The sequence below is a fragment of the Arenibacter sp. 6A1 genome (assembly GCF_012272855.1).
Lineage (GTDB): Bacteria > Bacteroidota > Bacteroidia > Flavobacteriales > Flavobacteriaceae > Arenibacter.
Genome location: NZ_JAAXCQ010000002.1, coordinates 57672 through 115342, shown reverse-complemented (window position 1 = coordinate 115342; position 57671 = coordinate 57672). Strand labels below are relative to the sequence as shown.

Genomic DNA, 57671 nt, shown 5'->3' with positions numbered 1-57671 from the left:
TCGATGGTGGTACCAACGTACAAAGGAATGCCGTGCCACTTTGGTGGGCAGGGTTTAATACCCCAGAGGGCAATAGAGGGACTTTTGATTCTCCCACGGACGACCCTTTTAAGTTGATTCAAAAATATGGAAGAGGAATAGGGCGCTGTAGAGGAACCTCCTATAGTACCAAACATATTTGGAAAGATGAGAACGATTTGCGACATGCTCCTGGAAACTGGGTGAACATGGAAGATATAGTGTATAACAACCCGGCATTGGTGGGGCAAGGCGATTCTTACTATGGTAAAAACTTACAGTTATATTCCAATGATGGGGTAAATATATTATGCAACGATACCATTAGAAACTATTATGGATGGCCCCATTACAAATTTGCCATCGATGATCCGGATCGCCTAAAGCCGCAAGGGGGACATTCTGATTGGTATGTGTTTCGATTGGCCGAAACTTATTTGTTAAGGGCAGAGGCTTATTTTTGGAAAGGCCAGACGGCCTTGGCGGCAGACGATTTAAATATTGTTAGAAATAGAGCAGGAGCAGCCGATGTGGCCGAGGTTACTATAGCGACTATTTTGGATGAAAGGGCAAGAGAGCTTTATTATGAGGAGCCTAGAAAAGCAGAATTGAACCGTATATCCTATCTTTTTGCTAAAACAGGGAAAGCTGCATACAACGGTAAGGTATACAGTATGGATAATTTTAGCCAGGATAACTTCTTTTACGATAGGATAATGGAAACTACCGATTTCTATAACAAGAATGTTTTTACCCGCCATGGTGATGAATATACGATGAGTCCATATCATGTTTTATGGCCTATCCCTCAAGGAGCAATAGATTCCAATACAGGCGGGGTCATCAATCAAAACGAAGGATATCCAGGCGCCGAGAACAACGTTCCGCCTTTAACGACCATTCCTGAAGAATTTTAGTTGATTAGAGATTATTAGTTTTTTGTAAATTCCATCATTCAAGCGGTTTAAATGAAGTATATATTATTGAGTTTTATAATAGTTGTGTTTTTGTCGTGCAACGAGAAGGCAGCATATAAGTTTAAAATTGCAACGGATGATGGTGTTGCTGTTTCTCGGCCAATTTCTTTGAATATTGAAGCTTTAGGGCTAGGAGAAATGGAAAATCTTGATAATTTGGTCCTAATAAATGATGGTAAACAGCTTCCCTTGCAAATTGATCATGACCAAAAAAACTTTTGGTTTATCCATGCAGCCGATAACAAGAGCACGTATGAAATGGTAATAAAGGAGGACCATATCCAAAGTTTAGAAAAAATTGGAATGCTTAAGAACAATGGCAACCTTCAATTGGTTAAAGATTCCATACCCCTACTAACGTACAGATATGAAATGACCTTTCCTCCGAAAGGGGTGGATTCCATTTATAAAAAATCAGGTTATATCCATCCACTACTTTCCCCTTATGGCGATACGATTAGCCGCATACACCCACCAGATCATTACCATCACTATGGTATTTGGGGGCCGTGGACACATGTACAGATCGATGGGGAGCGAGTCGATTTTTGGAATCTTGTTAAAGGACAAGGCACCGTTCTTTTTGACGATTTTAATTGGGTGAGTTCAGGAAAGACGTATGGCGGGTTTAGTGTCCGGCAAAAACATATTAACTTAAAAGCTGCTCAGGATAAGCGAATAGCCCTGAACGAAGATTTGGAAGTTAAGGTCTGGGATTTGGGGCGCGCCGATAGATATATGGTAGATTATACCACTAGCTTTAGTTCTCCCTTGGATAATGGTGTTCTCTTTGAGGCCTATCGTTATGGAGGAGGACTTGGTATGCGCTTCACCGAACGTTGGGATAAGGATAATTCTTCGGTGCTTACCTCCGAGGGCAAGGATCGTCTCACGGCAGATGGTAGCAATGCTCGATGGTGCATGGTACGTGGAGAATCAGCCGATGGTAAGGGAACGAATGGTGTTTTGTTTCTAAGCAAGCCCGAAAATAAGTCCCATCCCGAGCCAATGCGTGTTTGGCCTATTGATGGTAATGAGGGAAGGGGAGATATGTTTTTTGAATTTTGTCCGATCCGTCACCAGGAGTGGAAAATAGAACCCTCTAAAGCGTATCGGTTAAGTTATAGAATGGTAGTTTTTGAGGATAAGCTCAGCGTTGAAGAAGCCGAATCTTATTGGCAACACTTTGCCGAGACTCCAGAAATAATAATAGAATGAATGATAGCGCGTGTCCCTTGGATAGGCATCCTAACAAATTAACAACATAAAAAATAGAAAGATGCAAAGAAGAAAATTTATTAATAACTCCCTGTTAACCACGGCCGCTGTGGTTGGTTTCCCTACCATTGTTCCCGCAAGTGTATTTGGAAAAAATGCGCCGAGCAATAAAATTAATATAGGACAAATTGGTTGTGGACGAATTGCCCGCGATCACGATATTCGGGATACCATTCGCTTTGATCAGGCCCGCGTTGTTGGAGTTTGCGATTTGGATTCTAACCGAGCGGCCGATGCAAAAATATTAGTAGATAAATATTACAAAGAAAAGACGGGGAAAGATAAATACATGAACACCAAGGTGTACGATGATTACCGCGAAATGTTATTGAACAAAGACATAGATGCCGTAATGATCAGCACCCCAGACCACTGGCATTCCCAGCCAGCTATGGAGGCGGCTTTGGCAGGAAAGGACATCTATCTACAAAAACCTACATCGCTCACCGTAAGAGAGGGACAACAGTTGCGCGCAGCGATCCAAAAAACGGGAGCCATTTTGCAGGTAGGGACGCAGCAAAGGGCCATGCCTCAATTTAGAATCGCGGCGGAATTGGTAAGAAACGGTCGTATAGGGAAATTGCACACAGTAAAAATCGGGCTGCCGGGAGATCCTGCAGGTCCGGAAGCAACACCCATGCCGGTACCTAGTAATTTGAATTTTGATATGTGGTTGGGGTCAACACCAGAAGTACCGTATACCGAGATTGGCGTACACCCACAAAAAGGATATGGCAGACCGGGATGGCTACGTTCTAGAAGCTATGGCGCTGGTATGATTACTGGATGGGGACAACACCATTACGATTCAGCTGCTTGGGGAATGGATACGGAACATACAGGACCGATCTCCGTTGAAGCGTTGGCAGAGTTTCCTAAGTCCGGATTGTGGAACGTGCATGGAGATTTCTTTGTGAAACACGAATATGAAAAAGGCATAACTGTTTATACCAGTGGAGGATATACTAATGGGATTAAATATATTGGGGAAGATGGTTGGATTTTCGTTTCCCGAGGTGCTTATACGGCTTCAGCCTCAGATCCGGTAGATAAAGAGAAAAGTAGTCAAGCTTTAAATGCCTCCGATCCTAAGATATTGGAATCGGTAATAGGAGCGAATGAGACACATTTATACAAGATAGACGATCAGCACGGAAATTGGTTAGATTGTATCAAGACTCGAAAAGAACCTATTTCACCCATAGAAAAAGGACATAAGGCTTGTGTAACTTGTTTGATTAGTGACATTGCCATGCAATTCGATAGGAAATTGGAATGGGATAATGAAAAGGAAATGTTTGTGAACGACGAGGAGGCAAACGCCTTGTTGAGTAGAGAGCAACGCGCTCCTTACGGAACCAATTATGTAAATGTCTAATCGATTATAAACCGTTAATTGGTGATGAGAAAAATAACAGCAGTACTATTGGTTTCCTTATGTTTTGCCTGTGCCGAAGGGCCTGAAAAAAACAAGAAGGCGCCTAAAGAAGACTCCTCCAAGGTCAAATTAATGACCTTGGACCCTGGGCATTTTCATGCAGCCTTAGTTCAAAAGACCATGTACGATCAGGTAGATTCTACCATCTATGTATTTGCTCCAGATGGACCAGAAGTAGCCGATTTTTTGGAAAAAATAGAATCATACAATACGAGGGAAGAAAAACCGACGGCTTGGAAGGTTGAAAAATATTTGGGTGCAGATTATTTGGAGAAGATGGTAGCCCAGAAACCAGGGAACGTCATGGTTGTGGCCGGAAAGAACTCTAAGAAAATAGATTATATTTTGGAAGCTGTAAAAGCCGGACTCAATGTTTATGCCGATAAGCCATTGGTAATAAATCCGGAAGGCTACCAAAAATTGGTGGAGGCTTTTAAAATTGCGGAGGAAAAGGGGGTTGTTATCTATGATATTATGACCGAGCGTTTTGAAGCGACTACTGCCATGCAGAAAAAGTTTTCTTCCTTGCCACAAGTATTTGGGGAACTATTGGAAGGTACTCCAGAAGAGCCCGCAATCAGCAAGGAAAGTGTGCATCACTTCTTTAAGCAGGTCTCTGGAAAACCTTTGGTGAGACCAGATTGGTTTTTCGATGTCAATGAGGAAGGGGAAGGAATTGTAGACGTAACCACCCACTTAGTAGATTTGGTGCAATGGGAACTTTTTCCCGAACAAGTCGTGCATCCTTCCGATATAGAAATGCTTAGTGCCAAACGTTGGCCTACCGTTCTGAACCTGGAGCAATTTACTGATGTTACCAAAAAATCGGAATTCCCGGATTTTCTTCAAAAAGACGTGAAGGAGAATGGACTTAATGTCTATTGTAATGGAGAGATGCTGTATAAGATTAAAGGAAAGTATGCTAAGGTTTCCGTGATATGGAATTATCAGGCGCTCGAAGGTACTGGCGATACTCACTATAGTATTATGAGGGGATCTAAAAGCGACTTAATCATAAAGCAGGGAGAAGCAGAGAATTATAAACCTGTACTCTATATAAGATCTAAGAACCATACGGATTTGAAACAAGCCTTGTCAAAAGCCTTGAAGAAAGAAGTGGCTGAGGTTTTTCCAGGGACAACAGCCGAACAAATTGGTGAGAATACTTGGAAAATAAATATTCCTGAAGCTTATAAAATAGGACACGAGGCTCATTTTGCCCAAGTCACTGAAAACTATTTACGGTATTTAGAAGCAGGGGAATTGCCAAGTTGGGAGGTGCCTAATATGCTCACTAAATATTATACCACTATAGAAGGGTATAAAATGGCTAAAGCAGAAGGAAGTAAGTAAACGGGCAGCCTTATACGATAGAATATCACAATTAGTAAAATATTTGAGAAACTCACGGTTTACTTAATCATATGTTTTACCTTAATATTTTAAAAACAATTAGTTATAATTTATATAAATGAATTCACTTTTTTCTATAGTTAATAAAATTTACGTTTTGTCTGGCGGTACGGGATCCTTGGGAGGTTCTATCGCAACCTATTTGGTCGATAATGGCGCCACGGTACTATTATTGGGTAGGTCCCAAGATAAATTGAAGGCCAAATGCCAAGAGTTAAATGATCTTCGTTCCGATAGCGCCCACTTCTTTGTGGTCGATGTACTGAACGAGTCGGAATTAAAATCGCTGAAAGAAACCATAATGACCAAGTTTGGAAAATTAGATGGACTGGTGAATTTGGCCGGGGGCAATATCCCTGGGGCTACCCTAACTCCGGAGCAGACGATTTATGATATTAAACTCGAAGATACCCAAAAAGTATTGGACATAAATTTGATGGGGACCGTTATCCCTACTATTGTATTGAGCGAGATAATGGCAGATCAAGGGTACGGAAGCATTGTAAATATATCTTCCATGGCTGCTAAGCAAACTATTTCTAGGGTCCTGGGGTATTCCATGGCAAAAGCCGGGGTTGATATTTTTACCAAATGGATGGCCAATGAATTGGCCTCCAAATTCAGCGATAAATTAAGAGTCAATGCAATTGCGCCTGGATTTTTTATAGGGAATCAAAATAGAAAATTGTTGACCAACGAGGATGGGTCTTATACCAATAGAGGTGAAAAAATTATTGCAAATACCCCAATGGATCGCTTCGGGGATACCTCTGAACTGAATGGGATGGTTCATTATTTGCTTAGCGATGCCGCTTCTTTTGTAACCGGAAGTGTGTATGAGGTAGATGGTGGTTTTAGTTCTTTTTCAGGAGTTTAGAGAATGGAGTTTTTAAAGAAAACATTCCGTTGGTTTGGTCCATCTTTTGGAGTGTCCTTACAAAATATCAAAGAGTTAGGAATTAATGGGATTGTAACCGCTTGCCACCAAGTACCTACTGGGGAAGTGTGGCCCTCAGAAACCATTGCCGCTTTAAAAGCTGAAATTGAATCCCATGATATTCAGTGGGAGGTAGTAGAAAGCGTTAACATTCATAAGGCTATAAAATATGGGCTTCCAGAAAGGGACGCCTATATTCAAAATTACATTGAAACCCTTAAAAATTTAGCTGAGAACAAAATCTACACCGTCTGTTATAATTTTATGCAACTCATAGATTGGACCAGAACAGACCTTAATTATCAATTGCCCACCGGAGCTATAAGCTTATTGTACGATCCTTTGGCCATTGCGGCCTTTGACCTTTTTATATTAAAAAGGGACAATGCAAAGGAGGTTTATGATGCGCGAATTATTAAAAATGCCGAAGTGTATTTTAATGGTTTGGATGCAAAGGGGCGTCTTGCCTTGGAAAATACTATTTTGGCCGGGATGCCAGGGTCTAAAGAACCTATATCCATGGAGGTTTTTAAAAGTACCTTGGAGGAGGTAAGCCAAATCGGGCGGGAACAACTCAAGGAAAATCTTGCTTACTTTTTAAGGGCCGTTATCCCGGAAGCGGAAAAATTAGGGGTCAAAATGGCGATACATCCAGATGACCCACCTTTTTCTGTTTTCGGTATTCCTCGCATTGCTTCAACCTATGAGGATCTTCTGTTTATTTTAAATTCTTATCCATCACCTTGTAACGGGTTAACCTTTTGTTCGGGTTCCTTAGGAGCCATAGCGAGCAATGATCTGCCTAAAATTGTACAAGATTTTGGAAAGCATATCCATTTTATTCATCTCAGAAATATTACTCGGGAAAAAGAGGGCCGCTTTTATGAAGCCGCACATTTGGAGGGCTCTATTCCTATGGGAAGGGTAATGCTCCAAATTATTAAGGAGCAAGTTCGAAGACATGAAAATGGATTAGGGGGGGTAGCTATTCCCATACGACCAGATCATGGACATCTTTTGCTGGATGATAAAAAGAGAAACGATCAATTTTACCCTGGCTATTCTCTCCTTGGAAGGGCAAAAGGGATGGCGGAACTCCATGGGTTAGAAATAGGGCTAAGAGAAGTGTTGCTGACCCAACCAAATGTTTCCCTATAGAAGAAGCTACTTGGAGGGGTAGCGGGCTTCTTAGACAATATAAAAAGGAAAGGGGAGCAATGGGATGTTTAAAGAGGGGCTAGCTGGTCTAATAGGGGGGAGTTTCCTGAAGTTTAATAATTAATTTGCTAAGGTTGTTATCTTTAGCAAAGCAGAAAATGAACTATATGCAAAATTGTAAGGCTATAAAGAGAAAAATAATAGGAGCGCTTTTGGGCGTTTCTATGCTGTTATTATCCGCTTGTTCGGAAATTAAAGATCAAAAAACGCTCTTTTTTGCCCATTCCCTACCTGTTACCCATCCGGTACATAAGGGGATTTTGGAAATGCAAAAGTTGTTGGCCGAAAAGTCGGGAGGGAAATTACAGATAAAAATATTTCCCGATGGCCAATTGGGATCCGAAAGAGAGATGCTAGAACTTTTACAAATAGGCAGCGTGGCCATGACAAAAGTGAGTGCGGCTTCCATGTCTAATTTTGCCCCGGAATACCGCGTTTTTGGCGTCCCCTATTTGTTTCGTGATAGCGAACATTTATTCAGTGTCCTAGAAGGGGATTTAGGGAAAAAAATATTGGAGGGAGGAAGCGACTACTTATTGAGAGGACTATGTTTTTACGACGCCGGCAGTAGAAGCTTTTATACCCTGGATGGATTTATAAAAACACCAGAGGATTTAAAGGGAAAAAAAATACGGGTCATGAACGATCAGATGTCCGTACAAATGGTAAATACATTGGGAGGGTCGGCAACCCCAATGGCTTATGGCGAATTGTATACGGCCCTACAGCAAAGGGTTGTCGATGGAGCCGAAAATAATGTGCCCTCCTTTGTAACTTCCAACCATTACGAAATATGCAAGTATTACACCATAGACGAACACAGTATGATCCCTGATGTAGTGGTGGTAGGGACCAAATTTTGGGAAACCCTAAGCGAAACCGAAAAAGGATGGCTGCAAGCTGCGGCAGACGAAAGCGTGGCCAAAGAAAAGGCCTATTGGAAAGAAACAGTGAAGGAAAACATGGAGGTGCTTAAAAAAGCCAATGTTCAAATTCATTACCCCGATAAATCTCTCTTTTCCGAGAAGACCAAACCTATTATGGAGGAGCTGATGAAGGATCCGAAAATGAATACATTAATCCAAAAGATAAATACCTACTGATGCACATATTGTTTCGAATTATAAATAAGGCCATTGAGGCCTTGTTGGTGTTGATATTTAGTTTATTGGTTATAGATGTTGTTTGGCAAGTGGTTTCCAGATATCTTATCGGCCAGTCTAGTTCTTTTACCGAAGAATTTGCCCGTTTTGCACTGATATGGTTGACCGTTTTGGGAGCTGCCTATATAAACGGTAGTAAGGAGGGACACCTGTCCATGGATTTTTTATTGGCGAAGCTCAGCCCAGAAAAACAACGGAAAAGATTAAAAGTCATACAAGTGCTCATGGCCCTTTTTGCCTTGGTCGTAATGGTTATTGGTGGTGGTAATTTGATGTATACCGTTTTAAAATTGGGTCAGATCTCACCAGCGCTCTTGGTACCACTTGGGTATGTGTACGCGATTGTTCCCATAAGCGGTATCCTGATCATATTTTTTTCTATTTATCACCTGACAATAACCCTAAATCCAAACCGAAATGAGCATTGAAACCCTAAGTATAATAGTGTTGTTTGTTAGTTTTATGGGCCTATTGGCCTATGGGGTGCCAGTTGCCTATGCCATTGGTATTTCTACGACCATCACCTTACTGATGAATATTTCTTATATGCCTGCTACCACGACCGTCAGTCAACGTATGACCACAGGGATCGATAATTTTGCGCTTTTGGCTATTCCCTTTTTTATTTTGGCGGGTGAGATCATGAATCGGGGTGGGATAGCTAACCGATTGATCGCCTTTGCCAAATCGCTTATTGGTAGTTTCCCAGGAGGTATGGCCTATGTTAACATTATTTCTGCCATGTTGTTCGGGGCTATTTCTGGTTCGGCCATTGCCGCGGCTTCGGCCATAGGGAGTACACTTACCGATAAAATGGAAAAAGATGGATATCCCAGAGAGTTCAGTGCGGCAGTAAATATTAGTTCCTCTACCACCGGTCTGTTAATTCCACCAAGTAATGTCCTTATTATTTTTGCCCTTGCCAGTGGAGGTACGGCTTCTGTAGCGGCCTTGTTTATTGCCGGGTATATTCCAGGGATATTGGTAGGAATCGCTATAATGACCATGGTGTATTTTTATGCGAAAAGAAAAGGCCTGCCAAGAGAAGAAAGAGTAGGGTTTAAACAACTGTTGCTCGACTTTAAAAATGCTATTTTAAGCCTTACCTTATTAGTTATAGTGGTAGGTGGTATTGTAGCTGGTGTATTTACGGCTACCGAAGCTGCGGCTATAGCGGTAGTGTACGCTATATTGCTTGGTTTTATAAACAAAGAACTGTCCCTAAAAGATTTTCGACCTATAATATTAAGAAGTGCTAAAACGACGGCCATTGTTATGTTTCTGATTGCCACTTCTATGGCCATGTCTTGGTTGTTTTCCTTTGAATCTATTCCACAATCCTTAACTGGATTTCTTATAGAGGTTGTTCATAATCCTTTTTTAGTGCTGTTGTTTATTAATATTACCCTGCTGGTAGTAGGAACTTTTATGGATATGACCCCGGCGGTGCTTATTTTTACCCCTATATTTTTACCGGTAGTGATGACAATGGGTGTACACCCGGTACAGTTTGGAATGATAATGGTTCTAAATTTATGTATTGGGGTCTGTACGCCTCCCGTGGGTACCCTTCTTTTTGTGGGTAGTGGAGTGGCCAAGGTACCCGTAACCAAAGTAATTAAACCTTTGTTGCCATTATTGGGGGTTATGGTACTCGTACTGTTGCTGCTTACCTATATCCCTGAACTTTCTTTATGGCTTCCAAGAGTATTTGGATTGATAGACTAAGAGATAATAATAACTGGAAAGATAGTTAAGAGTTTTCTAGATCCCCATTCATTCCAACAAAGGCTAATGAGGTCTTGTTTTAGCATTTTTTGCCGAAATAATACCTCATTAGCCTATTTTATTTTCGGATAGTTTTCCTCTGGACTTTTGTTTATCGATAGCTTTATCTCTGTTAGATATTTCTATGATCGCAATAGAAAGTTCAAATACTAGCTGCAATTCTTGATAAAAAGTTAGTTTGTATTTATGGCAGTATTACTGTCATTAATATGGTTGAGTAGGAGAGATTGTTTGTGTATTGTTAATTTTTTAACATTTTTAACAAATTAGTCAAAAAATATTAGAATCTCTCAGGGCAAGTATAATGGTGCCTAACACTGTAGTATTGGTTTTATCTATAGTAATAGCGTCTATACAGTTAAACTCTATGGGTATAATTTGGGATTCGCATCATTTTTGTGCATTATGGAGTGTAAATTAAGTATAAACTAAAAATTTTACATGAAAGTATTAGTAATAGGTGCAGGAAACATGGGCTTAACATATGCACAAGCAATGTCCAAATCAAAACTTTTAAAAAAAAGAAATTTAATGATATTGGACAGTTCCCATGAAAAAACCTTATCCTTAAAAAAGATTTCACATTTTGATGTTTATGAAAACCTGGAAGATTGTCTTCCTTTAGCAGATTTAATTTTCATCGCAGTAAAGCCTTATCACAGCGATGAATTGTTCAAAAAGATAAATGATTTGGGAAAACCAGGTCAGATTATCATCTCTATTATGGCCGGGGTTACTATTAAAACCATGCAGGAGGCCACTGGAATCTCAAAAGTTGTTCGTGCCATGCCTAATTTGCCGGCACAGATAGGAAAAGGGGTTACTTCTTATACCGCTGCCGATGAGGTAAGTCGAATAGAGTTATTGACGATAGAAAACTTATTGGACACCACGGGAAAATCCCTATTGGTAAGTAATGAGAATTTTATCGATGCCTCTACGGGAATCTCTGGTAGTGGACCGGCATACGTCTTTTATTTTATGCAAAGTATGATGGAAGCAGCTTTAAAAATGGGCTTCTCTCCAAACGATAGTAAAGTGTTGGTGAGCCATACCTTTGAAGGAGCTGTTGAATTGTTTAACCAATCCGATCTTTCGCCAAACTCATGGATGGAAAAAGTAGCCTCTAAAGGAGGTACTACCCGTGCGGCCTTAGATTCTATGGAAGACAATAATGTAAAGGAATTAATTAAAGAAGCTGCTTATTCAGCATTTAACAGGGCAGTTGAACTAGGAAAAGACAAATAAAACATGTACAAACAAAGAGTAGTTATAAAAGTTGGTACCAATGTAATGACCAACAAAGACAACAGAATTGTAAAACCAGTTTTAGATCACCTCGTACAACAAATTGCAGAACTCTATGAAAGAGATATCATGTCTATTTTGGTGTCTTCGGGTTCAGTGATCGCAGGAATGGAGGTCATGGGAGAAAGTACCCTTACCGATCAGGCAACACGGAGACAGGTATATTCTGCCATAGGACAACCACGAATGATGCGTCATTATTACAATATATTCCAGGATTACGGAATGAAATGTGCTCAGGTACTGGCGACCAAGAGGGACTTTAATCCCGGAATTCACCGTGAAAATATGATCAATTGTTATGAAGGGCTACTGTCTCAAGGGGTAGTGCCTATTGTTAATGAGGACGATGCCGTTACCTTGACAAAATCTATGTTTTCCGATAACGATGAGTTGGCAAGTTTGGTAGCCGAATTAACCAATGCCGATAAACTGATAATTTTAACGGATACAGACGGACTTTTTACTGGGCATCCAGATGATGAGCATACCGAAGTTATTAGCAACGTAACCGTGGATCAAAATGTAGAGAAGTATATTAAAACCATTGAAAAAGGAGAAGCCGAAGGAAGAGGGGGAATGGAATCTAAATTAAAGATCGCCAAGAAGACTGCTTCTAAAAATATTCCTACTTATATTGCTAATGGAAAATGGAAGAGAGTTATTCTCGATATTGTAGAAGGAAAAGACGTAGGAACTAAGGTTACGGTTTAATTATTAAAATTAAAGAATGAAATGAACACGTCTCAAAATTTGTCACAAAGACAAATGAAGATAGTGCATAACATTTCACCGTAAAAAAAATAATAAATATCCATAAATGAAATTAATAAGTACAGCAATAAAAAATAAAGTGTTGCAGTCTATGATCGATATCTTGGATCGCAGACGTGACGATATTATAAAAGCGAACAAAAAAGATTTGGAGCTTTTTGATAAAAGCGATCGTGCTATGTACGATAGGCTTATCGTCGATGACAAAAAAGTAGACGGAATGATCAAATCTGTTCAGGAAGTCATGCAACAAGAAGATCCGGTAGGGAAGGTCAAGTCCGAGAAAAATTTGGACAATGGCCTGAATATCCAGAACAAGACAGCTCCTTTTGGAACTATCATGATCATTTATGAGTCCAGACCCGATGTGACCATAGAAGCTGCCGTATTGGCTTTTAAAGCCAATAATAAAATTCTTTTAAAAGGAGGAAAAGAAGCCATTCACAGCAATATAATATTGGAAGCTTGCTGGCACCAGGCCTTGGAAGAAAATAATCTGGATAGCGATTGGATAAAGTTGCTTCATTTAAACAGGGAAGAAACCCAAGCATTCTTAAAAAAACCTACAGAGAAATTAGACCTGATCGTTCCCCGAGGAGGAGAACGCCTTATCGCATTTGTAAAGGAACACGCCCAATGTGCGGTCCTGATCAGCGGTAGGGGGAATAATTTTTTATATGTAGCCAAAGATGCCAACTGGGAACAGAGCATCAAGGTAATCCTCAATGCTAAAACCGATAAAATATCGGCTTGTAATGCGCTCGATAAAATATTGGTCGATACTAGGATTCCAGAATATGAAAATAAAATAAAGGAACTAGCAAGTATATTGAAAGACCAGGGGGTTTCCCTTGTCGTGGACGATACCGTAGGGCAAGTATTGAGCACTGAAGCTAAAATAGTAGAAGAATCCCTGTGGTACCAAGAGTTCTTGGAAATGAAATGTCTTATCGGGGCGGTAGAGAGTATAGAGGAGGCCGTTGCGAAGATCAATCAATATTCTGGTGGTCACTCTGCAACCATCATGACCAAGGATCAAGGTTTGGCCATGGAATTTATGGACCAAGTAGATAGTGCCGCAGTATATCACAACGCCTCTACCAGGTTTACCGACGGTGGACAAATGGGCGTGGGCGCAGAATTGGCCATAAGTACCGACAAATTACACCATAGAGGTCCCCTTGGCTTAGAGCAATTGGTGACCAATAAATACTATGTTTTTGGAGATGGACAAATAAGGGTGTAACTCAAATTTAGCGTCTTTATAATTAACATACAGCATGGTACTAGTACCATATAAGAGCGGGGCAGTTGCCCCGCTTTTATTTTTTAGAAACTAAAAACATCATTGATTTTACCATTAAAATCGTAGCTGTTGGTAAAATTTGCAGATAACATAACAATATCGAGGCTTATTTTTTACTTCGGTAAGCTAGATTTTAGCGCTATTTTGTACCTTGCCCTTGTATGGTTTGTTTAGGAGCTACCATCAGCTATTTAACCAATGATTATGGAAAACGACAAATTAAAAAAGGCAATTCAACTTTTTGACGAGGCGAATGCATTAGATCCCAATAGCGAGAAGTATCAGGGCAAGGAGTATCCCAAAGAACTCTTATATGCCATGCGTATGACCGATAGGTTAAATGCCTTTGCTCCTAATGCTAGCGAGGCCCTACAGCTAACTGCCCGTTGCCAGCATATTTGTCGTTGGGAAATTGCTAGGGATTCCTATGAAATGAACCGGGAAGGATATTTGCGATGGAGACAGGACCTTAAAAAATTTCACGCAAAAAAAGCCAGTGACATCTTAACAATAGTAGGGTATGATCGGGCAACCATAGATAAGGTTGTATTCTTGCTAGAAAAGAAACAATTAAAGAAAAACGAAGACACCCAGACCCTAGAGGATGTGATTTGTCTGGTGTTTTTAGAGTTTTATTTTGATGATTTCACCAAAAAACATCCAGAAGAAAAGTTGGTCGATATCCTTCAAAAAACATGGCGCAAAATGTCGGATCAAGGCCATGATGCGGCATTGAAATTACCGCTGCCCGAAACAAGTATAAAGTTGATAAAGAAAGCATTGGCATAATCCCTAAGACAAAAAGATGGAGCGGAACGAACTATACCCTATTTTTTTAAAAGTATCCCAATTGAATGTTTTAATTGTGGGAGGGGGCAATGTTGGATTAGAGAAACTAACCTTTATGCTAAAATCTAGTCCCCATGCCAAGGTAGAGATGGTGGCCCCGGATTTTTTGGAAGAAACCTTGGAATTGGCAAAGAAACACAATGTCGTAATTACCAAGGACAGCTATGCTCCTGCCTATTTGGAAGGAAGGCATATGGTCATTGCTACGACCGATAAGGTAGAAATTAACGAACAGGTATACCACGATTGTAGGGCTAGGCATATATTGGTCAATGTAGCCGACAATCCTCCCTTATGCGATTTTTACATGGGCGGTATTGTAACCAAAGGTAACGTAAAAGTGGCCATTTCCACCAATGGAAAATCGCCTACTACCGCGAAACGATTACGACAATTTTTTGAGGACGTTATTCCAGAGAATATTGACGACTTGGTTAAAAACCTGAATGAATTCCGCAAAACAATAAAAGGCGATTTTGAAGAAAAAGTAGAGACTTTGAACGAATTTACCAAAGGCTTGGTCAACAAGAAAAAAGAGTAAAGTTAGTGGCCTCTTTTAATGGCCATATTCTAGGTGCTCAAAGCCATTCTTCCCAGGACATTCTATTGTATCAAACTATAGGCTAAAGTAAACGATGCTTGTATAGCCAAATAAATAGTGGCCTTTTCTTTCCTATAAAAAATGCTTTTACGAAAGCGTTTTCGTTACCCTATTCTTAATAGATGAAACTAATGTATCTACTTTAAATACAGCGTTGTAGTCTTGTTTTTGTAATGTTCGGATAACAATATAGAATTCCGTCGATAGCCTTCTATTCTTCCTAAAGGCGGTATATGAGTCTTATTGTGATATATTTGAGAGAGGGGTAAAATTCTTTTTATTCCTACCAAATAAGGAGTTTTATAAAATAAGGGTATGTATTATTTAGGATTAGATATTGGGAGTTCTTCCATTAAAGTGGCTTTGGTAGCCATGGCGACAGGGAAGCCCGTAGGGGTAGTTCAACAACCTGAAGAAGAAATGGGAATGCTGGCCCTTAAAAGAGGATGGGCAGAACAGGACCCCAAGGAATGGTGGCAACACTGTTGTAAGGGCATACAAAGAATAAAAAAGCAATTTGGAATTTCCGAGACTCAAATAAAAGGGATCGGTATTGCCTATCAAATGCACGGGTTGGTAATGCTCGATAGCGAAGGAGAACCATTGAGAAAATCCATTATTTGGTGCGATAGTAGGGCCGTAGATATTGGTCATGAGGCCTATGCGGCAATAGGGGAAGAACGTTGCAAGACCCACTTGCTAAATTCACCCGCAAATTTTACTGCTTCAAAATTAAAGTGGGTTAAAGAAAATGAACCCGATATTTATAAAAAGACCCATAAAATAATGTTGCCGGGCGATTATATAGCCTATCGCTTTAGTCATATCATGAATACTACCATTTCTGGGCTTTCGGAAGGTGTTTTATGGGATTTTAAGGAGAATGATATTGCAGCGATGTTGATGAAGTACTTCAATATTGCTCCCGATCTTATCCCCGATATCGTTCCGACCTTTGGCTTACAGGCAAAGGTAGATGCCCAAGGCGCGCAAGAAAGTGGCTTGGAAATAGGGACCCCAATTTTTTATAGGGCCGGGGACCAACCCAATAATGCCCTGTCCTTAAATGTCTTCAATCCTGGAGAAGTAGCCGCGAACGGAGGTACCTCCGGGGTTGTGTATGCCGTTAGTCAGGCGATATCCGGAAAGGAAAGTACACGGGTAAATAATTTTGCCCATGTAAACTACAGTAAGGAAACCCCTAGAATTGGAAAATTATTAAATATTAATGGCGCCGGAATTCAGTACCGATGGTTGCTGAACAATTTGGATGTTGATTCTTATGATGAGATGAATGCCCTGGCGGCCAAAATCCCGGTTGGGGCCCAAGGCGTTTGTATGATCCCTTTTGGGAACGGCGCAGAACGGATGTTGAACAATAGGGAAGTGGGCACCCGATTACTGAACGTAAACCTAAATATTCATAACAAGGCACATATCTGTAGGGCGGCATTGGAAGGGATTGCCTTTTCTTTTGCCTATGGGATGGAAATTTTAACATCCGATGGTATAACAATAGATGTGATGCGTGCGGGAAATGATAATCTTTTCCGCTCAGAAATATTTGCCACTACCTTGGCAACCTTGGTGTCTCAAGACATTGAAATTTATAACACCACCGGAGCAATAGGAGCCGCCAGGGCAGCCGGAATTTACGAAGGCGGCTTTGAGGAGTTTAGTGCCTATACCCTCAAAAACGACCATGTAAAGACTTATGGGCCGCTAAAGGATAAAGAAACTTACCTAAAGGCCTATGATGTTTGGAAAAGAGAATTGGAATTAATTATTAATAGTTAAAAAAATAGAGATGGCTTTACTAGGCGATAAAGAATACTTTAAAGGTATTGGTGAAATTAAGTACGAAGGCAAGGATTCGGATAACCCTTTGGCTTTTAAATACTACAATCCAGAGCAATTAGTAGCAGGGAAGACCATGCGGGAGCATTTTAAATTTGCCATCGCGTATTGGCATAGCTTCTGTGGGCAAGGTTCGGATCCTTTTGGACCTGGGACGCAAAATTTTGAATGGGACCAATCTTCAGATCCGGTTCAAGCGGCCAAGGATAAGGCAGATGCGGCCTTTGAATTTATTGGTAAAATGGGCTTCGATTATTTTTGTTTTCACGATTTCGACCTTATTCAGGAAGCAGCAAGTTTTGCTGAATCGGAAAAGCGTTTGTTAACGATTACCGATTATATCAAAGAAAAAAAAGCAGCCTCGGGCATTAAGTTGCTTTGGGGAACCGCCAACTGTTTTTCCAACCCACGATATATGAACGGAGCAGCCACGAATCCAGATTTTAATGTAGTGGCCAGGGCAGGCGCACAGATTAAATTGGCCTTGGATGCCACCATAGCCCTGGGAGGAGAGAATTATGTGTTCTGGGGTGGCCGTGAAGGCTATATGTCCTTATTGAATACCGATATGGGGCGCGAACTAGATCATATGGGGCAGTTTTTGGCAATGGCCAGGGATTATGCACGGAGCCAAGGGTTTAAAGGAACCTTCTTTATAGAACCAAAACCTATGGAGCCTTCTAAACACCAATACGATTTTGATACCGCAACGGCCATAGGATTCCTAAGGGAATATGGATTGGAGAAGGATTTTAAGATCAATGTAGAAGTCAACCACGCTACCCTGGCCCAACATACCTTTCAACACGAACTGGCCGTGGCGGCAAAAGCCGGAATGTTGGGAAGTATCGACGCCAATAGGGGCGATTATCAGAACGGATGGGATACCGACCAGTTTCCTAACAATATTCAGGAGACCACAGAAGCCATGCTGGTATTTTTAAAGGCAGGCGGCCTACAGGGTGGAGGCGTTAATTTTGATGCCAAAATCAGAAGGAACTCTACCGATATGGACGATCTTTTTCATGCGCATATCGGAGGGGCAGATACCTTTGCCCGTGCTTTGATAACAGCAGATAAAATAATAAGCTCCTCGGCCTACGACAGTTTACGTAAAAATAGGTATAGCTCCTTTGATACCGGGAAAGGTAAAGATTTTGAGAATGGAGCCTTACAATTACAAGACCTTTATAAGATAGCACAGGAGAATGGGGAGTTAAACCTACAAAGCGGAAAACAAGAATTATTCGAGAATATCATCAATCAATATATTTAAGTAGTGATCCTGTATTTTTCTTGGCACGCAGCCCTAGTGCTTTTCAGGAAAATGGTAAATTAGTAGCGCTTTGATTCCATAAAAAGCTGTTTAAAAATCTTTTTGAACAGCTTTTTGTTGTAAAGGGATATTGATATGAGAAAAATTGCCTTAAAAGATATTGCCGAACACTTTAATGTTTCTGTTTCTACAGTTTCTAAGGCCATTAACGATAGCCATGAGGTGAGTAGGGACCTAAAAACCAAAATCCGTGCCTATGCCAAGGAAAATAATTACAGGCCCAATAAGATAGCCTTAAGCTTGTTGAACAAAAAGACCAAAACCATTGGGGTCGTCGTCCCCAATATTTTAAATTATTTCTTCACCCAAGTGTTTTCGGGCATAGAAAAAATAGCCACGGAGAAAGGTTTTAATTTGTTGAGTTGTATCAGTGATGAATCTTATGACAAAGAGGTAAGAACCCTAGAGTTTTTGGGCGCAGGCACCGTAGATGGATTAATAATTTCTATGGCCGAAGAAACCCAGTTTAAAAACGATCTAAGCCATTTTAAGGACCTGTTGGGAATGCAAATTCCTTTGGTAATGTTCGATAGGGTTTCAGAAGATATCTGCTGTGATAAGGTGGTGGTCGATGATTTTGAGGCGGGATATAAAACAACCAACTATTTTTTAAACACGGCTTGTAAAACCATAGCGGTGGTTTCTGCCATAGATCATTCTAGTGTTGGTCGCCTTAGGGTTGAAGGATATCGTAAAGCCTTGGAAGAGGCCCATATTGATTATGACGATAAATTGGTGGTAAGGGTAGGGAAGAAAGACGATTTGGACCTCCTAATGTCCTTTTTGCTTAATTATAAATCTATAGACGGGATTATGGCTATGGATGAAATTACAGCCGTTGAAGTAATGAAAATAGTGAAATCTAGGGGCTATAGGGTTCCAGAGGATATTGCTGTTATCGGATTTACCAATGGCAAATTATCAAAGTATGTCAGCCCGGCATTAACTTCGGTCAGTCAGCATGGAACCTATATCGGAGAAACAGCAGCGAAAATCCTGATCGAAAGGATAGAAGCTTCTTCCCCCTCGGAAGCTTATACGACCAAAGTGATAAAGACAAGTCTAATCGTACGCGATTCCACAAAAAAATTGACATAAAAAAAGAGGCCGTTTTAAAATTTTAAAACGACCTCTTTTTCAATAAACTTCGTACAGTTACTGTATAGGAACTAGTTTGTTCTCAACAACTTTCTGCATATAATCGATATGTGACAAGGCTTTTTTAGTGAAATCGAACAAGCTTAAAGACCTGTCCAAGTTCTGGTTTTCGTAAGAAACCTTGTAATAGATATTATTGTTAAGGTAATCTGTAAGTGCTCTTAGACCGTGGATAAACGGCATAAAAACGGCTCCCCAAGGTAAAAGGGATATCTCTTCCTTAGTTAAAAAAGCACCATTAACGGCTAAACCTTCAACAAAGGCTTCGAACAAGTTTTGCTCAAAAGTTATTTTTGAATGGTCCTGTTCGTCCTCACTGGCAGTATTTGCGATGGTTCTAATGGCATCACCAAAATCATAGTAAAAATACCCCTTCATGACAGTATCCAAGTCAATAAGGCAAAGAGCCTTGTCGTCTTCTTTTGAAAAGAGGATATTATTTAATTTGGTGTCGTTATGACAAACTCTTAAAGGCAATTCTGCATTGTTAAGGGCTTTTAATTTTTCCAAGGTATCCTTAGCAAAAACAATAGCATCCTTTGATATGGCTAGTTTCTTAGGGTCGGCATTTACCAAGGCCTCCTCAAATTGCTGCTGTCTTAAAGACAGGTCGTGAAAACGAGGAATGGTATCTACATAATTTTCTATACTAGCATCGGCCAACAATTGATGAAATTTCCCAACAATACGTCCTGCCTCTTGGGCAATCTTCGTGTCTGTTGCATTGTCGTAGGCCGTAGAGTTACCTATATAGGTCATTAACCTCCAATAGCCCCCTTCTTCCTCTTTGAAATAGGTCGCGCCAGATTCGGTTTTTACCAACTCTATAGTGCTATAGGTAGGATCGACTAAATAAGAAAAGGCATCTTCGATATTATCCATAATGCCTTTCACATTCTGAAAAACATTTTGGTTTATTCGTTGAAAGATATACAAAGGGGTAGTACCGTCCATCACCAAATAGGTATCGTTAATATACCCTTGGTTAATGGTTTGTAATTGATATTCTTTTGGTTCAATTCTAAAATTGCCCAAAACCCCATTTATAGTGTCGTTTTTTGTAGCCATCATTGCTTATACCTTCTGAGCAGCTTCCCAAATTGGAGATGGGTAACCATTAGTGTCGGTCATTTTTTGTAATTCGCTTACCGCTATATCCTTGTCGTTTGCATAGGTGACTCCGAACCATTTACTGTCCGATGGGATAACATCTGCATCGATCATATCGCGACTGATCATTTCTTTTATGGCAAAAGGGAGATAAATCTCGCCCTTGGCAATATTTTTTTCGTCAGCAATAAATTCTTTAAGGTATTCTGTAGTGAAATCGAAAATAGAAGGATGGCATACCCAGAAGTTCATACTTACCAATTCTTCGCCTGTAAATTCTACATTGGCATCGGTATCTATAATCTTACCGTCATTGATTTCTATTTTTGTGTGCTCATTAATAGAAGTCAGTTTTCCATTCTCTGCCTGACAAACCCCTCTAGAAACCGATCCGTGTTCGGATAAGGTGTTTTTAAGGGTATAGGCTACCAATCCAAAAGTCTTGTCAGTGGTATTAGATTTCATAAAATCGGCAGCACTTTTAAAGGCTTCCTTCCCGTAGTAATCATCGGCATTGATAATGGCAAATGCTCCTTTAATTACATTTCTGGCAGTCCAAACGGCATGGGCAGTTCCCCATGGCTTAGCACGCTCCCCACTAAAGGTAACTCCTTCTGGTAGGTCAGAAACCTCTTGGGCTACTACGTCTAATTTAATGTTTTCTGGTAATCTCGCGGATAGGTAATCTTGTAAAAAAGCTACATTTTCTTTTTTGGTAACGGCAACAATATGCTTGAATCCGTTGTTTAGTGCATCATGAATACTAAATTCCATTAAGAATTCGCCCTTAGGACCAAGTTCATCAAATTGTTTTAGTTTTCCATATCGGCTTCCATTTCCGGCTGCCATTAAAAGTAATGTCATAGTTGCTAGTTTTTATTTTGCAAAAATATGGTTTTTATGATAAAGGTCTCCTGAAATCACATGATTTCCAAATTTTTATCATTATCTAAGATTTGTTTTAGGAATTGTGAATATTTTGAAATAAGCCAAATAGGAAGATTCTAATACCTATAAACTGTTCTAGGAGCCATGGTAAATACATGGATTTTAGTATGCTGCAATAGCTAAATCGGACCTATGTTTTTAACACTGTAATTACAATTGAGACGGTAACCTGACAGTTGTCATGTTTTATCCCCATCTGCTGCGGTACATTTGTTGGGAATTAAAAATAAGATATGCGCAACCTAGTACAAAAGTATAATGTTCCCGGACCTCGTTACACCAGCTACCCTACCGTCCCTTATTGGGATTTGGATACTTTTTCTGGTCAAGATTGGAAAAATAGTGTACGGGAAAGTTTTAAGGAGACCAACGAAAAAGAGGGGATTAGTCTATATATCCATTTGCCTTTCTGTGAAAGTCTTTGTACTTTTTGTGGTTGTCATAAACGGATAACAAAGCGGCACGAGGTAGAAAATCCATATATATCCCATGTATTAAAAGAATGGGATCTGTACTGTAATCTATTCCCTAACAAACCAAAAATAAAGGAACTTCATTTAGGAGGTGGTACTCCGACCTTCTTTTCGCCCGAAAATTTAGGGCGATTGATCAAAGGAATTTTTAAGCGTGCCGAAAGGGCAGAAGGCTATGAATTCAGTTTTGAAGGGCACCCCAATAATACCACCAAGGAGCATTTACAGACCTTATTCGATCTGGGCTTTAGGCGCGTGAGTTACGGGGTGCAAGATTATAATGAGAAAGTACAAAAGGCCATTCACAGGATTCAGCCTTTCGAAAATGTACAAAAAGTGACGCAATGGGCACGGGAAATAGGCTATACTTCGGTAAGCCATGATATTATTTTCGGCTTGCCCTTCCAAAATGTAGCAGATGTAGCGCACACCATATTAAAAACGAAGGAATTAAAGCCGGACCGATTGGCTTTTTATAGCTATGCTCATGTGCCTTGGTTAAAGGGGAATGGCCAAAGAGGCTACCAGGATGCAGATTTGCCAACAGCGGAAGAGAAACGTATCCAATATGAAAAAGGGAAAGAATTGTTGGTGGAAGTAGGGTATAGTGAAATTGGTATGGATCACTTTGCCGTTACAGGTGACAGCCTTTACAAGGCCATGGAAAAAGGTAGTTTACACCGGAACTTTATGGGATATACGGCTTCAAAAACTCAATTGATGTTGGGCTTAGGTGTTTCTGCAATTAGCGATAGCTGGTCTGGGTTTGCCCAAAATGTAAAAAGTTTAGAAGAGTATGGCCACCTGGTCGATAATAATATAATTCCTATTTATAGAGGGCACATGTTGTCGGAGGAGGATAAAATCATCAGAAAACATATATTGAATATAATGTGTACCTTCAAAACAAATTGGGGCAAGGAACCCGAAATTTTGGGTGAATTGCCACTGATAAAGGAAAAATTAAAGGAACTGTCTCTTGATGGTTTGGTGAGTCTGTCAGATACCGGGGTGTCGGTAACGGAGAAAGGAAGACCGTTTGTACGGAATATAGCCATGGCCTTTGATCTTTTATTGCATAGAAAAGAACCCAATACCAGATTGTTTTCAATGACGATCTAATTCTTTGATCTGAGAAAAACAACAAAATAGCAGGGGGAAGCGTTTTTTAAAAATATAGATAGTGATAAACGTAAAAATATAATAAGATGAAAAAAATTATTGTACCGGTAGATTTTTCAAAACAATCAGAAATTGCGTTAAAAGCGGCAGCTTCCTTGGCTAAAAAAAAGGATTCGGAAATTTATGTGCTACACATGTTGGAGTTGTCTGCCGCCCTGATGACTTATAACGAACATGCCCAATACGAACATGCTACTTTCTTAATAAAATTGGCAGAAAAGAAATTTGCTTCATTTTTAAACAGACCATATTTAAAGGGACTAAAAATTACCCCCATCGTCAAGCATCATAAAGTGTATAATGAGGTCAATGAAGTAGTCGAAAAGCATAATGTCGATTTAATAGTAATGGGCTCTCACGGTACCGACGGGCTTAAGGAAATATTTGTAGGTTCTAACGCCGAAAAGATGGTGAGACACTCCAAAATACCGGTAATGGTCATAAAGGACGAAATTGAGGACTTTGACATAAAGCGTGTTGTTTTTGCCTGTGACTTCAAAGAAGAAAATATAGAGGCCTTTAAAAAGGCTGTAAAGTTTGCCGATAAACTTTCTGCAAGCCTGTTTTTAGTGATTATAAATACCCCTGGAGATAACTTTTTAAGCACCTCCGATGCCTATTCCAGAATATCTAAGTTTTTACACAAGGCCTCTTCTGGCCTGAAAGTAGAGATTTACAACGATTATAGTGTAGAAAGGGGGATTCATAACTTCAGTAATAGTATCAATGCAGATCTAATAGGAATGCCTACCCATGGAAGAAAAGGGTTAACACACTTCTTTATGGGAAGTATTGGGGAAGATGTGGTGAACCATTCAAAAATACCGGTAATCACCTTTAAAATATAGCAAAATAACCGCTATTAAAAGCAGGGTTAAATCCTGATAAGATAAAAGCCTCGATGGGAAAAGAACTTCCGGTCGAGGCTTTTTTAGTGAGGTATAAAACCAACAAATAACTGGCTTTTATTTTTTGAACAAATTAAAGCGGATTTTTGGTGTCGGTTTTTCCAATATGGTTTAAGTAAAACTTCCAGGCTTGGTGGGCAACATCCCTTCCAAGTTGCAGGCCGGCCACATTGTCTGCCTGAATATGGTAACCTCCCATGACTCTCGATATGCCCGCCAAATTAGCGGTTTCGGTAAAACTAGGGAATTTTATGGTTACGGTATCCCCAACATTTTCGGGTTCGGTTAGTGCCCCAGGAACTAGCTGTACTTCTTCTCCGAAGAAATCGTCTCCCGTAAATAATCGTAAGGCTTCTGCACACCCACCGCTAATTGTACTATGTCCGGAGACATAACTAGGAAAGGGAGGACAAAGAAATTCTTCAGGAGAATAGGGCTGCCATTCGCTTCCCTTAAGTTCTCCCCATCCTTGCTCGCGGCCTTTCCAGCCATTAATAACCATATCGGGGTAATACGCATGTACCAAGGCATATGGCCTGGCCGAATCGTAATACATTTTAGCATCCCAAGAAGCAATAAAGGCATCCATAGCCGTTATTTGTGTCAAGAAATACATTTTTACGTCCATGTCCAAAGAGTTGGCATCCCTTCTAGAAACGTCTTGGGCAAACTTAAGCCAATGTCCCGCTTGTTGAACAGATTGGGGACCGTCTCTCATAAATTCTACCAGGGCTTTTTCTGCCTGACTTAGGTTTGTTTGAAGGCTGATGACTTCTTTCACCTCTTTTTCCATTTGTTCAGAACCCACTAGTGGTGGGGGGCCAGGTCTAAACTGATCCGCTGATTGAAGGGCAATTGGTTGTACCTTGTTCCAAAAGGGAGTTAAACAACTAGGGGCAAATTTACCGCCCTTGCCATCGGAGAAATATTTTGGCTGCCAGCGATCTATATCCACATTAACATCTGGGCTGTTTATAGGTTGGTAGTTGGTATAATCGTAATAGGGGGTGCCATCGGACCCTGGCTCTTCTCCATGTTGGTTGGCTCCATCAAATTTTCGAGCCTCTATAACTGCTTTCGCAGCAAGGTTGCCAATACCTTCCGGTGTTTTTGGATCTAAGGAAGTATTGTCCGGGTCCAGTCCTAATTCTACCATAAATTTTCGGAATAAATCTTGGTCCGAATAGTAGTATTCGCTCAAAGTTCGGAATGCGGCATAACTGATTGCTATTTCCTTTTGCTTTAAAGTTCGCTCAGCTTCAGCCTGCCTTTTTACGTCCTTTAAATATACGGGAACAGCAGTATCGTCATAGACAGACCAAGCGTCGAAAATAGAAATAAAAATGAGGCCCAAATAACGCGAAGTTACTGTAGGTCTTGGCTTAAATCTTTCCGTATCATTAGCGGTGGCCGTTAGGGCTACTTCTCCCCATTTATATGCAAGGTTTTTGGCCCCTAAGGGTTCAAGGGAACTTTCTGTTTTTGGGTGGTTTTTGCAGCTCAGTATAATAAATAGTGCACTGCATAGTAGGAATAGTTTATTTGTCATTGGTTATAAAGGAATAAATATTAATAAAAAGTAACTATATAGGTTTGGTTATAACAGAAAAAGAAGGGTTTGTAAAATATTTTAAGTGTGGCATTCCAGGTTGCTAGAGATTATTTGTTGTACCGGTTCGGGAGAAATATAGGGGATTCCCAAGCCTAGGCCTCTTAGAATAAAAAGGATACCAATAAGGACAACAAACACAGGGATTAACCGCTGTATGTTCTTTTTGCCCACCCCCTTTAGTAGGCCACTAAAATAGACGGCTATGGTCATTAAAGGTATGGTACCTGCTCCAAAAAGAAACATAAAAAGCATCCCTTGCCATGGGTTTCCCATCCCAATAGCACCGAAAATTGCCATGTATACCATACCACAAGGAAGAAAACCATTCAAAAAACCTATGGTAAAAAAGGTGTCCAGGGTTTTCTTTTTTAGCGCTTGGCCTAAGGTGTTTTTTAAGTTGGCTAAAAGCCCATAGATGGGTTTGGAAAAATTATACTTAGCAAAGGTATTGTAGGGGAGTAGTACCACAACGATCATGAACACCCCTATAATAATGGATAGCTTTTGTTGTTGTCCAAAAATATAGACCCCTTTTCCCAATAGCCCAAAGACCAATCCTAAAAAGCTATAGGCTGCCAGTCTTCCAAAATGGTATAAAAATATTTGAAAGAATTTCTTAAGCGGGTCCTCGCGGTCTACCGGAAGCATAAAAGCAATGGGGCCACACATTCCGACACAGTGGAAGCTCCCCATTAAGCCCAGTAAAAAAGCAGGTAGTAACATAGTTTTATTTAAAGAAGACGAGAACAGTTCAAAATTTATAGCGTTTTAAACATCAGTAGGTTATTTTTTCTTTGTGCATAAATACTTCTCCTTTATACTCCCAAGCAATTTTAATGTCCCATCGTCCCTCAACCATTCGGTTGTTGGGGATGAGTACTTGTGCCTCGGATAAACTTAAAGGGAAATTATAATCTAATTTCTTGTTAGAAGGCCGGTACATATAAACCTTTCCAGTCACCTCCGAAGGTGTTATAGTGTTGGGGAATTGTAACAAAAGACCTTCGGTCGTTTTTACAACTCTAATGGTTTGTTTATGCTTATTGGCATTGTTCTCGGCATCGATCTCTTTTTGAAACCCAAGTTCGGTCTTGTAATATTCCTCGGTGACCAAATCGTGGTTGGTCCTATCGTCCATGCTCATGCGTACTACAAAAAATAAAATGAAACTTATAAATGCTATAAATGCCAGTACTATGGATGTTCCCCAATTTATTTTCATGGTGTTTGTTTTTTAGGAGATTTTAGATACTCCCTGTGATTATTTTATGTTGCTGTATTTTTTGTGACGCCTTCATGCGACCCTTTAAATAGAGAGCAAAAATGTGTCAAAAACATTACTTATAACTTCTCGGCGCCAAAAACCGGGCCGTGGTAGTTTCAATGAGGTGCTCGCCACTGTACACGCCTATCCTTAGCTTGTCCTTGTCCCCGTTTAAGGCCGAATTATTTATTTCTATAAATAGTGTTCCTTCGGACAACCCTTGGGCCGGGACATCAAAATTTTCATGGGTAACCACTTCTATCTTTCCGTTGTGGGAAAGTAGTTTAAAACTAACATCGTCAATAGTTTTGGTAGTTTTATTCAGTAGTTTATAGGTGAACACATTGCTGATAATATTATTCTCTTTATGCTCGTACAATTGTCCTGGTAGGCGAAGAATATTTGCTTCCAGATCGTTCCTTAAAAAAAGCATTCCAGCTAAAATTCCAATTAGTATAAGCAGTACAGCACTGTATCCTTTTAATCTAGGGGTGAATTCAAAGGGGGTTTTCTTTTCTATATTTTCTTCACTAGCGTACCTAATTAATCCTTTCGGTAAATGAACGTTCTCCATGATGGTGTCACATTCATCTATACAAGCGGTGCAGTTAACACATTCTAACTGGGTGCCGTTTCTAATATCAATCCCGGTAGGACAAACGTTGACACATTGAAAACAATCGATACAATCCCCATGGCCCAGCGCCTGTCTGTCTTCTCCTTTTTTAAATTTTTTTCGTCCTTTTTCGGCTTCTCCACGTTTGTGGTCGTAGGCAACGACCACAGATTTGTTGTCGAGCAATACCCCTTGCATTCTTCCATAGGGACAGGCAATGATACAGACCTGCTCGCGAAACCAGGCAAAAACAAAAAAGAATACTGCGGTAAATATCAATAGGGACACCAAGGTGCTTATATGCCGAAATGGTCCCTGGCTTATATATAGTAACAACCTATCGCTTCCAATAAGGTAGGCTAAAAAAACATTGGCTATTAGGAATGAAATGAAAAAGAAAACAGTCCATTTTAGGGCTCTCTTTTTAATTTTTTCGGCATTCCACTCCTGTCTATCCAATCGTTTTTGTGCTCCTCGGTCACCATCTATCCAATATTCAACACGTCTAAAGACCATTTCCATAAAGATCGTTTGGGGACATAACCATCCGCAAAATATCCTTCCAAAAGCCACTGTAAAAAGCGCTATAAAAACAACCCCTATGATCATAGAAAGCACAAAGAGGTAGAAGTCCTGTGGCCAAAACGGGAGGCCAAAAATGTTAAAACGTCTTTCTAGAACGTTGAACATTAAAAATTGATTGCCATTTATTTTTATAAAAGGAGAGGCCAATAGAAAAAGCAATAAAGCATAACTAACATATTTACGATATTCGTACAGCGGACCGCTTGGTTTTTTGGGAAAAACCCAAGCTCTCTTTCCCTCTTTGTTGATCGTTCCTATTGAGTCCCTAAAATTTTCTTCCATGGCTAGTTGTTATCGCGCTCCTAAACGTGCTTTTAAATACTCTTTGTTATGGTTCTTCGGTCCAGATTTCTCCTTCTGGATCTTTAGGGTTTGCCGGCGTTTGCCCATGAAGCGAGTATACATAACTCGCTACCTGTGCTATTTCTAATGGTTTTAAGCTTTGTTTCCAGGCGATCATTCCTTTTCCGGCCCTACCGCCTTCGGAAATAGTGCTAAAAATATTTTTGATTCCGCCCCCTGTAATCCAATGGTCATCGGTAAGGTTAGGTCCTATTCCACCACCGCCATCGGCCATATGGCAGGCCACACAATTCGATTGGTAGATAGCTTCTCCAGCCTTCAGGTCCGAAGCTTCGGTTAATACTTCTACGGTAGAAGCATCGACCAAACCCTTGGCATTTTTCTTGTACTCGGCAATATCGATTTGGGCAGCAGCGACTTCTTTTTCGTATTCTACGTCCTGATTGTCACCATTGAAGATGTGATACCTGGCCATATAAACAATACCAAAAATGATGGAGGCATAGAACATATATACCCACCATGGCGGAAGGTTGTTGTCCAGTTCTTTAATACCGTCGTAATTATGGTCTAAAATTATCTCTGCTTCTTCTTCCACGGGTTTGTTACCGGTCATCTTGGCCAATAAGCGTTTAGCCCAGCCCCATTCGTAAGAGTTGGAACTAGTGGCCAAATACCGTTGCTGAGCCTCCTTAGAGAGGGTCTGGTACATGACATTTTCTATGGATCGTAGGATTAATTCTATCGCGATCAGAAGAAATAATACGAACAATAAAAAAAACAAGGTGATTGGATAGGCGATGAATGCAGGTTGGTCTCCAGATTCAATCGCAAATTCCATCAGTCCAAAGATGAGGAAGAAGATTACGGGGATTCTAATCCACCATGGCATATTATTTTTCATCTGTATTAGTTTAATGGGTTATTATCATCTTCTAGTGGGATGGCACTTACTTCAGAAATATGCTGTTTAGTAGCAGTAAACACCCACCAAAAAAGGACTGTAAAAAAAACAAAGAAGATTAATAATGAGATCATCGGATAGGTGGCTATTCCCTCAATGCTCTCCATATGGTTTTTAATAAACTTTAGCATAGTCTGTTAGTTTTGTGAAATTATTTCGTCGGTTTCTTTTATTTTGATGTCTGTTCCCAAACGCTGTAAGTAGGCGATCAGGGATACGATCTCCCTATTTCTCATTTCTACAAATTCCTCCCCGTTTTCAAGGGCGTATTTTTTGTCGGCCTCATATGTTTTGGCAAAATCTGGATCGGCATACAGGTTCTTTTCGATCTGGGTGGCCTGTTCGTCCATCCAATTTTCGGCATTGGCAATATCTTCTTCGGTATAAGGAACCCCAAGGTTAATCATGGCTTCCATTTTTCCTTGAATATTGCTGCGGTCGTGTTCGTTGTGCACCAACCATTGGTAGGCCGGCATTATAGATCCAGAGGAGGTGCTCTGTGGGTCGTACATATGGTTAAGGTGCCAGTTGTCCGAATATTTTCCGCCGACCCTTAATAAATCGGGACCTGTACGCTTGCTTCCCCATAAAAAAGGATGGTCGTATACAAATTCTCCGGCCTTGGAATATTCTCCGTAACGTTCTACCTCACTTCTAAAAGGTCTTACCATTTGTGAGTGACAACCAACACAACCTTCACGGATATATAAATCCCTACCCTCTAATTCTAAAGGAGTATATGGTTTTACACTGGTAATGGTCGGAATGTTCGATTTTACCAAGATGGTCGGTACAATTTGTATGACCCCACCTATTAAGATGGCAATGGTAGCAAAAATGGTCAATTGAATAGGCTTACGCTCTATCCAAGTATGCCAGGTTTCTCCGGCTGTTCTTTTCTTGGATACTCTGGTCAAGGCAGGAGCTTCAGCCAATTCGTCGGCTACTTTGGTGCCGCTTTTTATGGTCAGCGCTACGTTATAGATCATTACAATGGCTCCAAGGATATACATGCTTCCTCCAATGGCACGCATCCAGTACATTGGCATTATTTCGGTAACGGTTTCTAAGAAGTTCCCGTAAACCAAGGTGCCGTCCGGATTAAATTCCTTCCACATAAGAGCCTGCATAAACCCGGCAACGTACATAGGCAGGGCGTATAAAATAATCCCTAGGGTCCCTATCCAAAAGTGAAAATTGGAAAGTGCGGTCGAATACATTTTTGTCTTAAACATTTTTGGTACCAACCAATAGATCATACCAAAGGTCATGAAACCGTTCCAAGCTAAGGCCCCAACGTGTACGTGGGCAATAATCCAATCGCTGAAATGCGCAATGGCATTTACGTTTTTAAGGGAAAGCATAGGGCCTTCAAAAGTGGCCATTCCGTAGCCGGTAATTGCGACTACCATAAATTTTAAAACAGGATCGGTCCGTACCTTGTCCCATGCGCCTCTCAGGGTCAATAAACCGTTGATCATCCCTCCCCAAGACGGAGCAAGAAGCATAATAGAAAACGCTACGCCTAAATTTTGCGCCCAATCCGGTAAGGAAGAATACAATAAGTGATGCGGTCCGGCCCAGATATAAATAAAAATCAAGGACCAAAAGTGGACAATAGATAATCGATAAGAATAAATAGGTCTGTTGGCCGCTTTGGGAACAAAATAGTACATCAGCCCCAAGAATGGCGTGGTTAGGAAAAATGCTACCGCATTATGGCCGTACCACCATTGTACCAAGGCATCTTGTACTCCGGCATACACAGAGTAACTTTTAAAAGCACTTACTGGTAAGGACAGGCTATTAAAGATATGAAGAACCGCTACGGTGACAAAAGTGGCTAGGTAAAACCAAATGGCGACATATAAATGTCGTTGCCTCCTCCTTAACATGGTACCAATAAGGTTCCAGCCAAAGGCTACCCAGACCACGGTAATGGCAATATCTATAGGCCATTCTAGTTCTGCGTACTCCTTCGAAGAGGTATAGCCAAGGGGTAGGGTAATGGCCGCGGCAACAATAATGGCCTGCCAGCCCCAAAAATTGAAGTTGCTCAGGGCGTCACTAAACATTCTAGCCTTTAACAAGCGCTGAGTAGAATAATATACCCCGGCAAAAATGGCGTTTCCGATAAAAGCAAAAATGACGGCATTGGTATGCAATGGCCTAAGACGACCAAAACTCAACCAGGAAATACCATCGGTGATATTTGGGAATAGAAACATAAAGGCAAGGAGCAAGCCTACCGACATTCCTATAATTCCCCAGAACATTGTTGCATAGAGGAACTTTTTTACGATCTTGTTATCGTAATAAAACTGCTGTACTTCCATAAATTACAATTTTTGACTTTCTTTTATTTGGATTGATTTGTTTTCGGGTGTTTGTAGCTTTTTGTCAGGGTCGGTAACTAATTCGTCTTCAAAAAGCATGCGGACTGATGGAGTGTAGGAGTCATCGTATTGTCCGTTTTTTACGGAGAGTAAAAAAGCTGCAAAAAAAACTATGGCCACAATAATACTTAAGGTTAATAATAAATAAATAGCACTCATCCTTATTCTAATTTCGGGGTAAAACTACCGTGGCCATTTCTAAGAAAATATGACATTTGTCAGGTTTTAAATTTGGCGTCCTAAAAAGAAGGAAGACCAAGGGAATCAGCGTCCTCCAAAACCGCCAATTTTGCCTCTAAACAAGCCTTTCTGGAAAACAGAAAAAAATCACAAATTATTTATAAATGTATTTTTTACATGTTTTTTGGGGCGATCCCGAGGTTTTAAGGGAATTAAACTTCTAATGTCCTGTTAATTCGGGGGATAGAAAGTGAATTTTATGAAGGATTTATTAGATTTATTATTAGATTTGTGTCTTTTGAAAAAAAAATCAGCCTAGTAGGTTGATTTTTTTTCATCGTTTTGCCAATAAAATTAAATTCACAAATTGCATTAAAAAATGTTTAGAAAAACCGGTTATTTATTTTTGACAAGTTTGTTGTTGGCCAGTTGCCAGCAGAAAAAAGAAGTGGTGTGTACTCCGAGTGACACTGTTATAAATTATCCTTCAGGCGATTCGCTTGCCAATGTCCTTAAGTGGCCCGATGATTTAAAAATAACCGGTTTTTCTGGTCCCGATGTTAACCCTAGTCCAGCATGTATGGCAGTATCGCCTACAGGAGAAGTGTTTGTTGGGGTAGATATGATGGGGTCCCTAGGGAAAGATATGGGAAAAGGTTTCATAAAGCGTTTGGTAGATTGTAACCATGACGGAATTATGGATTCATATACTGAGTTTGCCCGTGTAGATAACCCTCGTGGTATTTTAGCTATTGGGAACCAGGTGTTTGTACTCCACACTACTTTTACGGAAGAAACTAAAAAAGCCAATAATATGGATTTGATAGTTTTTGAGGATGTAGACAACGATGGGGTGGCCGATGGTCCAGCTAAAGTATTGATCAAAAACATCAGTAACTCTAAATACCTGCAGGAAAGAGGTACAGACCATGCTACTAATGGTATTCAAATGGGTATTGATGGGTGGATCTATATCGCTGTGGGCGATTTCGGTTTCCACAATGCTACCGATGCAGAAGGAACACAGCTGACCATGTTAGGTGGTGGAATCGTAAGAGTACGCCCCGATGGAACAGGAATGGAAGTGTATACCCACGGTCTTCGTAATATTTACGATGTGGCTATTGACCCGTTCATGAATATGTTCGTTAGAGGGAACACCAATGATGGTGGAGGATGGAATATCCGTTTCTCTCACCAAATTCAATCTGCAGAATATGGATATCCTATGTTGTTCAAGCACTTTACGGAAGAAATTATTCCTGCTATGGCCGATTTAGGAGGAGGATCTGGAACAGGTGCTCTTTATATGAACGATGACCGTTGGCCAGCGAATTATAACAATGTGCCAATGATGGCCGATTGGGGAAGAAGCTATTTATATTTCCATAGAGTTACCAAAGACAAGGCTAGCTTTACCCAAGAAGTAGAAGATTTTATCCAATTGCCACAAATTACCGATGTGGATGTAGATGGTGGTGGTGCCATGTACCTATCTGCTTGGGATGGTGCCGGATATTCTGGTAGCCCAGATAAAGGGTATGTAGTAAGGGTAACCCCTAAAGATTTCAACTATGTGCCTCTTGAAAATGTAGCCGATATTTATTGGACCAATGATGTCGTTGCCTTGTTAAAATCTGGGAATGCCAAGACAAGACAAAGCGCACAATACGAATTGTTAAGAAGAGGCAAGGGTGCCGATGCCGTTTATAAATTGGCCAAGAATGCCGACTTGTCCCTAGAAGTACGTACAGCAAGTATCTTTACTTTTGCACAACTTACCGGAGTAGATGGTATAGAGTGTTTGGTAGCTTTGACCGAAGATGCCGCCGTTCAGGAATTTGCCCTTAGAGCTTTGGCAGACCGCAAAGAAAATATAGCGAATGTTCCATTAGAACCATTCTTAAAAGCACTTAAATCTGGTTCGGACCGTGTAAAAGCTGCCGCGATCGTAGGATTGGGCAGATTGGGAAGACAAGAAGCAGTAAATGACTTATTGGAAGTTGCCGTTCCTAAATCTTTTGTAGCACCAGAATTAAATACAGAAGGTCCGCATGCTACACCAAATTCTGATATCGTTCTACCGCATTTGGCAGTAAAAGCCTTGGTAAGCTTAAACGCTGTAGATGCTGCTGTTAAGGCATTGGATACGGATAAGAAAGATTTGGCCCTATGGACACTTAGATACATGCATAGCCCTGTAGCTGTTGATGGCTTAATAAACGCTTATGAGAACACTACAAGCCCAACGTATAAAAGAGCGTTATTGAATACACTGGCGCGACTTTATTTCCAGGAAGCAGATTACGATACTTCATGGTGGTGGAGTACACGTCCAGATACCCATGGGCCATACTACAAAACAGTAGAATGGGACGAGACCGCTAAAATCCGCGATTTTATGATGGCCGAGTGGGAGAAGGCTAGTGATAACGATAAATTATTCTATTCTGAGCTAAACGTTAAATATCGTTTGGCAATCGAGGATTTTGGGACGATAGAACAGTCAGCTCCAAAAGTAGATTTACCGGTGATGGATCTTGAGAAAATCAAGAACAAAAAAGGTCAGGTAGGAGAATCGTCTATCGAAGATATTATGTTAGCCCTTCAGGAGGTTAAAGGCGATGCCTCTAAAGGAGAAGCCATCTTTAAATCTCAAGCTTGTTTTACTTGCCACAGCTTAAAGAGTAGCGAGACTATGAAGGGGCCGTTTATGGGACAGATTGGTTCTATCATGAACAGAGAGCAGATAGCCGAATCGATTATTAAACCGAATGCGTCTATTTCTCAAGGATTCTCTACCGTACAGATAGAGACCAAGGGAGACGACTTCTATGTAGGGTTTATTACTCAGGAATCTGCAAGCGATCTAACGATTACGAATATCGCTGGTGTGCCTACCAAATTAAAGAAATCGGACATCGCTTCTAGGAAGGAATTGGAAACTTCTATGATGCCTGCCGGATTGGTGAATGCCTTGAGTTTTGAAGAATTAGCTTCTTTAATTGCCTTCTTGGAAAATCAGAAATAGGACTTTCCTAAGCCAATACATTTTATAAAATCACCCGCTTTTCTTACGTAAGAAGGGCGGGTGATTTTTTTTGTCCTATCTATTCTAAATCATAAATCTGCTAAGTTTTATCATTATAATGTGGGCGTTCCCTCCTTCGTCGGTCGGGCTATTGGCTATATCCCTTGCTCCGCTGCGGGGATGCCGCCGCTATCCCTAACGCAAGCGTCGCGTTTGTGCCCGTATAGCAAAGAATAGGGGGGCAGCAATAATTTTTAAAGATCCTATCTTTTATATATCGGCAAGTGGCTTGGTGCAGTCCGTTTACTTTTTAGTAGTCAACCTATATCAGGGACCATCATAACAAGTCTAACGGAAAATGCAACGATTTGCATTTGAAGTAAGGGGCCAGATGACGCGTTGTCCTTGGCTGAAACGGATTTCTTAAATAAGAAAAAGCACCAACAATCCGAATGGGAAGGGCATAGAGGTTTATTCATATAATAAGGACCTACTTTACCTATCGTTCAGCAAGGCCTGGAATAATTTTTTCCTATACGAAGGAGGCTTTTACGAGGGTAGTTTTTTGCCCAACAAATTGGTGGCTACCGTTGTAAACAAGACAATACTAATAGAACTTAGGGGCATTAATATCGCCGCTATAACAGCTTCTAACTGTCCGGTTACCGCAAAGTAAAGGCCAACCACATTGTACATGAGCGAAAGCATAAAACTAAGTCGTATAATACGAATGGCTTTTTTAGAAGCGGTAATATATTGGTACAAGTACCTTAAGTTTTTAGCGTCTAAAATACCGTCACAGGCCGGCGAAAAAACGTTGACATTTTCGGAAATGGCAATGCCTACATCACTTTGTGCCAAGGCCCCAGCATCGTTTAGGCCGTCGCCTAGCATCAGAACCTTTTTACGGTTGTCCTGTAGCCCTTGGATAAATTCCATCTTATCTTCGGGTTTTTGGTTAAAATAAAGTGGAGTGCCTTTTGGGGTCAGTCGTTCTAACCGTGCTCTTTCCCCGGCATTATCGCCAGATAAAATGGAAATATCCAAGGTTTGGGACATCTCCTGAAAGAGTTCCGCTATTCCTTTTCTATATTCATTGTGAAAAAGAAAACTCCCCTTATACACTTCGTTGGTACTGATGTGTACCGAGGTGGTCTCTAGGGTGTTGGTTGCTGTATACCCCACATAGTTGGCAGAACCTATTTTAATACGGTCCTGGGCTTTGGTACCCATAAGGCCTTGGCCAATGTTTTCTTCATAATCGTCTAAGGTTATAATATCATGGGCGTCTAATAAATTATAAAGAGAGCGGCTCAAGGGATGGTTTGATGATCGCAGCGTATTTTTTAAAAGGGATTCTTCCGCGGTCGTTAGTGCTATGCCTTCGTAGCAAATATTACTTTTTTTAGGAGCGGTGATCGTTCCGGTTTTGTCAAATATAGCAGTATCTATTTTTGCCAATTCTTCAATGGCACGGGTGTCCTTTAAATAAAGTTTCTTGCGTCCAAATATACGGAGCATATTCCCTAGGGTAAAAGGTGCTGCCAGGGCAATGGCACAGGGACAGGCAATAATAAGGACAGCGGTAAAAACATTGATGGCTTTGCTGGGGTCCATAACCAACCAATAGGAGGTAGCTATAAAAGCAATACTTAAAACAGTAATCGTAAAGCGCTTGCCAATGCTATCGGTAATGTTTTCAAAGCCGGTCGATTTGTCCTTGTCGAAGATGGCGTTGCTCCACAATTGCGTCAGGTAACTTTGGGAAACAGATTTTAACGCTTCCATCTCAATAGCGCTGTGTAACTGTTTGCCTCCGGCATATACCTTATCGCCCGAAAACTTATGTACTGGGTCCGATTCTCCCGTGACAAAACTGTAATCGATTCTAGCATTCCCAGAAAGAACAATCCCGTCGACCGGAATTAACTCTTCATTTCGGATAAGAAGCCGGTCGCCTTTTTTAATATCGTATACCTGTACACTAACTTCTTTGTTGTTTTTGGTTATTTTGGTGACGGCTATAGGGAAGTAGGATTTGTAATCGCGTTCAAAAGAAAGGTAGGAATAGGTTTTCTGTTGAAAAAACTTGCCCAATAATAGAAAGAAAACCAGGCCGGTAAGGCTATCAAAAAACCCCGCGCCCCAATCAAAGATAATTTCCGTGGTACTGCGTAAAAACAAGACTAAAATCCCCAAAGCTATAGGGACGTCCATATTTAAGATTTTAGCGCGCAGGCCCTTGTAGGCAGCCTTAAAATACCCTTGGGAGGCATAAAAGACCACAGGTAAAGAAAAGGCAAACATCAACCAGCGAAAAAAGCCCTTATATTGTTCTAGCCAAAACTCACCTACTTCAAAATACTCGGGAAAAGAAAGGAACATAACATTGCCAAAGGCAAAGCCAGAAATTCCCAATTTGTATAGTAAACTACGGTCGACGCCCTTTTTTTTGGGCTCCATGTCATCTAAGGAAATATAGGGTTCATACCCTATTCTCGAGAGTAAAACCACCAGTTCTTTGAGGGGTGCCAAGGTTTTATTAAAGCTAATGCGAACCGTTTTCTTGGGGAAATCTACCTGAGAACTGTTAATGGCAGGGTGTAGTTTGTTTAAATTTTCCAAGATCCAAATACAAGAACTACAATGAATGTGGGGGATGTAAAGGTTTATAATCTGTAGGGTGCCATCATTGAACTCCAAAAGCTTATCTAGGATAGGCTGGGACTCTAAAAAATCGTATTTCCCGGCTATTTCCTTTGGGGAAGCCCCTGCAGCGGATTGCAATTCGTAGTAGTAGGACAGGTCATTGGTAGCAAAAATATCATAGACCGTTTTACAACCGTTACAACAAAAATGCTTGTCCTCCTGCCTAATTGGACTGTTGCCGCAATCGTCCCCGCAATGAAAACACAATGTCTTAGCCATACCATATAAATTTAAAGTCGCAAAGATGTCATCAAAGGTTTTTAGAAAACATGACAACCGTCAGGTTTTAAAGAAAGCGCTTCCTTTAATTTTGTCCCATCAGCGAAATTTATAGCTATGAGTAGATGTGAAAATTGTATCATTCGCCAGTTTAATTCCCTACGCGCAATGAGTAAGGAAGAATTAAAAAAAGTGTCCGATACAAAAACAACCAAACTGTTTAAAAAGGGAGAGACCATTTTTGCGGAGAACGAGAAACTCAACGGAGTGTTTTGTGTGCGCAATGGAGTATCCAAACTTTCCAAATTAAGTCCTAACGGCAAAGACCAAATTGTAAAGTTGGCCTCTAAAGGGTCGGTCTTGGGGCAGCGCTCGGTGATCGTTGAAGAAATATCCAATCTTAGTGCCGTGGCCCTAAACGATATGGAAGCTTGCTTTATTCCCAAAAATGCTATTGTAAATACCCTTAATACCAATCCTAATTTTGCTGTGGAAGTACTTCGGCATATGGCCCACGATTTAAAGGAGGCAGACGACGTTATTGTCAATATGTCCCAAAAAACCGTAAAACAACGGGTTGCAGAAGCCTTTATATATCTTAAAAACAATTTCGGCGAGGATAAGGACGGCTACTTGGCCCTTACCTTATCGCGCGAGGATATCGCCAATGTCGTTGGTACCGCTTCCGAATCGGTCATCAGGATTATTTCGGAATTCAAAAAAAAGGGACTGATAAAAACCTTTGGAAAAAAAGTAGCTATTGTAGACCCCCAATCCTTAAACAATTTGGCCGAAGCTTTGTAGCACTTTTTTATTGTTGTATAGCAAGCTCTTGATTGCTGTGAAATACCCATTGGTCAGGGAGTAAAACCTGACTTAAGTCATAGTTTTAGGGAGCAACTTCTCCTAGTTTTACAACATTATTAGAGTCAAGTCTAAACATTTCCTAAAACAATATATTTTGAAAAACATATTACTGCCCACAGATTTTTCTGATAATTCTTGGAATGCCATAAAATATGCAATCTCTCTCTATAAAGAAGAAAAGTGTGTCTTCTATATCCTTAATACCTATACGCCCACCATTGCCCATAGCAGGTTTATGGCCATTTCTGACCATGAAAAAATGAGCAAGGACATTGTGCGTGCCAATTCTGAAAAAGGATTGATGAATTTGGTGTGGAAAATAAAAAGTAAGTACAAAAATGAGCACCATAGTTTCGTGACCATTTCTTCTTTTAATTTATTGGTCGATGAGGTAAAGAACATCATTGAAACCAAGGAGATCGATTTGGTTGTAGCAGGAACCAAAGGAGCTAGCCAAATCGAAGAAGTATTTATGGGAAGTAATATTGTACGGATGATAAAATCTATAAAAAACTGCCCGGTCTTGGCCATTCCCAGCAATTTTAAATTTAAAAGACCTTCCGAAATAGCCTTTGCTACAGATTTTAATAGGTTTTATACCGAGTCGGAGCTACGGCCATTGATAGAAATGGCAAGGTCTTTCCAGGCAACGATTAGGATCGTTCATGTACAGTACGAAATAAAAGCCCTTACGGAAGTACAGCAGTTTAATTTGGGCATGTTACGCAAGTATTTGGGAACGCTGCCCCATTATGTACACACCGTTTCCGAACTGAATTCGGTTTCCAAAACCTTGGAGGTCTTTGCCAATGAACTCGATATTCATTTATTGGCCATGCTTCATTATCCGCATAGCTATATGGAAAAAATGACCCGCGAACCTATTGTAAACAGATTGGCCTTTCATACTCAAATTCCCCTCTTGGTGATTCCAGAATTGGGAATGAATGCCAGCTGCTATTCCGTTAAGAAAGAAACCTCCGAAAACCCTTCACGAACCCTCAAAAAATAGGAGCGCTTAAATTTTAAAACAGAATTCCACGAGCGACCTATAAATGCGTTTATAGGGTAAGGTGGAAAAAATCGTGCCTATTTATGGGGTTCTGTAAAGCTTGTGATATTTTTTTTTGATACATTAGTAGTATCAACCCTTTAAAGAAAAATATTGGAAGTAAACAGGACATATACGGAACAGCATAAAATATTAGTGGCCACTGATTGTATCGTTTTTGGTTTTGATGAAGGGGTATTAAAACTATTGGTTTTTAAGCGAAGAATAAACCCTTTTATGGGCGAGTGGTCATTGATAGGGAGTTTTGTAGATGAAGAAGAAAGTGTTACCGAAGCGGCAAGACGCGTTTTACTACAGTTTACGGGATTAGAGAATATTTTTTTAAAGGAATTGAGGGCGTACAGCGATGTAGACCGCGACCCAGGGGCCCGTTGTATATCTATAGGGCAATATGCCCTGATTCGGATTAACGAATATGATAAGGAACAGGTAGAGCGGCATGGTGCCAAATGGTTTGCCGTAGACGAGCTTCCCGATATGGTATTAGATCATAATAGAATGATTTCCGATGCCTTGGACAGACTAAAGGAAACAGCAAGGCGGAAACCTTTGGGCTTTGAACTGTTGCCAGAAAAATTTACCATTCCACAATTGCAACAGCTTTACGAGGCCATTTACCAGAGAAGATTGGACGATCGGAATTTTAGAAAAAAATTACTGTCCTTTGGATTGCTCATTAAATTGGATGAAAAAGATAAAACATCTTCTAAAAAGGGAGCTTTCTTATACCGTTTTGATCATGATAAATACAAAAACTTAGAGGAGTCCGGATTTAATTTTGTCCTTTAAGGCATTGGTCAGAAACTTGTGCGTAAATTATTTAAATAAGAAGCTTTAAAGGGGGGATATCCCAAAAGCTTTTTTATCTTTGTCGTGTTGTGTTGTGTCTTAATGCAAATTAAGGCAAGGTTGTATTGTCGAAAGAAGCCAATTGTAGTTGGTTCGACATAAACCAGTGAAAGGCTTTCCATAAACGGAAGGCTTTTTTTGTTTCTAGGCAAAACATAAGTCTTTCCGTAACTACTGGCAACACCCAACTGACTCCTCGCTGTACATGCAAATTGTTGCATTTCCCTTTTTTGTTAATTGCTTATTGTGAATTGAAAACCCGCGTTAGGGATAGCGGCGGCATCCCCGCAGCGGAGCAAGGGATATAGCCAATAGCCCGCCCGACGAAGGAGGGAACGCCCAAAAAACCTTCCTACAACATCAACAAGCTCTAAGCTTTATTCTTCATTATCATATTCTCAAATTCATAGTAATGTTTTATCAAAACTTTATTTTATCGTACATTTATTGAAGAAGTAATAAAGGAAGCCAGCTATGCCTGTATATCATAAATTAGGACAGATTCCGTCTAAAAGACATACTATTTTTAAAAAGAAGGATGGGAGCCTTCATTACGAACAGCTGTTTGGCACCATTGGTTTTGATGGTATGTCTTCGCTGATGTATCATTTGCACCGTCCTACCATGGTAAAGGCGGTGGGGGAGAGCGAAGATGTTAGGCCCAGGGCGGCGGTAACCCATAATATAAAATCTAGACTGCTCAAAGGGTTTCAAATACAACCAGAAGCCGATTTTTTGGAGAGCCGTAAAACGGTTTTGTTCAACAATGACGTACATATTGTATTGGCCGCCCCACAGGAGTCTATGACCGATTATTTCTATAAAAATGCCGATGCCGATGAGCTGCTTTTTGTGCATAAAGGAAGCGGTGTCCTAAAGACAATGCTTGGGGAAATACGGTTTGAATATGGCGATTACCTTTTAATACCAAGAGGTATGATTTATCAGATTACCTTTGATACCGATGAAAATAGGCTTTTTATAACGGAATCCTATCACCCTATTTACACCCCAAAACGATATAGGAATTGGTTTGGGCAGCATTTGGAGCATTCCCCTTTATGTGAGCGCGATTTTAAGCTCCCGCAAAATTTGCAGTCGCATGATGAGCAGGGCGATTTTGTCATGAAAGTTAAAAAACAAGGGCAATTGCACCATTTGGTCTATGCTTCCCATCCTTTTGATGTGGTAGGCTGGGACGGGTATAACTATCCCTACGGATTTTCCATACACAATTTTGAACCTATAACGGGAAGGGTGCATCAACCGCCACCGGTACATCAGACTTTTGAGACCTCGGCTTTTGTGGTCTGTTCCTTTGTGCCTCGGATGTACGACTATCACCCGCAATCTATCCCTGCGCCATACAACCATTCCAACATAGATTCTGATGAGGTGCTTTATTATGTGGATGGGGATTTTATGAGCCGAAAAAATATAGATCAAGGCTATATTTCCCTGCATCCGGCGGGAATTCCACACGGGCCGCATCCGGGGACCTATGAAGCCAGTATAGGAAAAACCAAAACCGAAGAATTGGCGGTAATGGTAGATACTTTTAAACCCCTACAACTTACCCAAACGGCCATGGATATTGACGATGGTAAATACTATCAGTCTTGGCTAGAGTAGGCAAAGTCGCCTTTTTGCCCTTGTTCATAGCCCTGTCCAGAAGTAGGTGGAGGTATGAACAAGACAGCTAATGGCTTTTTCTAAAGTATATTTATGATTAAAGAGACGGCTTATGAGGTTGCCTGTCCTTTATTGGTGCATTACAAAATGGATTAATGAAGCGGCTAATTTTGCTGTTTGATGGTCTGGGTCGTATGTCGGATTCATTTCTGCGATATCCAAACTGATCATTTTTTTGGAATCGATAATATTTTCCAAGCACTCCAGGACCATATCGGGAGAAAATCCCATGGGCGATGCCGCACTCACTCCGGGCGCGTAGGCCGATGCGAATCCGTCTAGATCAATGGTGGTATAAATATAATCTACCCCTCTGATAAAACGTTCTAGTTTGTTTTTGGTATTGCTGAGGTGGTGGAGGTTAAAATGCTGCTGTTCTATATAGGACACATTAAGCTCCTTGGCCGTATCGAACAGGGTTTTTATGTTGGCATCCTTTCGGATTCCTAGGCACATATATTTGAATTTGGTGTTTTCTCGTTTACAATCTCGTGAGATTTGATAAAAAGGGGTGCCCGAATTATTGCCATTTTCATTGGAGCGAAGATCAAAATGGGCGTCAAAATTGATAATGCCCAGGGTGGCATTCTTGCCTTTAGTTGCCAAGAATTTTTTGATGCCGTTATAATGGCCATAGGCAATATCATGACCGCCGCCCAAAAGAATAGGGAAGGTGTTTTTGGCTAGTAATTGGGAGACTGTTTTTGCAAGAGACGTTTGGGCTTCTTCCATATTGCCCTCTGGGCAGCCTATGGTCCCTACATCTAACAGGGCAATTTCTTCCCCTAAATGGTTAGACATCTTTGCTAATTGCTGGCGGATGGCATCCGGGCCTTTGACAGCTCCTGTTCTTCCCTGGTTTCTGCCAACGCCCTCATCACAGGCGTATCCTAAAATGGCAAAGGTTTGGTCGGCATCAGGGAAGGTAGTATCCTTTTCCAGATTGCAGAGCGATACCTTTTCATGGAGGTAGTGTTTCTGGTCCGATGTTCTTCCGGTCCATGTTTCAGGATTTGTGGGAATATAGTGTTTCATATGCTGATTTTTATTGTTTTTTAACGGTCATACTTCGGCTGCGCTCGGTACAGGTATGTAATTCGCATATCTTTATTTGTATTTGGGACCAGTTCTTGGTCATGCTCATTTCACAGAAAAGTAGCCGGAATAATGGCGTTGAATTTTTAAATGAATATAAGCAATATTCATCTATGCTTAGGGCAAATTATATTGAATTTCTTCCAGATTCATCTGGAGGATTTAGGAGCATTTATAATATCATATTGAATGGCCTGGAGGATGAGTTGAAACCCTAAAATAATAGATAAGGTAACAATCATAATAGTCCCTGTTGGGGCAAAGGTATTGATAGAGGCGTAGTAAATCCACTCCCATATTCCGAAAATCAGGCCAAACATAAAAAGAGGGACGCCAAATAATAAGTATACCGATCCGATATTAAAATCGTACAGGAAGTATTCTTTTACGATCCTTTTTATAAAGGTTTTTGATAGTTGAAGGCTGAAGACAAAAGGCATTTGCCAAATTTTCATACTCGATTTTTCATCTCCGTAGATTGCGGGCATAGGAACATCCTTTATTTTGGCCTTTTCAAAATACAATTGTGCCAATAAGGAGGTTTCGAAGTAGTAACGGTTGGCAAGTTTTGAGAATTCTATTTTTTTCAATACTTCGGTTTTTATGGCGAAAAAACCATTGGTAGGGTCAAAATTATGCCAATACCCCGTGGCCGATTTGATAAGAAAGGACAAGCCTAAGTTTCCTATTCTACGGATGACGGGCATTTTTTGCAAGGCCTTCATATCTTTAAATCGATTTCCTTTTGCGACTGTTGCGTTCTGAGAAATTAGTGGAGATAACAATTCGGGAATATAATTTAAGTCCATCTGATCATCGGCATCTACCTTAATGACGATGTCTGCACCGATAGCCATAGCCTTTTCGAACCCTTTTTTTGTAGCGCCACCAACGCCTAAATTTATGTCATTCTCCAAAAAGCAGGGGGTCGTTTTGGGATTGATAATTTGCTCAATAGCCGCCTTTGGTATGGGAATTGGACTTTTATCATCTACAATGATGACCGTATGGATATAGTCTGGCAATTTGGAAACAACCCGTGCAATCTCCTTAAAAGCGTTGAAATACGGGATTACTACCACTATCTTATAAGAAAAATAATGTTGGTTATCCCTAGATGATTTTACCATCTGTATCCCTATATTATTGATTCTCTCGTTGCTGTAGTGCATATTTTAAATTTCCGTTTGCAAGCTTATGGTCGGTTACAAGCTTTAAAGCTTCCTTACAGGCCTTTATTGCTTTATGATATTGTTTTAGTTGGTTATAGGCAGAACATATATTATTATAGGCAGCGGCATTGGGGACTATGGCGATCGATTTTTTTGCAGCTGTGATACACTTCAAATAATTCTCCTCCTTGTAATACCTATAACTGAGGTTTATAAAATGTTCTGATAATTCCACTTTGTCCATTCCTTCGGTTGTCATCGCCAACCTATTTTTCCTTTCCAAAGCGTTTTTTAAATTATTCTTAGCCAGCTGATAGTCGGGCTTTAATTTCAATGCTTTTTCATAGGCTTCAATCGCTTCCTTATAATTCATTAAATAAAAATTGGCAATCCCAATATTATTATAGGCTCCTGGGTAATCAGCTTTTAGTTCCAGAGCCATTTTGGCAACACGGATGCAGTCCTCATAAAGGCCGTTATTGTAATATTTTAAACTCAGGTTTAAATATTTTTCCGGGCTAGGAGTGTTGGCTATTTCTGCTTCTAGTACCTTGTGTATAGATTTTTGATTGGCTGCAATAGCGATGTATTTATTGGCCAGGTGGTCCTTGGGACTTGTTTCTAAAATGCTGTTGGCAAAACTTTTCATGCCCTCCCAATCTTCAAGATGATGGTACGACTTTAAAATTAACTCATGGGTATCAAGAAAATTCGGTGATATTGCGATGGCCTTTTTTAAATTTACGATCGTCTTTTCAAAATCATTGTGTTGAAATAAGAAGCGGCCGTAGTAATAAAGGGATTTATGGCTATTGCTATTCAGGGATAAGGCTTTGTCAAAATATTCAATAGCCTTATCCTTATCTCCCGTGGCATTTTTTAAAATCCCCAAATTGATATAGATACTAGAATATGTGGGCGCTAGTTCCAAGGCTTTGTTAAAGGAGGTTTCAGCCTTGGTGTAATCGCCTGTAGCCATGAGCGCCAACCCATAGTTCATATGTCCCCTTCCGTTTTTTGGGCTTTTTTGGGTAACATCGTACCAGAGGCTAGTGTCGTCTTTCCACACTTTATTGCGCTGGTGTACCCCATAGGCATTGGCAAATAGAAAAAACAGTCCCAAAAACACCAAGGCGTTCATACCTTTGGTGGTAGCGATTAATCTAGGTAAGTAGGTTTCCAAGATGTATTTGGCTCCGAAAATAAAGGCTATGGTCAATCCCATATAAGGAATAAAACTCCGATGATCATTTAAAACTTCGGCAAACGGAAGTACCGAAGAAGAAGGTAAAAGGGCAATAAAGAACCAAAGCAGCCCAAAAGAGAATAATTTGGTCTCTCTTTTTTTAGAAGCTTTCAATGCCAAATAGAGTAATAGGGAGATAATTATGATTCCCATTATGGCCCGGTAATCTAAAATAGAATCAAAGACCACCCAATCGGTGTCTGCAGAAAGGTTATAGGGAATAAAAAAGGTTAGGATATAGTGGCATAGGACTAGCGGCTGGGTAATCAGATAATTATATCGGTTTGCTCCCCCTGGAGCAAAGGTGTCCGGTAGCATACTAAAGTAAAATACCAAAAAAGCAAGAGTCAGAATAAAAGAGGGAAAGACTTTGGCAAAAGACCGTAGGCATTTTTTAAACTCATGGGGCCTGTAAAAATGCAGAAGGTCTGCTTCTTCCTCAAAAATCAAAAAGTATAAAAATAATAAAGGAGAAAAGACCAGGGCCATTTCCTTGGCAAAAAAACCGATAAATGGGAAAATTAAATAAAGGTGCCATTTCCGCCATCTTCCACCACTTAAAAAGGCTGTAAATCCCAACAATATATAGAATCCGGCTATGATTTCCGAGCGTTGGATGATATAATTGACCGTTTCTGCATTGGCACATAAAAGTCCAAATACGGCAGCCACCAACAGTCCCCAAAACTGATTGTATTTGGAGAATTCTATTCGGTCTAATAATTTTTTTACAAAAAGAAGGAGGGTGGCACAGGTGAATAGGAAAAAAATAAAGATATGTATGTGAAAGGCCAAGGGGTGCAAGCCCCCGGCGATCTTATAATCGATGGCATTTTCCAAGGTGGTATAGGGCCGGTAAGATCGGTTGGAGGGGAGGGAACTAAAGGTAGTCACATCCTTGAAAAATGCCGAAACGTTAAGCTCTTTAATGGCGTGGTTATCTTCTATGGTATGGCTATCGTCAAAATGAAATCCGTTGTAGAAATGATTGGAGTATGCTAGGAGCATTACGGCAACCAAAAAGAAAGAAAGTAAAATAAAAATTGGATGCTTAAACGTATTTTGCTGGTTTCGGTCAAAACCGCTAAGCTGGTAAATAGAATATGTAAACTTTGAAAATAGATTTATCATAGTGTTTTATGATTTACAGATCTTCATTTTTTTAAGAGGAACCAAATAATTCTATAAAATTTAAATTAGTAGCATAACGGAATTATAGACGTGTATAGTATACGATTACCCCTTTTATTGTTAATACACTTTTCGAAATACAAAGCAGTAGGTGTCTGGGAATAGCTGTAAAAAAGGGAATAATATCACTGCTCCAACTTTTGTGACCATGCCCATTAGGAAACCTTGATTTTTATCTTGTTTTATTCTATCTGATATTTCAGATAAATTAATAGTTTTTAAAGGAAAGGAATCCTCTAACTTAAAATTGTTCTCCTTTGAAAACTTCAATAGTGTCTGTTTATTAAAGTAACTTAAATGGGGACTGTGAAAATTAAATTGCCACATCCTATTTAATAAAGATTTTATCCCAAAACGATAGGCAAGCCTGGAAATAAAATATATTAAACCTTCCTGTATCGGAACATTAATGATCAAAAGTCCATTTTCATGGAGCATAGCATAATTTGCTTTCATGATTTCTTTCAGCTCGGGTAAATGTTCGAAGACATCATTATAGGCTATAAAATCGTATTTTTTGGAGGACGAGATATCCTGTGGAAAAAAACCGTTATCTACGGAGAGTCCTTCTTTTTGGTAGCGGTCGTTAAAACGTGTTTCTGGCTCTATACCTTCGCAACGAATATCGTTATTTTTGCAAACCTCTAGGAACCATCCGTATCCAGGACCTACTTCTAGACCGTGCTGATGGAGTTGGGAATGCTGTTTGATAGAGGTAAGAATACGGTGAAAATTTTCTTTCCGTAAATTGATCAATGCTTTCTCCCTTGTCGTCTCGTTTAAATCAGAAACAAAACTTTTATTAAAAGTTGCATCGGGACAAAATTGAAAATCACATTCTGGGCACTGAAATACATTAAACTTAAGACGGTATTTCAATGTAGGCTTGGTGTTTTTACAAATAGGACAGGGCTTCATTTATTTATGCTGGTTGGTTAAATAAGTGGTCTGATTATAGAGAACGTATCCACAACCAAAAACGTATAAGAATTTACATTAGGAGTATATTATCCTTAAAAATAACAGCTTATCCTTACAACTCATAAGGCAGGAGGTCTTTTTTTTAGCGCCTAAGGATTTCCTTTCGCTATGAAGGGGAGGAGTTTCCAATAATTAAATTTGGAATTATCTTCAGATGTATCATCAATAGAATAGCCTCCAGATTCATCTGGAGGCTGAAGATGATTAAAACAATCCTTCCAGCAAATCGTCTTCCACCAAATTGGGCAGGGTAACTTTAAGGGAGGGAGTGCGGTCCATTTCTCTTTTTATAGCGAACAAGGCTTCTTTATTGCGGGCCCAGCTCCTTCTAGATATTCCGTTGTTAACATCGTAGAAGAGCATATTCTTTAATTTTCTGGAAGCTTCTTGGGATCCGTCGAGCACCATTCCAAATCCGCCGTTCATTACTTCGCCCCAGCCTACACCGCCACCGTTATGGATAGATACCCAGGTAGCTCCTCTGAAACTATCGCCAATAACGTTGTGTATGGCCATATCTGCGGTAAACTTGCTACCGTCGTAGATATTGCTGGTTTCCCTAAATGGGGAATCGGTACCGCTAACGTCGTGGTGGTCCCTGCCCAAGACTATTGGGGCTTCTATTTCTTTGTTGGCTATGGCTTGGTTAAAGGCATCGGCGATTTTTGCCCGCCCTTCGGCATCTGCATATAATATCCTTGCCTGCGATCCTACTACCAATTGATTGGCCTCGGCTTCCCTGATCCATTTTATATTGTCTTGCATCTGTTGCTGAATCTCTGGCGGAGCAACGGCTTTTATTTCTTCCATGACCTTTTGGGCAATGGCATCTGTTTTTTGTAGGTCAGATTTATTCCCAGAAGTACATACCCATCTAAAGGGGCCAAAGCCATAATCGAAACACATAGGCCCCAGAATATCCTGAACATAAGAGGGGTATTTAAAATCTATGTTGTTACTGGCCATAATATCGGCTCCGGCGCGGGAGGCCTCTAGTAAAAAGGCATTGCCATAATCGAAGAAATAAGTGCCTTTTTCGGTATGCTTGTTAATGGCTGTCACCTGCCTCTTTAGAGAATCCTGCACGGCTTCCTTAAAGGCATTCGGATCTTTGCTCATAAGGATGTTTGCCGTTTCAAAACTCAGGGAAACGGGGTAATACCCTCCCGACCAAGGGTTGTGAAGCGATGTTTGATCAGATCCCAGATGTATATAGAGTCCGTCTTCATAAAACCGCTCCCAAACCGATACGATATTCCCGATAAAGGCTATAGATACCACTTCTTTTTTGGCAACGGCCTTTTTGGCCCGTATTACCAAAGCGTCCATATCGTCTATAAGTTCATCTACCCATCCTTGGTCATGTCTTTTTTTTGCGGCCGCTGAATTCACCTCGGCGCAAATGGTGATACAACCTGCTATATTTCCGGCCTTGGGTTGTGCCCCGCTCATACCACCAAGACCGGCGGTCAGGAATATCTTTCCTGCTGGCGTTTCCCCCGCTTTGAGCACTTTTCTAAAGGCGTTCATTACGGTGATGGCCGTACCATGAACAATCCCCTGTGGCCCTATATACATAAAAGAACCGGCTGTCATTTGCCCGTATTGGGTGACGCCAAGGGCATTGTATTTTTCCCAATCGTCGGGTTGTGAATAGTTGGGGATCATCATGCCATTGGTAACGACCACCCTTGGGGCTTCTTTAGATGAGGGAAACAATCCCATGGGATGGCCAGAATAGAGGTGTAAGGTCTGTTCCTCGGTCATATTAGACAGATACTGCATGGTCAGCAGGTACTGTGCCCAATTCTGAAATACCGCCCCATTGCCACCATAGGTAATGAGTTCCTCGGGATGCTGAGCTACCGCTGGGTCCAGATTATTTTGTATCATTAGCATAATACTAGCGGCTTGGGATGTTTGTGCCGGATACTCCGATATCGGACGGGCATACATGGAATAGGTGGGCTTAAAGCGATGCATGTAAATACGGCCCAGGGAATTTAATTCCTCGGCAAATTCTATCGCAAGCTCTTGGTGCCATGCCTTGGGAAAATATCGAAGGGCATTGCGGATGGCCAATTTTTTTTCGTCCTTGCTCAGAATGTCCTTGCGTTTTGGCGCAGGGTTGCCATGATCGGGGTAGGTTCTTTTTGGGGGTAGTTCCGAGGGAATCCCTTGTAGTATCTGTGCTTTAAAATCTACTGTCTTCATCTGGTTTTGTTTAGGCTTCCTTATTTACTACTAGGGCTCCGTTTTTCCACACTTTTACAGGCGCCATCATGCCCTGTTGGTATAGTATTTCTTGATAATTATTAGTAGGAAAGGCTACGAAATCGGCCAATTTTCCCGGTACCATACTACCGCGATCGGAGATCCTAAGGGCATGGGCGGCCCTAACCGTTATTCCAGCCAGTACTTCGGCATTGCTCAGTTTTTCAAAGGTTCCCAGGACGGCGGCTTGCAGGAGTAAGTTCCCCATAGGGGCAGATCCCGGGTTCCAATCACTGGCGATGGCCACAGATGCGCCGGCATCCAATAATTTTCGTGCGGGGGTATAGTTGCATCCCAAGCCTAGGGAAGCTCCCGGTAGTGCTGTGGCTACCACATTGCTATTGGCCAAAAGCGCTATTTCTTGCTCGGTACTGGCTTCTAAATGGTCGGCACTCACAGCACCAAATTCTACTGCAACGGCACTGCCACTGGTAGAAAACTGATCGGCATGTACGGTAATATCAAAGCCCATTTCTTGGGCTTTTTTAAAATAAGGAGCAATTAGCGCTTTGGAAAAGGCCCCTTCCTCTATAAAGGCATCTATTCTGTTCGATAGGCCTTCTTCTTTTAGAATAGGAAATAGGTCATTGGCAATTTCTTCCAAATAAGCTTCGGGGGTTCCGTTATAATCTTTTGGGATCATATGGGCAGCCAAGCAGGTCGGAATCAAATCGGCGTCACAGTCGTTTTTTGCTGCTGCAATCGCTCTTAGCATCTTAAGTTCTTCGGCAACGGAAAGGCCATAGCCACTTTTTACCTCAATGGTAGTAATGCCTTGTTGTAGGTGTCGTCCAGCTCGTTCTTTAATGGTATCGGTTAGTAAGGAGGAGCTTGCTTTTCTGGTTTGGGTAACGGTATCCCAGATGCCGCCGCCAGCCTTGGCAATTTCTAAATAGGTCTTTCCAGAATTGCGAAGCGCATAATCCTTGGCACGGCTGCCTCCGAAGCAGATATGGGTGTGCGAATCGATAAGCCCGGGCATGCACACCATCTCCGAGGCTATAGGAACTATTGCCGCTTTTAGGGGCACAGCTTCCTTCTGTAAGTCGGCATACGATCCTATGGCATAGATTTTATCCTTGTAGGTTATGATGCCGCCATTTTCTATAATAGTAAGTTCCTGGTCCGATAAGGCACCCTTTAATGGCAGTCCGTGCATGGTCAGAAGTTGTTTAAAAGGCCCTATAAGTGTATAATTGTTCATGTTAAATCTTTTTCGTTTTTCCCTATTCCTAATTAATAAACTTCAAATTCTGCCTCAAACGGACTGTTTGCGCTAAGGGTATGTTTCTTCATAACCTTTTGTACAATACGGATAATGGTTCTGTCTTTTATAAGGGCAATTCCTTTTTCAATGTCATCGGCAAAAACCCTATCCTTTTCGGCGAAGGCTACTTTTTTGCGAACGGCCTTATGCACTTCGTCTAAAATGACCCCAGACTTCAAGGGCTTTCTAAATTCAAAGGCCTGAGCCGCGGTCAGTAATTCAATGGCCTGAATTTTGGCGACATTATCTAATACCTGCAAGGCTTTTCTACCGCTGATAGATCCCATACTTACATGGTCTTCCTGCCCCAAAGAGGTAGGTATGCTATCGGCGCTGGACGGAAAGCACAGGCCCTTATTTTCACTGGCCAGCGCTGCGGTGGTATACTGTAAAATCATATAACCCGAATTAATGCCGGTATCCTTCATTAATAATTTAGGGACTCCCTCGCTGATTCCCTCTAGGGAAAGGTATATTCTTCGGTCGGCGATATTTCCAATTTCCGAAGCTGCCAAACAGGCATAATCTAGGGCCATGGCCAATGGTTGTCCGTGAAAACTACCGCCGCTAATGGTCAGGTTTTCGTCTATGATAATGGGGTTGTCGGTAACCGAGTTGAGTTCTATTTCCAGCAATTCCTTTAAATGTAACCAAGCATTTCGGGAGGCCCCGTGTACCTGTGGCATACATCTAAGGGAGTAGGGGTCTTGTACCCGGTCGCATTCGATATGGTTTTCCATGATCTCGGAGTCTTCCAAAAAAAGGCGGATTCTATTGGCAACATGGATGTTTCCTTTAAAGGGGCGTAATTGGTGCAGTTCGCTAAAGAATGGCTTCACACTTCCCTGTAAACCCTCAATCATCATAGCGCCTATAATATCGGCATGGGAAAGGCAGGCGTGCATTTTTTCGATCACCTTTACGGCATGTGCAGCAATAAACTGGGTGCCGTTGATAAGGGCTAATCCTTCTTTTGGTCCTAAGTCTAAAGGCTGTAAACCAGTCTCTTTAAACAATGCTGCCGTGGTCATTGTTTTTCCTTTATAGACAACTTTTCCCAGTCCGATCAGGGGTAAAAATAAATGCGATAATGGCGCCAAATCTCCAGAAGCTCCTACAGAGCCTTGAGAGGGTACTACAGGAATAGCGTCATGGTCTATATGCCATAGAATCCTATCCAAGGTTGTTTCGGCAATACCCGAATATCCTTTCGCCAAGGATTGCACCTTTAAAATCATCATCAATTTGGCAATATCGCTGTCTATGGGAGCGCCGACCCCCACACTATGGCTTTGTAATATATTGGATTGTAAAATTTTAGTTTCCGATTTGGAAATCTTCGTAGTACACAAGGGCCCAAAACCAGTATTGATACCATATACCGGATCGCCTTTTTCTACGATATTGGCTACGATAGCACTGCTGTCTCGAACCTTTTTTCGTGTGCTTTCCGAAAGCTTTCCTTGGATAGATCCTTCGGAAATGGCCATGGCAATGCCTGCCGTTAAATGGCCATCGCCAAAATGAAATATGTTGTTATGAGTGGACATGAGTGTTGTTTTTTTTAGTAACATAAATTTATTGATTAAGTTTGATAATCACCAATACCAAATAAATCAACAATCAATAACTATGGGTTATCAGTTAGAGTTACGACATTTCCATTATTTTTTGGCGGTAGCCGAAGAACTGCACTACCGTAAAGCGGCCGAAAGGCTCTTTATTTCCCAACCGGGATTAAGTAGGCAGATAAAACAGATGGAAGAGATTTTAGAGGTTCAGTTGTTTGTTAGAAATAAAAAGAAAGTAGCCCTAACGACGGCAGGAGAATATTTAAAAGGAGAGGTGCAGTTTCTTCTAAACCATTTGGAGCTGACCAAAAAACAGTTAACACTTGTGAAAGAAGGAAATTTTGGGGAGGTACGGATTGGATTTTTAGGATCGGCCATGCAGAATGTTATCCCTGATTTGTTGATTCGGTTAAAGGAAAAGTTTCCTCAAATAAAGACCAGTTTGGAAGAGTTGTCCAATACGGCACAACTCGAAGCCGTTATAAAAGACTCTTTGGATATTGGTTTTGTCAGATTGGCGCGTGTCCCGGCCGGACTTTTCATTAAACCGGTGTTTGAAGATACCTTTTCGCTGGTACTGCCTAAAGACCACACTGTCGATAGCGTTAATTTTAAAGGAATAGGGCAGGTGGCCAAGGAGAATTTTATTCTGTTTGCACAAGACTATAGCCCCTTGTATTACGATACCATCATGAGCATTTGTGAAGATGCCGGCTTTACCCCCAAGGTGTCCCATAAATCGGTACATGCACAGACCATATTTAAATTGGTAGAGAATAATTTGGGCATCGCCATAGTACCAACCTCCTTACAATACGGCTTTCAGATGAACGTAAAATTTATTGCCTTGTCCCATATACCACAACGGGCGGTACTCTCCGTGATTTGGAAAGAAGATAACCGCAACCCTGCCTTAAGGCATTGTATAGCGTTGTTATTGAATGAATGAGTATCTTTGAAAATAGAAAGGTATCAATATTAAAAAAGGACTATGATTATCGATTTAATAAAAGCCAGGCGCGCTGTTTTTCCGGCGCAGTACAACGATAAACCTATCAGCAAGGAAACTATAGAAAAGGTATTGGAGGCGGGCAATTGGGCCCCTACCCATAAAAAGACCGAACCATGGCGTTTTAAGGTATTACAAGGGGAAGCCCAGGAAAAACTAGGATTGTTTTTATCTCTGAAATACATGGAAACAGACCCCAAGCCCAAACAATTTAAGGTAGAGAAGTTAATAGCCAACCCTAAAAAAGCAGGTGCTATTATTGCGGTCTGTATGCAACGCGACCCGAAGGACAGTATTCCGGAATGGGAAGAAATTGCGGCGACAGCCATGGCCGTTCAGAATATGTGGCTTTGTTGTACCGAAATGGGAATTGGTAGTTATTGGAGCTCCCCAGGCTTAATAAAGCATATGGGCGATTTTTTTAATTTAAACCAAGGCGAAGTGTGCTTGGGATTCTTTTATATGGGCTATTATGACGGTGAAATTCCCGTGGTTTCACGAGGGCCTGTAGCCGATAAAACCGTTTGGATGTAATTAAGCTCCATTAAAAAAAGGAAACAAAGGAACCCTGTGTTCCCATACCTTGGCAAGGAACAACCATAGAAATACAAGGGTGACCATGAATTTTAAAAAGGTTCCTGCCAAAAAACCTAAAAAGGACCCAAAAGCGGCTTTTAAAGCTGTTTTTGGGTTTGTTTTATTCATTAGTTCTCCCGCTAAGGCCCCAAGAAAAGGCCATATTATAATCCCTAATACACCAAGGATAGGAAAAATTAGGGCTACTAAAAGTCCGATCGTTGTTCCGATCACCCCTCCCTTACTACCACCGAATTTTTTCGTCCCTAGGATAGGGATAAAATAATCCAGGGCCAAAACAAGAAGGCTAACCGCTAAGGTAATGCCCAAAAAGGTCCAATCATCGGGTACGGCAGCAGTCAGGTGAAGCAGTAGCAATCCAACCCAACTCAGGGGCGTCCCTGGCAAGGCAGGCAGAAAACTGCCCACGATTCCCACCAACATCAACCCAAGTCCAAAAAATAATAAAAGAATGTCCATATGACTTTGTTAGACGAAGTTAAAGACTATTTGTTACAAGAAGGCTACAATAGCGCACAGTAAGGGATAACTGTTTGCGTGATTTAGCTTATGAGATTGTTATTTTAGGGATTCTGCGGTTTCTCCTTGTGGTCTAAAATACCTGTTGTGCTTCTACGTTTTAGGTGCTTTGTATCTATAATTTAAAATTTTAACAACTAAAATATTAGTTTAAACTAAAGATTTAGTTATATTTGATACAAGGATGAACTAAAAATCTAGTTGAATGAAACAGTTGACGAAAGCAGAAGAAGAGGTAATGCAGATTTTATGGCAGTTGCAAAAATGCAATGTTGCCGCAATCATTGAAGAGCTTCCCGAACCCAAACCGGCATACAATACAGTATCTACCATTGTCCGCATTTTAGAGAGCAAAGGTTTTGTAGATCATGAGCAGGAGGGCAGGGGGTATTTATATTTTCCATTGGTAAAGAAATCTGATTACGGGAACCAATCCATCAATAAATTGGTCGACGGCTATTTCCAGGGCTCCTTTAAAAGTATGGTCTCCTTTTTTATGAAGAAGAACGATATGAGCCTTTCGGAATTGGAATCGATTATGAAGGAAATTAAAAAGGAAAAGGAATGATACAGTATGTTCTAGAATGCGTGGCTTTTCAGCTATTATTTTTAATAGTGTATGACCTTTTTTTAAAGAGGGAGACCTTTTTTCAATGGAACAGGGTATACCTTCTAGGTTCCTTTGTACTTTCCATATTGCTGCCATGGATAAAGATCGAAGCACTAAAAACAACTGTATCCCAAGATTCCTTTGTGTACCCAGAATATTTATGGGATATGGATATGTCCTCGGGGTTTGTGGGAGCAGCCAAGCCCACGGTTTCCTTTCATTTTACAACTACCGAAATGGTGCTTTATGGCGGAATGATTATTGCGGCGGGACTGTTTGTCTTTAAACTGTATCAAATAATACAACTTAAAAGAAAGGGTGAGATCCGCTATTTCGAGAGTTTCACCAGAGTGATGGTGCGTAATAGCCAAATGGCCTTTTCATTTTTCAGGTCTATCTTTCTTGGGGATCAGGTGTTGGAAAAGGATCATGACAGTATCATTCAGCACGAATTGGTACATATAGAACAGCGTCATTCTTGGGACTTGTTGTTTTTTGAGCTGATGCGTATTGTCGCTTGGTTTAATCCGCTGGTCTATGTCTATCAAAACCGTATTTCCGAATTGCACGAGTTCATCGCCGATGCAAAAGTGGCCAAGACCCACAAAGAGGAGCAATATCAAATGTTGTTGTCACAGGTCTTCCAGACCCAAAATATTTCATTCATCAATCATTTTTATTCATCATCATTAATCAAAAAACGAATCGTCATGTTACAAAAAACAAAATCGAAACAGATCTGGAGGTTAAAGTATCTATTAATGCTGCCCTTGGTTATGGGGATGTTGGCCTATACTTCTTCCGAAGCTCAGGAAAATGATTTGGAAAACATTGCGCTTCCCGAGATTGTGGTTAATGGGTTGGAAAATGCCACAATTTCTAAGTCTAGTAATTGGAATAGGGCCGATCTTGAAGTTATGGATAGAATTCCTGTTTTTACTTCTTGTGATAAAGAAGCCGATAGGAATGGTTGTTTTGAGACCGAGTTTAAATCGGTTGTACTTGAAAATTTAAAATACCCCACAGAAGCAAAGGGGAAAGGTATTCAAGGGACAGTTTTCGCAATGTTTACCATTGGGATTGATGGTAAGATTGGAGAACTAAGGTTTCGCGGTCCAGATGAAATTTTAGAAGATGAAGTAAAACGGGTAATATCCAATTTGCCACCTATGATTTCTGGTGAACACCAAGGAAAGAAAGTAGCAGCGACTTTCACCATTCCTATCACTTTTAAACTGGATAGTGAGGATAGAGAAATTTCAAAGGTTTTGAAAAAGAAGGACGAAGCTGATATACCCATTTTTCCTGGCTGTGAAGATGCTGAGGATAAAAAGGCCTGTTTTGAAGCGATGATGAGGAAGCACATTGCCAAAAACTTTCATTTTGATAAAGAGCAGGCTAAGAAAGATTTTGAAGAAAGAGTAGCTGAATCTATAAGGAACAACCCAACATATTCAAAATACAACGCATTGGTAATGGAGCGAGAGCGATTATTGGAGAATACTGATGAAAATAATCCGGCAGTTATCAAATTAGACCGACAAATAAAGGCCCTTCGGAGTAAAATAGATGCTAATGATATTGATATCCCTTTTGTAGTTGTAGAAAAGGTGCCAGTTTTTCCCAGTTGTGAGAATGCAGAAGATAAAAGAGCTTGTTTTAATGAGATGATGTATAAGCATATCAGCACGAATTTTAGATACCCCGAGGAGGCCCAAGAAAATGGAATTCAAGGCAGGG

The 57671-nt window shown here is 40.7% G+C and carries 47 protein-coding genes (2 of these 47 cut by a window edge); 28 read left to right on the top strand and 19 right to left on the bottom strand.

The window, feature by feature from the left end; translation table 11 throughout:
- The 17 genes from HCG49_RS01995 to HCG49_RS01915 form a co-directional block, all read left to right on the top strand.
- Positions 1 to 935: the 3' portion of a RagB/SusD family nutrient uptake outer membrane protein gene (locus HCG49_RS01995; protein ID WP_168467895.1), read on the top strand. Its footprint begins 901 nt before the window's first position; 935 of the gene's 1836 nt are visible here — the last part of the coding sequence; its start codon lies off the left edge, out of view; the stop codon is at positions 933 to 935.
- A gap of 51 nt (positions 936 to 986) precedes the next feature.
- Complete coding sequence (locus HCG49_RS01990; RefSeq protein WP_168467894.1) at positions 987 to 2213, top strand: PmoA family protein; 1227 nt, start codon at positions 987 to 989, stop codon at positions 2211 to 2213.
- 61 nt (positions 2214 to 2274) lie between these two features.
- On the top strand, positions 2275 to 3651 hold the full coding sequence (locus tag HCG49_RS01985) for a Gfo/Idh/MocA family protein (RefSeq protein ID WP_168467893.1): 1377 nt from the start codon (positions 2275 to 2277) through the stop codon (positions 3649 to 3651).
- 24 nt (positions 3652 to 3675) lie between these two features.
- Positions 3676 to 5064 carry a putative oxidoreductase C-terminal domain-containing protein gene (locus tag HCG49_RS01980; RefSeq protein WP_168467892.1) on the top strand — a complete coding sequence of 463 codons (1389 nt, stop codon included), beginning with the start codon at positions 3676 to 3678 and terminating at the stop codon, positions 5062 to 5064.
- A 118-nt stretch (positions 5065 to 5182) separates the two neighbouring features.
- Complete coding sequence (locus HCG49_RS01975) at positions 5183 to 6001, top strand: SDR family oxidoreductase (protein WP_168467891.1); 819 nt, start codon at positions 5183 to 5185, stop codon at positions 5999 to 6001.
- A gap of 3 nt (positions 6002 to 6004) precedes the next feature.
- Positions 6005 to 7219, top strand: a complete 1215-nt coding sequence (uxuA, locus tag HCG49_RS01970; RefSeq protein ID WP_168467890.1) for a mannonate dehydratase — start codon at positions 6005 to 6007, stop codon at positions 7217 to 7219.
- A 167-nt stretch (positions 7220 to 7386) separates the two neighbouring features.
- Positions 7387 to 8382, top strand: a complete 996-nt coding sequence (locus HCG49_RS01965; protein WP_168467889.1) for a TRAP transporter substrate-binding protein — start codon at positions 7387 to 7389, stop codon at positions 8380 to 8382.
- A complete protein-coding gene (locus HCG49_RS01960) occupies positions 8382 to 8870 on the top strand; it encodes a TRAP transporter small permease (RefSeq protein ID WP_168467888.1) in 489 nt (162 codons plus the stop codon). Before HCG49_RS01965 ends, HCG49_RS01960 begins: the two co-directional genes overlap by 1 nt.
- Positions 8860 to 10170, top strand: a complete 1311-nt coding sequence (locus HCG49_RS01955; protein ID WP_205764325.1) for a TRAP transporter large permease — start codon at positions 8860 to 8862, stop codon at positions 10168 to 10170. The genes HCG49_RS01960 and HCG49_RS01955 overlap by 11 nt, the downstream gene beginning before the upstream one ends.
- A 501-nt stretch (positions 10171 to 10671) precedes the next feature.
- Entirely contained in the window at positions 10672 to 11478 is an 807-nt protein-coding gene (gene proC / locus HCG49_RS01950) for a pyrroline-5-carboxylate reductase (RefSeq protein WP_168467887.1), read from the top strand.
- Between the two features lie 3 nt (positions 11479 to 11481).
- Positions 11482 to 12252, top strand: coding sequence for a glutamate 5-kinase (gene proB / locus HCG49_RS01945; RefSeq protein WP_168467886.1), 771 nt, complete (start codon positions 11482 to 11484; stop codon positions 12250 to 12252).
- Positions 12253 to 12358: 106 nt separating this feature from the next.
- A complete protein-coding gene (locus tag HCG49_RS01940; protein WP_168467885.1) occupies positions 12359 to 13558 on the top strand; it encodes a glutamate-5-semialdehyde dehydrogenase in 1200 nt (399 codons plus the stop codon).
- Positions 13559 to 13822: 264 nt separating this feature from the next.
- Positions 13823 to 14407, top strand: a complete 585-nt coding sequence (locus HCG49_RS01935; protein ID WP_168467884.1) for a DUF4202 domain-containing protein — start codon at positions 13823 to 13825, stop codon at positions 14405 to 14407.
- A 16-nt stretch (positions 14408 to 14423) separates the two neighbouring features.
- Positions 14424 to 15008 (top strand): bifunctional precorrin-2 dehydrogenase/sirohydrochlorin ferrochelatase, encoded by a 585-nt coding sequence (locus tag HCG49_RS01930; protein WP_168467883.1) that lies wholly within the window; start codon positions 14424 to 14426, stop codon positions 15006 to 15008.
- 375 nt (positions 15009 to 15383) lie between these two features.
- Positions 15384 to 16865 carry a xylulokinase gene (locus HCG49_RS01925; RefSeq protein ID WP_168467882.1) on the top strand — a complete coding sequence of 494 codons (1482 nt, stop codon included), beginning with the start codon at positions 15384 to 15386 and terminating at the stop codon, positions 16863 to 16865.
- 10 nt (positions 16866 to 16875) lie between these two features.
- Positions 16876 to 18201: a xylose isomerase gene (xylA, locus tag HCG49_RS01920; RefSeq protein ID WP_168467881.1), complete on the top strand. Its 1326-nt coding sequence runs from the start codon at positions 16876 to 16878 to the stop codon at positions 18199 to 18201.
- Between the two features lie 135 nt (positions 18202 to 18336).
- On the top strand, positions 18337 to 19359 hold the full coding sequence (locus HCG49_RS01915; RefSeq protein ID WP_168467880.1) for a LacI family DNA-binding transcriptional regulator: 1023 nt from the start codon (positions 18337 to 18339) through the stop codon (positions 19357 to 19359).
- 57 nt (positions 19360 to 19416) lie between these two features.
- On the opposite strand, the gene HCG49_RS01910 is transcribed toward HCG49_RS01915, so the two are convergent.
- Together HCG49_RS01910 and HCG49_RS01905 are read right to left on the bottom strand one after the other, a co-directional pair.
- The gene (locus tag HCG49_RS01910) at positions 19417 to 20490 is read right to left on the bottom strand and encodes a phosphotransferase enzyme family protein (RefSeq protein ID WP_240938611.1); all 1074 of its coding nucleotides are present in this window, start codon (positions 20488 to 20490) and stop codon (positions 19417 to 19419) included.
- A 3-nt stretch (positions 20491 to 20493) separates the two neighbouring features.
- On the bottom strand, positions 20494 to 21393 hold the full coding sequence (locus tag HCG49_RS01905; RefSeq protein ID WP_168467879.1) for an NDP-sugar synthase: 900 nt from the start codon (positions 21391 to 21393) through the stop codon (positions 20494 to 20496).
- Positions 21394 to 21710: 317 nt separating this feature from the next.
- On the opposite strand from HCG49_RS01905, the gene hemN reads away from it, so the two are divergent.
- Both hemN and HCG49_RS01895 read left to right on the top strand, forming a co-directional pair.
- Positions 21711 to 23072: an oxygen-independent coproporphyrinogen III oxidase gene (hemN, locus tag HCG49_RS01900; protein WP_168467878.1), complete on the top strand. Its 1362-nt coding sequence runs from the start codon at positions 21711 to 21713 to the stop codon at positions 23070 to 23072.
- 86 nt (positions 23073 to 23158) lie between these two features.
- Positions 23159 to 23980, top strand: coding sequence for a universal stress protein (locus tag HCG49_RS01895; protein ID WP_168467877.1), 822 nt, complete (start codon positions 23159 to 23161; stop codon positions 23978 to 23980).
- Between the two features lie 133 nt (positions 23981 to 24113).
- Here the strand turns inward: HCG49_RS01895 and HCG49_RS01890 are convergent, their stop codons facing one another.
- From HCG49_RS01890 to ccoS, 8 genes are all read right to left on the bottom strand, one after another.
- A complete protein-coding gene (locus HCG49_RS01890) occupies positions 24114 to 25589 on the bottom strand; it encodes a vanadium-dependent haloperoxidase (protein ID WP_168467876.1) in 1476 nt (491 codons plus the stop codon).
- 81 nt (positions 25590 to 25670) lie between these two features.
- Positions 25671 to 26375, bottom strand: coding sequence for a sulfite exporter TauE/SafE family protein (locus HCG49_RS01885; RefSeq protein ID WP_168467875.1), 705 nt, complete (start codon positions 26373 to 26375; stop codon positions 25671 to 25673).
- Between the two features lie 52 nt (positions 26376 to 26427).
- Positions 26428 to 26874: a FixH family protein gene (locus tag HCG49_RS01880; protein ID WP_168467874.1), complete on the bottom strand. Its 447-nt coding sequence runs from the start codon at positions 26872 to 26874 to the stop codon at positions 26428 to 26430.
- Between the two features lie 115 nt (positions 26875 to 26989).
- Positions 26990 to 28399: a cytochrome c oxidase accessory protein CcoG gene (ccoG, locus tag HCG49_RS01875; protein WP_168467873.1), complete on the bottom strand. Its 1410-nt coding sequence runs from the start codon at positions 28397 to 28399 to the stop codon at positions 26990 to 26992.
- Positions 28400 to 28445: 46 nt separating this feature from the next.
- The gene (locus HCG49_RS01870) at positions 28446 to 29324 is read right to left on the bottom strand and encodes a cbb3-type cytochrome c oxidase N-terminal domain-containing protein (RefSeq protein ID WP_168467872.1); all 879 of its coding nucleotides are present in this window, start codon (positions 29322 to 29324) and stop codon (positions 28446 to 28448) included.
- Positions 29325 to 29329: 5 nt separating this feature from the next.
- Complete coding sequence (locus HCG49_RS01865; RefSeq protein WP_168467871.1) at positions 29330 to 29515, bottom strand: CcoQ/FixQ family Cbb3-type cytochrome c oxidase assembly chaperone; 186 nt, start codon at positions 29513 to 29515, stop codon at positions 29330 to 29332.
- 6 nt (positions 29516 to 29521) lie between these two features.
- Positions 29522 to 31720, bottom strand: coding sequence for a cytochrome-c oxidase, cbb3-type subunit I (ccoN, locus tag HCG49_RS01860; protein WP_168467870.1), 2199 nt, complete (start codon positions 31718 to 31720; stop codon positions 29522 to 29524).
- A gap of 3 nt (positions 31721 to 31723) precedes the next feature.
- Positions 31724 to 31939 carry a cbb3-type cytochrome oxidase assembly protein CcoS gene (gene ccoS / locus HCG49_RS01855; protein ID WP_168467869.1) on the bottom strand — a complete coding sequence of 72 codons (216 nt, stop codon included), beginning with the start codon at positions 31937 to 31939 and terminating at the stop codon, positions 31724 to 31726.
- 400 nt (positions 31940 to 32339) lie between these two features.
- Here ccoS and HCG49_RS01850 point away from each other — a divergent pair, with 400 nt between their 5' ends.
- The gene (locus HCG49_RS01850) at positions 32340 to 34991 is read left to right on the top strand and encodes a PQQ-dependent sugar dehydrogenase (protein WP_168467868.1); all 2652 of its coding nucleotides are present in this window, start codon (positions 32340 to 32342) and stop codon (positions 34989 to 34991) included.
- A gap of 549 nt (positions 34992 to 35540) precedes the next feature.
- Here the strand turns inward: HCG49_RS01850 and HCG49_RS01845 are convergent.
- Positions 35541 to 37919 (bottom strand): heavy metal translocating P-type ATPase, encoded by a 2379-nt coding sequence (locus HCG49_RS01845; RefSeq protein WP_168467867.1) that lies wholly within the window; start codon positions 37917 to 37919, stop codon positions 35541 to 35543.
- Between the two features lie 168 nt (positions 37920 to 38087).
- Here HCG49_RS01845 and HCG49_RS01840 point away from each other — a divergent pair, with 168 nt between their 5' ends.
- From HCG49_RS01840 to HCG49_RS01825, 4 genes are all read left to right on the top strand, one after another.
- Positions 38088 to 38723 carry a Crp/Fnr family transcriptional regulator gene (locus HCG49_RS01840; protein ID WP_168467866.1) on the top strand — a complete coding sequence of 212 codons (636 nt, stop codon included), beginning with the start codon at positions 38088 to 38090 and terminating at the stop codon, positions 38721 to 38723.
- A gap of 157 nt (positions 38724 to 38880) precedes the next feature.
- A complete protein-coding gene (locus tag HCG49_RS01835) occupies positions 38881 to 39798 on the top strand; it encodes a universal stress protein (protein WP_168467865.1) in 918 nt (305 codons plus the stop codon).
- A 153-nt stretch (positions 39799 to 39951) separates the two neighbouring features.
- The gene (locus HCG49_RS01830) at positions 39952 to 40647 is read left to right on the top strand and encodes an NUDIX hydrolase (protein ID WP_205764324.1); all 696 of its coding nucleotides are present in this window, start codon (positions 39952 to 39954) and stop codon (positions 40645 to 40647) included.
- Positions 40648 to 41181: 534 nt separating this feature from the next.
- Positions 41182 to 42339, top strand: coding sequence for a homogentisate 1,2-dioxygenase (locus HCG49_RS01825; RefSeq protein ID WP_168467864.1), 1158 nt, complete (start codon positions 41182 to 41184; stop codon positions 42337 to 42339).
- A 129-nt stretch (positions 42340 to 42468) separates the two neighbouring features.
- Here the strand turns inward: HCG49_RS01825 and hutG are convergent, their stop codons facing one another.
- The 7 genes from hutG to hutH all read right to left on the bottom strand — a co-directional run bounded on the left by hutG (position 42469) and on the right by hutH (position 53175).
- Positions 42469 to 43434 (bottom strand): formimidoylglutamase, encoded by a 966-nt coding sequence (gene hutG / locus HCG49_RS01820; RefSeq protein WP_168467863.1) that lies wholly within the window; start codon positions 43432 to 43434, stop codon positions 42469 to 42471.
- A gap of 209 nt (positions 43435 to 43643) precedes the next feature.
- Entirely contained in the window at positions 43644 to 44666 is a 1023-nt protein-coding gene (locus tag HCG49_RS01815) for a glycosyltransferase family 2 protein (protein ID WP_168467862.1), read from the bottom strand.
- A complete protein-coding gene (locus HCG49_RS01810; RefSeq protein WP_168467861.1) occupies positions 44638 to 47043 on the bottom strand; it encodes a tetratricopeptide repeat protein in 2406 nt (801 codons plus the stop codon). The genes HCG49_RS01815 and HCG49_RS01810 overlap by 29 nt, the downstream gene beginning before the upstream one ends.
- 120 nt (positions 47044 to 47163) lie before the next feature.
- On the bottom strand, positions 47164 to 48021 hold the full coding sequence (locus HCG49_RS01805; protein WP_205764323.1) for a class I SAM-dependent methyltransferase: 858 nt from the start codon (positions 48019 to 48021) through the stop codon (positions 47164 to 47166).
- Between the two features lie 267 nt (positions 48022 to 48288).
- Complete coding sequence (locus HCG49_RS01800; RefSeq protein ID WP_168467859.1) at positions 48289 to 50298, bottom strand: urocanate hydratase; 2010 nt, start codon at positions 50296 to 50298, stop codon at positions 48289 to 48291.
- A 10-nt stretch (positions 50299 to 50308) separates the two neighbouring features.
- Complete coding sequence (hutI, locus tag HCG49_RS01795; RefSeq protein WP_168467858.1) at positions 50309 to 51562, bottom strand: imidazolonepropionase; 1254 nt, start codon at positions 51560 to 51562, stop codon at positions 50309 to 50311.
- A gap of 32 nt (positions 51563 to 51594) precedes the next feature.
- The gene (gene hutH / locus HCG49_RS01790; RefSeq protein WP_168467857.1) at positions 51595 to 53175 is read right to left on the bottom strand and encodes a histidine ammonia-lyase; all 1581 of its coding nucleotides are present in this window, start codon (positions 53173 to 53175) and stop codon (positions 51595 to 51597) included.
- Between the two features lie 82 nt (positions 53176 to 53257).
- Between hutH and HCG49_RS01785 the strand changes: the two genes are divergently transcribed.
- Positions 53258 to 54145: a LysR family transcriptional regulator gene (locus HCG49_RS01785; RefSeq protein WP_168467856.1), complete on the top strand. Its 888-nt coding sequence runs from the start codon at positions 53258 to 53260 to the stop codon at positions 54143 to 54145.
- Positions 54146 to 54187: 42 nt separating this feature from the next.
- Positions 54188 to 54739 carry a nitroreductase gene (locus tag HCG49_RS01780; protein WP_168467855.1) on the top strand — a complete coding sequence of 184 codons (552 nt, stop codon included), beginning with the start codon at positions 54188 to 54190 and terminating at the stop codon, positions 54737 to 54739.
- Here HCG49_RS01780 and HCG49_RS01775 read toward each other — a convergent pair whose 3' ends face one another.
- Positions 54740 to 55261 (bottom strand): DUF456 domain-containing protein, encoded by a 522-nt coding sequence (locus tag HCG49_RS01775; RefSeq protein ID WP_168467854.1) that lies wholly within the window; start codon positions 55259 to 55261, stop codon positions 54740 to 54742.
- A gap of 265 nt (positions 55262 to 55526) precedes the next feature.
- Between HCG49_RS01775 and HCG49_RS01770 the strand changes: the two genes are divergently transcribed.
- Positions 55527 to 55889, top strand: coding sequence for a BlaI/MecI/CopY family transcriptional regulator (locus HCG49_RS01770; protein ID WP_072764925.1), 363 nt, complete (start codon positions 55527 to 55529; stop codon positions 55887 to 55889).
- Positions 55886 to 57671, top strand: partial view of a M56 family metallopeptidase gene (locus HCG49_RS18515; RefSeq protein WP_240938610.1) — the 5' portion only. It continues 578 nt past the right edge of the window; 1786 of the gene's 2364 nt are visible here — the first part of the coding sequence; its start codon is at positions 55886 to 55888; its stop codon lies beyond the right edge, outside the window. Before HCG49_RS01770 ends, HCG49_RS18515 begins: the two co-directional genes overlap by 4 nt.

Bases quoted from the DNA above. Each gene is read 5' to 3' on its own strand.
- HCG49_RS01775 (WP_168467854.1), bottom strand. From the start codon at position 55,261: ATGGACATTCTTTTATTATTTTTTGGACTTGGGTTGATGTTGGTGGGA.
- HCG49_RS01880 (WP_168467874.1), bottom strand. From the start codon at position 26,874: ATGAAAATAAATTGGGGAACATCCATAGTACTGGCATTTATAGCATTT.
- HCG49_RS01980 (WP_168467892.1), top strand. From the start codon at position 3,676: ATGAGAAAAATAACAGCAGTACTATTGGTTTCCTTATGTTTTGCCTGT.
- HCG49_RS01960 (WP_168467888.1), top strand. From the start codon at position 8,382: ATGCACATATTGTTTCGAATTATAAATAAGGCCATTGAGGCCTTGTTG.
- uxuA (WP_168467890.1), top strand. From the start codon at position 6,005: ATGGAGTTTTTAAAGAAAACATTCCGTTGGTTTGGTCCATCTTTTGGA.
- HCG49_RS01805 (WP_205764323.1), bottom strand. From the start codon at position 48,021: ATGAAGCCCTGTCCTATTTGTAAAAACACCAAGCCTACATTGAAATAC.
- HCG49_RS01985 (WP_168467893.1), top strand. From the start codon at position 2,275: ATGCAAAGAAGAAAATTTATTAATAACTCCCTGTTAACCACGGCCGCT.
- HCG49_RS01965 (WP_168467889.1), top strand. From the start codon at position 7,387: ATGCAAAATTGTAAGGCTATAAAGAGAAAAATAATAGGAGCGCTTTTG.
- HCG49_RS01810 (WP_168467861.1), bottom strand. From the start codon at position 47,043: ATGATAAATCTATTTTCAAAGTTTACATATTCTATTTACCAGCTTAGC.
- proC (WP_168467887.1), top strand. From the start codon at position 10,672: ATGAAAGTATTAGTAATAGGTGCAGGAAACATGGGCTTAACATATGCA.
- HCG49_RS01990 (WP_168467894.1), top strand. From the start codon at position 987: ATGAAGTATATATTATTGAGTTTTATAATAGTTGTGTTTTTGTCGTGC.
- HCG49_RS01815 (WP_168467862.1), bottom strand. From the start codon at position 44,666: ATGCACTACAGCAACGAGAGAATCAATAATATAGGGATACAGATGGTA.
- proB (WP_168467886.1), top strand. From the start codon at position 11,482: ATGTACAAACAAAGAGTAGTTATAAAAGTTGGTACCAATGTAATGACC.
- HCG49_RS01840 (WP_168467866.1), top strand. From the start codon at position 38,088: ATGAGTAAGGAAGAATTAAAAAAAGTGTCCGATACAAAAACAACCAAA.
- hutG (WP_168467863.1), bottom strand. From the start codon at position 43,434: ATGAAACACTATATTCCCACAAATCCTGAAACATGGACCGGAAGAACA.
- HCG49_RS01885 (WP_168467875.1), bottom strand. From the start codon at position 26,375: ATGTTACTACCTGCTTTTTTACTGGGCTTAATGGGGAGCTTCCACTGT.
- hutH (WP_168467857.1), bottom strand. From the start codon at position 53,175: ATGTCCACTCATAACAACATATTTCATTTTGGCGATGGCCATTTAACG.
- HCG49_RS01895 (WP_168467877.1), top strand. From the start codon at position 23,159: ATGAAAAAAATTATTGTACCGGTAGATTTTTCAAAACAATCAGAAATT.
- xylA (WP_168467881.1), top strand. From the start codon at position 16,876: ATGGCTTTACTAGGCGATAAAGAATACTTTAAAGGTATTGGTGAAATT.
- HCG49_RS01850 (WP_168467868.1), top strand. From the start codon at position 32,340: ATGTTTAGAAAAACCGGTTATTTATTTTTGACAAGTTTGTTGTTGGCC.
- HCG49_RS01935 (WP_168467884.1), top strand. From the start codon at position 13,823: ATGGAAAACGACAAATTAAAAAAGGCAATTCAACTTTTTGACGAGGCG.
- HCG49_RS01845 (WP_168467867.1), bottom strand. From the start codon at position 37,919: ATGGCTAAGACATTGTGTTTTCATTGCGGGGACGATTGCGGCAACAGT.
- ccoN (WP_168467870.1), bottom strand. From the start codon at position 31,720: ATGGAAGTACAGCAGTTTTATTACGATAACAAGATCGTAAAAAAGTTC.
- HCG49_RS01940 (WP_168467885.1), top strand. From the start codon at position 12,359: ATGAAATTAATAAGTACAGCAATAAAAAATAAAGTGTTGCAGTCTATG.
- HCG49_RS01975 (WP_168467891.1), top strand. From the start codon at position 5,183: ATGAATTCACTTTTTTCTATAGTTAATAAAATTTACGTTTTGTCTGGC.
- HCG49_RS01930 (WP_168467883.1), top strand. From the start codon at position 14,424: ATGGAGCGGAACGAACTATACCCTATTTTTTTAAAAGTATCCCAATTG.
- hutI (WP_168467858.1), bottom strand. From the start codon at position 51,562: ATGAACAATTATACACTTATAGGGCCTTTTAAACAACTTCTGACCATG.
- HCG49_RS01905 (WP_168467879.1), bottom strand. From the start codon at position 21,393: ATGACATTACTTTTAATGGCAGCCGGAAATGGAAGCCGATATGGAAAA.
- HCG49_RS01825 (WP_168467864.1), top strand. From the start codon at position 41,182: ATGCCTGTATATCATAAATTAGGACAGATTCCGTCTAAAAGACATACT.
- HCG49_RS01910 (WP_240938611.1), bottom strand. From the start codon at position 20,490: ATGATGGCTACAAAAAACGACACTATAAATGGGGTTTTGGGCAATTTT.
- HCG49_RS01865 (WP_168467871.1), bottom strand. From the start codon at position 29,515: ATGCTAAAGTTTATTAAAAACCATATGGAGAGCATTGAGGGAATAGCC.
- HCG49_RS01925 (WP_168467882.1), top strand. From the start codon at position 15,384: ATGTATTATTTAGGATTAGATATTGGGAGTTCTTCCATTAAAGTGGCT.
- ccoS (WP_168467869.1), bottom strand. From the start codon at position 31,939: ATGAGTGCTATTTATTTATTATTAACCTTAAGTATTATTGTGGCCATA.
- HCG49_RS01870 (WP_168467872.1), bottom strand. From the start codon at position 29,324: ATGAAAAATAATATGCCATGGTGGATTAGAATCCCCGTAATCTTCTTC.
- HCG49_RS01770 (WP_072764925.1), top strand. From the start codon at position 55,527: ATGAAACAGTTGACGAAAGCAGAAGAAGAGGTAATGCAGATTTTATGG.
- ccoG (WP_168467873.1), bottom strand. From the start codon at position 28,399: ATGGAAGAAAATTTTAGGGACTCAATAGGAACGATCAACAAAGAGGGA.
- hemN (WP_168467878.1), top strand. From the start codon at position 21,711: ATGCGCAACCTAGTACAAAAGTATAATGTTCCCGGACCTCGTTACACC.
- HCG49_RS01915 (WP_168467880.1), top strand. From the start codon at position 18,337: ATGAGAAAAATTGCCTTAAAAGATATTGCCGAACACTTTAATGTTTCT.
- HCG49_RS01955 (WP_205764325.1), top strand. From the start codon at position 8,860: ATGAGCATTGAAACCCTAAGTATAATAGTGTTGTTTGTTAGTTTTATG.
- HCG49_RS01800 (WP_168467859.1), bottom strand. From the start codon at position 50,298: ATGAAGACAGTAGATTTTAAAGCACAGATACTACAAGGGATTCCCTCG.
- HCG49_RS01890 (WP_168467876.1), bottom strand. From the start codon at position 25,589: ATGACAAATAAACTATTCCTACTATGCAGTGCACTATTTATTATACTG.
- HCG49_RS01780 (WP_168467855.1), top strand. From the start codon at position 54,188: ATGATTATCGATTTAATAAAAGCCAGGCGCGCTGTTTTTCCGGCGCAG.
- HCG49_RS01785 (WP_168467856.1), top strand. From the start codon at position 53,258: ATGGGTTATCAGTTAGAGTTACGACATTTCCATTATTTTTTGGCGGTA.